This window comes from Chryseobacterium sp. CS3K3.1, assembly GCF_059515165.1.
Window position 1 is genome coordinate 230,687 of record NZ_JCAKRV010000002.1, and the last position, 57,671, is coordinate 288,357.

General features: G+C 35.8%; 50 protein-coding genes and 1 tRNA gene (2 of these 51 running past the window's edge). 14 read left to right on the forward strand and 37 right to left on the reverse strand.

The genetic code is table 11. From position 1 onward, the window contains the following. Nucleotides 1-381 carry the 3' portion of an HD domain-containing protein gene (locus tag AC5YGI_RS03410; RefSeq protein WP_496167518.1) on the forward strand. The gene continues 240 nt to the left of window position 1, outside the view, so 381 of the gene's 621 nt are visible here — the last part of the coding sequence; the start codon falls outside the window, past its left edge; its stop codon occupies nucleotides 379-381. Nucleotides 382-450: 69 nt separating this feature from the next. On the opposite strand, the gene AC5YGI_RS03415 is transcribed toward AC5YGI_RS03410, so the two are convergent. From AC5YGI_RS03415 to AC5YGI_RS03470, 12 genes are all read right to left on the reverse strand, one after another. Next, nucleotides 451-1,221: an alpha/beta fold hydrolase gene (locus tag AC5YGI_RS03415; protein WP_496167519.1), complete on the reverse strand. Its 771-nt coding sequence runs from the start codon at nucleotides 1,219-1,221 to the stop codon at nucleotides 451-453. Between the two features lie 15 nt (nucleotides 1,222-1,236). After that, complete coding sequence (locus tag AC5YGI_RS03420; RefSeq protein WP_496167570.1) at nucleotides 1,237-2,181, reverse strand: NAD(P)H-dependent flavin oxidoreductase; 945 nt, start codon at nucleotides 2,179-2,181, stop codon at nucleotides 1,237-1,239. A 168-nt stretch (nucleotides 2,182-2,349) separates the two neighbouring features. After that, entirely contained in the window at nucleotides 2,350-3,717 is a 1,368-nt protein-coding gene (locus tag AC5YGI_RS03425) for a peptidylprolyl isomerase (RefSeq protein ID WP_137906169.1), read from the reverse strand. 86 nt (nucleotides 3,718-3,803) lie between these two features. Then, nucleotides 3,804-4,727 carry a PfkB family carbohydrate kinase gene (locus tag AC5YGI_RS03430; RefSeq protein WP_034692120.1) on the reverse strand — a complete coding sequence of 308 codons (924 nt, stop codon included), beginning with the start codon at nucleotides 4,725-4,727 and terminating at the stop codon, nucleotides 3,804-3,806. Nucleotides 4,728-4,755: 28 nt separating this feature from the next. Further along, on the reverse strand, nucleotides 4,756-5,313 hold the full coding sequence (gene gldD / locus AC5YGI_RS03435) for a gliding motility lipoprotein GldD (RefSeq protein ID WP_110009162.1): 558 nt from the start codon (nucleotides 5,311-5,313) through the stop codon (nucleotides 4,756-4,758). Between the two features lie 44 nt (nucleotides 5,314-5,357). Beyond that, nucleotides 5,358-6,392 (reverse strand): A/G-specific adenine glycosylase, encoded by a 1,035-nt coding sequence (mutY, locus tag AC5YGI_RS03440; RefSeq protein ID WP_496167520.1) that lies wholly within the window; start codon nucleotides 6,390-6,392, stop codon nucleotides 5,358-5,360. A 256-nt stretch (nucleotides 6,393-6,648) separates the two neighbouring features. Beyond that, complete coding sequence (locus AC5YGI_RS03445; RefSeq protein WP_496167521.1) at nucleotides 6,649-7,602, reverse strand: FG-GAP repeat domain-containing protein; 954 nt, start codon at nucleotides 7,600-7,602, stop codon at nucleotides 6,649-6,651. A 10-nt stretch (nucleotides 7,603-7,612) separates the two neighbouring features. After that, on the reverse strand, nucleotides 7,613-8,632 hold the full coding sequence (locus tag AC5YGI_RS03450; RefSeq protein WP_496167522.1) for a hypothetical protein: 1,020 nt from the start codon (nucleotides 8,630-8,632) through the stop codon (nucleotides 7,613-7,615). Further along, nucleotides 8,613-11,180 (reverse strand): peptidoglycan DD-metalloendopeptidase family protein, encoded by a 2,568-nt coding sequence (locus AC5YGI_RS03455; protein WP_496167523.1) that lies wholly within the window; start codon nucleotides 11,178-11,180, stop codon nucleotides 8,613-8,615. Before AC5YGI_RS03455 ends, AC5YGI_RS03450 begins: the two co-directional genes overlap by 20 nt. Before the next feature lie 195 nt (nucleotides 11,181-11,375). Then, complete coding sequence (locus AC5YGI_RS03460) at nucleotides 11,376-11,834, reverse strand: hypothetical protein (RefSeq protein ID WP_496167524.1); 459 nt, start codon at nucleotides 11,832-11,834, stop codon at nucleotides 11,376-11,378. A 78-nt stretch (nucleotides 11,835-11,912) separates the two neighbouring features. Next, nucleotides 11,913-13,274: a DUF5458 family protein gene (locus AC5YGI_RS03465; RefSeq protein WP_062676366.1), complete on the reverse strand. Its 1,362-nt coding sequence runs from the start codon at nucleotides 13,272-13,274 to the stop codon at nucleotides 11,913-11,915. 20 nt (nucleotides 13,275-13,294) lie between these two features. Further along, nucleotides 13,295-13,741, reverse strand: coding sequence for a type VI secretion system contractile sheath small subunit (locus AC5YGI_RS03470; RefSeq protein ID WP_041461881.1), 447 nt, complete (start codon nucleotides 13,739-13,741; stop codon nucleotides 13,295-13,297). A 352-nt stretch (nucleotides 13,742-14,093) separates the two neighbouring features. Between AC5YGI_RS03470 and AC5YGI_RS03475 the strand changes: the two genes are divergently transcribed. Then, complete coding sequence (locus AC5YGI_RS03475; protein ID WP_227944041.1) at nucleotides 14,094-15,140, forward strand: hypothetical protein; 1,047 nt, start codon at nucleotides 14,094-14,096, stop codon at nucleotides 15,138-15,140. 58 nt (nucleotides 15,141-15,198) lie between these two features. Here AC5YGI_RS03475 and AC5YGI_RS03480 read toward each other — a convergent pair whose 3' ends face one another. The 4 genes from AC5YGI_RS03480 to AC5YGI_RS03495 form a co-directional block, all read right to left on the reverse strand. Further along, nucleotides 15,199-17,295 (reverse strand): M13 family metallopeptidase, encoded by a 2,097-nt coding sequence (locus AC5YGI_RS03480; RefSeq protein WP_496167525.1) that lies wholly within the window; start codon nucleotides 17,293-17,295, stop codon nucleotides 15,199-15,201. 363 nt (nucleotides 17,296-17,658) lie between these two features. Beyond that, nucleotides 17,659-19,716 (reverse strand): M13 family metallopeptidase, encoded by a 2,058-nt coding sequence (locus AC5YGI_RS03485; protein WP_496167526.1) that lies wholly within the window; start codon nucleotides 19,714-19,716, stop codon nucleotides 17,659-17,661. Between the two features lie 179 nt (nucleotides 19,717-19,895). Further along, a complete protein-coding gene (locus AC5YGI_RS03490; protein WP_496167527.1) occupies nucleotides 19,896-23,294 on the reverse strand; it encodes a trifunctional glycoside hydrolase family 18/polysaccharide deacetylase/glycosyltransferase family 2 protein in 3,399 nt (1,132 codons plus the stop codon). Between the two features lie 87 nt (nucleotides 23,295-23,381). Further along, nucleotides 23,382-24,632: a CinA family nicotinamide mononucleotide deamidase-related protein gene (locus AC5YGI_RS03495; protein WP_496167528.1), complete on the reverse strand. Its 1,251-nt coding sequence runs from the start codon at nucleotides 24,630-24,632 to the stop codon at nucleotides 23,382-23,384. A gap of 114 nt (nucleotides 24,633-24,746) precedes the next feature. Between AC5YGI_RS03495 and AC5YGI_RS03500 the strand changes: the two genes are divergently transcribed. After that, complete coding sequence (locus AC5YGI_RS03500) at nucleotides 24,747-25,220, forward strand: DUF7832 domain-containing protein (RefSeq protein ID WP_110010729.1); 474 nt, start codon at nucleotides 24,747-24,749, stop codon at nucleotides 25,218-25,220. A gap of 79 nt (nucleotides 25,221-25,299) precedes the next feature. On the opposite strand, the gene AC5YGI_RS03505 is transcribed toward AC5YGI_RS03500, so the two are convergent. The 3 genes from AC5YGI_RS03505 to AC5YGI_RS03515 all read right to left on the reverse strand — a co-directional run bounded on the left by AC5YGI_RS03505 (nucleotide 25,300) and on the right by AC5YGI_RS03515 (nucleotide 28,546). After that, on the reverse strand, nucleotides 25,300-25,842 hold the full coding sequence (locus AC5YGI_RS03505) for a lipocalin family protein (RefSeq protein ID WP_330745547.1): 543 nt from the start codon (nucleotides 25,840-25,842) through the stop codon (nucleotides 25,300-25,302). Between the two features lie 73 nt (nucleotides 25,843-25,915). Further along, nucleotides 25,916-26,650, reverse strand: coding sequence for a LytR/AlgR family response regulator transcription factor (locus tag AC5YGI_RS03510; RefSeq protein ID WP_047432960.1), 735 nt, complete (start codon nucleotides 26,648-26,650; stop codon nucleotides 25,916-25,918). Nucleotides 26,651-26,752: 102 nt separating this feature from the next. After that, on the reverse strand, nucleotides 26,753-28,546 hold the full coding sequence (locus tag AC5YGI_RS03515; RefSeq protein WP_496167529.1) for a tetratricopeptide repeat-containing sensor histidine kinase: 1,794 nt from the start codon (nucleotides 28,544-28,546) through the stop codon (nucleotides 26,753-26,755). A gap of 138 nt (nucleotides 28,547-28,684) precedes the next feature. On the opposite strand from AC5YGI_RS03515, the gene AC5YGI_RS03520 reads away from it, so the two are divergent. Continuing rightward, complete coding sequence (locus AC5YGI_RS03520) at nucleotides 28,685-29,359, forward strand: SIMPL domain-containing protein (RefSeq protein WP_496167530.1); 675 nt, start codon at nucleotides 28,685-28,687, stop codon at nucleotides 29,357-29,359. A 344-nt stretch (nucleotides 29,360-29,703) separates the two neighbouring features. Further along, nucleotides 29,704-30,894, forward strand: a complete 1,191-nt coding sequence (locus tag AC5YGI_RS03525; protein ID WP_496167532.1) for a vWA domain-containing protein — start codon at nucleotides 29,704-29,706, stop codon at nucleotides 30,892-30,894. A 141-nt stretch (nucleotides 30,895-31,035) separates the two neighbouring features. Here the strand turns inward: AC5YGI_RS03525 and AC5YGI_RS03530 are convergent, their stop codons facing one another. Further along, nucleotides 31,036-32,241: an NAD(P)/FAD-dependent oxidoreductase gene (locus AC5YGI_RS03530; protein ID WP_330745543.1), complete on the reverse strand. Its 1,206-nt coding sequence runs from the start codon at nucleotides 32,239-32,241 to the stop codon at nucleotides 31,036-31,038. Between the two features lie 114 nt (nucleotides 32,242-32,355). On the opposite strand from AC5YGI_RS03530, the gene AC5YGI_RS03535 reads away from it, so the two are divergent. Further along, complete coding sequence (locus AC5YGI_RS03535) at nucleotides 32,356-32,736, forward strand: SpoIIAA family protein (protein WP_110010742.1); 381 nt, start codon at nucleotides 32,356-32,358, stop codon at nucleotides 32,734-32,736. A 71-nt stretch (nucleotides 32,737-32,807) separates the two neighbouring features. On the opposite strand, the gene AC5YGI_RS03540 is transcribed toward AC5YGI_RS03535, so the two are convergent. Further along, entirely contained in the window at nucleotides 32,808-34,007 is a 1,200-nt protein-coding gene (locus tag AC5YGI_RS03540; protein ID WP_330745542.1) for an MFS transporter, read from the reverse strand. Nucleotides 34,008-34,190: 183 nt separating this feature from the next. Between AC5YGI_RS03540 and AC5YGI_RS03545 the strand changes: the two genes are divergently transcribed. Then, entirely contained in the window at nucleotides 34,191-35,084 is an 894-nt protein-coding gene (locus tag AC5YGI_RS03545) for an AraC family transcriptional regulator (RefSeq protein WP_202839727.1), read from the forward strand. 246 nt (nucleotides 35,085-35,330) lie between these two features. Here the strand turns inward: AC5YGI_RS03545 and lipA are convergent, their stop codons facing one another. Next, nucleotides 35,331-36,197 carry a lipoyl synthase gene (gene lipA / locus AC5YGI_RS03550; protein WP_330745541.1) on the reverse strand — a complete coding sequence of 289 codons (867 nt, stop codon included), beginning with the start codon at nucleotides 36,195-36,197 and terminating at the stop codon, nucleotides 35,331-35,333. Between the two features lie 116 nt (nucleotides 36,198-36,313). On the opposite strand from lipA, the gene AC5YGI_RS03555 reads away from it, so the two are divergent. Then, entirely contained in the window at nucleotides 36,314-36,946 is a 633-nt protein-coding gene (locus AC5YGI_RS03555; RefSeq protein WP_330745540.1) for a hypothetical protein, read from the forward strand. Nucleotides 36,947-37,035: 89 nt separating this feature from the next. Here AC5YGI_RS03555 and AC5YGI_RS03560 read toward each other — a convergent pair whose 3' ends face one another. Beyond that, entirely contained in the window at nucleotides 37,036-37,596 is a 561-nt protein-coding gene (locus AC5YGI_RS03560; RefSeq protein WP_110010746.1) for an RNA polymerase sigma factor, read from the reverse strand. Nucleotides 37,597-37,723: 127 nt separating this feature from the next. Between AC5YGI_RS03560 and tyrS the strand changes: the two genes are divergently transcribed. Further along, the gene (gene tyrS / locus AC5YGI_RS03565) at nucleotides 37,724-39,019 is read left to right on the forward strand and encodes a tyrosine--tRNA ligase (protein ID WP_330745539.1); all 1,296 of its coding nucleotides are present in this window, start codon (nucleotides 37,724-37,726) and stop codon (nucleotides 39,017-39,019) included. A gap of 71 nt (nucleotides 39,020-39,090) precedes the next feature. On the opposite strand, the gene AC5YGI_RS03570 is transcribed toward tyrS, so the two are convergent. Continuing rightward, nucleotides 39,091-39,510, reverse strand: coding sequence for a hypothetical protein (locus AC5YGI_RS03570; RefSeq protein ID WP_330745538.1), 420 nt, complete (start codon nucleotides 39,508-39,510; stop codon nucleotides 39,091-39,093). Nucleotides 39,511-39,709: 199 nt separating this feature from the next. On the opposite strand from AC5YGI_RS03570, the gene AC5YGI_RS03575 reads away from it, so the two are divergent. Then, a complete protein-coding gene (locus tag AC5YGI_RS03575; protein ID WP_330745537.1) occupies nucleotides 39,710-41,680 on the forward strand; it encodes a tetratricopeptide repeat-containing sensor histidine kinase in 1,971 nt (656 codons plus the stop codon). Beyond that, nucleotides 41,670-42,308 carry a response regulator transcription factor gene (locus AC5YGI_RS03580; RefSeq protein ID WP_330745536.1) on the forward strand — a complete coding sequence of 213 codons (639 nt, stop codon included), beginning with the start codon at nucleotides 41,670-41,672 and terminating at the stop codon, nucleotides 42,306-42,308. The genes AC5YGI_RS03575 and AC5YGI_RS03580 overlap by 11 nt, the downstream gene beginning before the upstream one ends. 47 nt (nucleotides 42,309-42,355) lie before the next feature. On the opposite strand, the gene AC5YGI_RS03585 is transcribed toward AC5YGI_RS03580, so the two are convergent. Next, a complete protein-coding gene (locus AC5YGI_RS03585; RefSeq protein WP_228406536.1) occupies nucleotides 42,356-42,787 on the reverse strand; it encodes a hypothetical protein in 432 nt (143 codons plus the stop codon). 246 nt (nucleotides 42,788-43,033) lie between these two features. On the opposite strand from AC5YGI_RS03585, the gene AC5YGI_RS03590 reads away from it, so the two are divergent. From AC5YGI_RS03590 to AC5YGI_RS03600, 3 genes are all read left to right on the forward strand, one after another. After that, on the forward strand, nucleotides 43,034-43,672 hold the full coding sequence (locus AC5YGI_RS03590; RefSeq protein WP_330745534.1) for an alpha/beta hydrolase: 639 nt from the start codon (nucleotides 43,034-43,036) through the stop codon (nucleotides 43,670-43,672). 120 nt (nucleotides 43,673-43,792) lie between these two features. Beyond that, a complete protein-coding gene (locus AC5YGI_RS03595; protein WP_496167533.1) occupies nucleotides 43,793-45,112 on the forward strand; it encodes a PDZ domain-containing protein in 1,320 nt (439 codons plus the stop codon). 3 nt (nucleotides 45,113-45,115) lie between these two features. Next, entirely contained in the window at nucleotides 45,116-45,643 is a 528-nt protein-coding gene (locus tag AC5YGI_RS03600; RefSeq protein WP_330745532.1) for a hypothetical protein, read from the forward strand. Here the strand turns inward: AC5YGI_RS03600 and AC5YGI_RS03605 are convergent. The 12 genes from AC5YGI_RS03605 to AC5YGI_RS03660 form a co-directional block, all read right to left on the reverse strand. Next, nucleotides 45,636-46,679 carry a L,D-transpeptidase gene (locus tag AC5YGI_RS03605; protein WP_330745531.1) on the reverse strand — a complete coding sequence of 348 codons (1,044 nt, stop codon included), beginning with the start codon at nucleotides 46,677-46,679 and terminating at the stop codon, nucleotides 45,636-45,638. The genes AC5YGI_RS03600 and AC5YGI_RS03605 overlap by 8 nt on opposite strands. A gap of 446 nt (nucleotides 46,680-47,125) precedes the next feature. After that, nucleotides 47,126-47,199, reverse strand: a tRNA-Asp gene (locus AC5YGI_RS03610). Between the two features lie 306 nt (nucleotides 47,200-47,505). Then, nucleotides 47,506-48,699 carry a glycosyltransferase family 4 protein gene (locus tag AC5YGI_RS03615; RefSeq protein WP_496167534.1) on the reverse strand — a complete coding sequence of 398 codons (1,194 nt, stop codon included), beginning with the start codon at nucleotides 48,697-48,699 and terminating at the stop codon, nucleotides 47,506-47,508. After that, nucleotides 48,699-49,832 carry a glycosyltransferase family 4 protein gene (locus AC5YGI_RS03620; protein WP_496167535.1) on the reverse strand — a complete coding sequence of 378 codons (1,134 nt, stop codon included), beginning with the start codon at nucleotides 49,830-49,832 and terminating at the stop codon, nucleotides 48,699-48,701. The genes AC5YGI_RS03615 and AC5YGI_RS03620 overlap by 1 nt, the downstream gene beginning before the upstream one ends. Then, complete coding sequence (locus AC5YGI_RS03625) at nucleotides 49,829-50,638, reverse strand: hypothetical protein (protein WP_496167536.1); 810 nt, start codon at nucleotides 50,636-50,638, stop codon at nucleotides 49,829-49,831. Before AC5YGI_RS03625 ends, AC5YGI_RS03620 begins: the two co-directional genes overlap by 4 nt. Further along, a complete protein-coding gene (locus AC5YGI_RS03630) occupies nucleotides 50,592-51,815 on the reverse strand; it encodes an O-antigen ligase family protein (RefSeq protein ID WP_330745527.1) in 1,224 nt (407 codons plus the stop codon). The genes AC5YGI_RS03625 and AC5YGI_RS03630 overlap by 47 nt, the downstream gene beginning before the upstream one ends. Beyond that, nucleotides 51,805-52,944: a glycosyltransferase family 4 protein gene (locus AC5YGI_RS03635; protein ID WP_330745526.1), complete on the reverse strand. Its 1,140-nt coding sequence runs from the start codon at nucleotides 52,942-52,944 to the stop codon at nucleotides 51,805-51,807. The genes AC5YGI_RS03630 and AC5YGI_RS03635 overlap by 11 nt, the downstream gene beginning before the upstream one ends. Before the next feature lie 6 nt (nucleotides 52,945-52,950). After that, complete coding sequence (locus AC5YGI_RS03640; RefSeq protein WP_496167537.1) at nucleotides 52,951-54,087, reverse strand: polysaccharide pyruvyl transferase family protein; 1,137 nt, start codon at nucleotides 54,085-54,087, stop codon at nucleotides 52,951-52,953. Continuing rightward, a complete protein-coding gene (locus tag AC5YGI_RS03645; protein WP_496167538.1) occupies nucleotides 54,077-54,631 on the reverse strand; it encodes an acyltransferase in 555 nt (184 codons plus the stop codon). The genes AC5YGI_RS03640 and AC5YGI_RS03645 overlap by 11 nt, the downstream gene beginning before the upstream one ends. After that, on the reverse strand, nucleotides 54,628-56,097 hold the full coding sequence (locus AC5YGI_RS03650; RefSeq protein WP_330745523.1) for an oligosaccharide flippase family protein: 1,470 nt from the start codon (nucleotides 56,095-56,097) through the stop codon (nucleotides 54,628-54,630). Before AC5YGI_RS03650 ends, AC5YGI_RS03645 begins: the two co-directional genes overlap by 4 nt. A gap of 9 nt (nucleotides 56,098-56,106) precedes the next feature. Further along, the gene (gene wecB, locus AC5YGI_RS03655) at nucleotides 56,107-57,231 is read right to left on the reverse strand and encodes a non-hydrolyzing UDP-N-acetylglucosamine 2-epimerase (protein ID WP_330745522.1); all 1,125 of its coding nucleotides are present in this window, start codon (nucleotides 57,229-57,231) and stop codon (nucleotides 56,107-56,109) included. 27 nt (nucleotides 57,232-57,258) lie between these two features. Further along, nucleotides 57,259-57,671: the end of a nucleotide sugar dehydrogenase gene (locus AC5YGI_RS03660; protein WP_330745521.1), read on the reverse strand. Its footprint extends 754 nt past the window's final position; 413 of the gene's 1,167 nt are visible here — the last part of the coding sequence; the start codon falls outside the window, past its right edge — the gene reads right to left on this strand; it ends in the stop codon at nucleotides 57,259-57,261.

A 57,671-nucleotide genomic window follows, 5' to 3' on the forward strand; every position in this document is an offset into this window, starting at 1 on the left:
AAGTCTAATGAAGAAAAAAGTGCGGCCAAAGCAGAAAAAAGGCTTGGAGAACTTGATATAGATAGAAATAAAATTTCACTCATTTCTTCGCAGATTCTGGCAACAAAATCTCACCAACGCTCTGATGATGACGATACCAATTATCTTCTGGATGCTGATCTTTCTGTATTGGGAAAGGATTTAAAAACCTATCTGGAATACACTCAGAATATAAGAAAAGAGTATTCCATCTACCCTGATTTTCTGTATAAACCGGGACGAAAAAAAGTACTCAAACATTTCCTTGAACTTGAAAGTATCTTTAAAACAGAATATTTTAAGGAAAGATATGAAGCCCGGGCAAAAGAAAATATTGCGGCTGAACTTCAGTTATTGAAATAAAAATAGATCAATCTGTTTATTTAACAAAACAAAGACACCCGTTAACAGGTGTCTTGTTGATATTGTATATTAGAAATAATTGCTGATAAATCCGGCCGCTTTCTCCAATACAAGTTCAGGTACTTCTTTATGCGGTGTATGGCCTATACCGGGAATGATATATTTTTCCGACCTTCCACTGACCTGAGTCACTGTTTTTTCTACCTGATCCAGTGTTCCGTATTCATCAGCCTCTCCCTGAATAAATAACAATGGAGCTGTAATATCTTTTAGTAAATACTCTATATTCCACGTTCTGTAATCTTCGCGTGTCCAGGTTTCTGTCCAGGCTCTGAAAAGCATTTCTACTTTATCACCATGATATTTCTGTAAACGTTCGGGAAGATTGGTTGTTTTGTAAGCTTCCCAGGCGTCGTAAACTCCTTTTAAAGTTACCTCTTCCACAAAAATATGACCAGCTTCACAGATAACGGCTTTTATTCTTTCGGGATATTTTGCAGCGGTGATCAAAGCAATTGTTCCCCCATCACTGTGCCCGAACAGGACAACGTTATCAATATTCATTTCAGCCAATACATTACTCAACAGATCTGCTTCCAGTTCCATATAATTTACGGGTCTTACATGAGTAGGCATGGGGAATGATTTTCCGTATCCTAACCGGTCATAAGCAAGAGTATTGCATTGTGTGATCTCAGCCAGCTTAGCCGGAAAATCCCTCCAAAGCTGCACAGATCCTAATGAATCATGCAGAAAAACAATGGTAGGCCTGTCTTGAAATTGATTATTGTGTTCGATATATAATTTTTGTCCCTTTACATCTATTATTCTTCCCGCCATTGAATAAAATTATATTTAAAAAGTTGGCATTTTCGTTTCTTCAAATTCTCTTAAAAGATGGCTGAAAACAGTTTCCACCGGAAGAACTTCATCAATTAAAGCAGAAACCTGGCCTATTTCAAGTTCTCCCTCTTCCATATCTCCTTCAAACATTCCTTTTTTTGCTCTGGCTCTTCCTAAAGAAGCAATTAAAGCGTCTTTATTTCTTCCGTTCACATAAATATCTTCCAGCTCATTGAAGAATTTATTTTTAACCATTCTTACAGGCGCCAGCTCTTTCAACGTAAGATGGGTATCTCCTTCCTGCAGTTCCGTGATTTTCTTTTTCCAGTTTTCATGGGCACTTGCTTCGTGGGTAGCAGCAAAACGGGAACCGATCTGTACACCATCTGCACCAAGAATCATTGCAGCCTTAATTTGTGAACCTAAAGCAATTCCTCCGGCAGCGATTAACGGTTTAGAAATATGTTTCTTTACATTCGGAATAAGACAGAATGTGGTGGTTTCATCTCTTCCGTTGTGACCTCCAGCTTCGAAACCTTCTGCAACAATGGCATCTACTCCGGCATCTTCACATTTTACAGCGAATTTGGTGGAAGAAACAACGTGAGCTACTTTTATTCCTTCTTTCTGAAGGGTTTCCGTATAGGTTTTCGGGTTACCGGCTGATGTAAATACAATTTTCACTCCTTCTTCAAGAATGATCTGAATGATTTCCTCAATATTAGGATATAACATCGGTACATTTACCCCGAATGGCTTATCTGTTGCCAGTTTACATTTCCGGATATTTTCTCTCAGGATATCAGGATACATACTTCCTGCTCCTATTATTCCCAATCCTCCACAGTTGGAAACGGCAGAAGCAAGTCTCCATCCTGAATGCCAGATCATACCAGCCTGGATAATCGGATATTTAATAGTAAAAAGGTGTGAAATTCTATTGTGTGTAGCCTCCATGTCATGAAGTTTTTTTGCAGCGTTAAAATCTATAAAATTGCTCATGCGTAAAAATACTAAAAACAATGGTTTTCCGGGAAATATCTGTCCATATTTTCCATCGTGGATTTTCGTCTTTATAAATTTCGATGATAAAAAAAACCTTCAGAAATTCTGAAGGTTTTGATTTTATTTTGTTAAGGATTGTTTCTTCCAGTTAGACTTAAAGTTACAGCTGTCGTAACGTCCGTCAATTGAAATAAAGGTTGTCGGTAACTTGGAGTTGACAAACTTTTCAACCATTTCACTTTTCTTTTTATTCAGTGCCATCTGCTTGATTCTGCTGAAGTCTGTCTCCAGCGTAATCTGGTGAGAAGGAATCACATCTTCCACTTTGATGATCTTGATTTGTTTTCTTTTGTTCTCTTCATCTTCAAAAGCAGTAGTGATATCACCTTTGTTTAAACCTGCCAATTCGTAGCTGATTGTTCCAGGAATACTTTCTCTTTCAATTTTGTCAGAACCATCAGCTCCAGGAATGATCCCTGCGTTGAACTTCGTTCTTTTATCATCTGAGAATTTAAAAGCAGCATCTTTGAATGTCATTTTACCATCGATAATAAGACCTCTGATACTGTCTAATTTTGCTTTTGCAGTTTTGATCTCATCATCAGTAGGAACAGCTTTCAACAAGATATGTCTTGCATCATATACTTTACCGGATCTTTTCACCAACTGAATAATGTGGAATCCGAATTCAGATTCAACAGGATCTGAGATTTCATTTTCCTGAAGGTTCAATGCAGCAGCTTCGAATGGCTTCACCATCTGCCCTTTATTGATATTTTTATATAATCCTCCGTTGGCTGCTGACCCTTCATCTTCAGAATAAATTCTTGCCTGGCTTTCGAAAGTTTCCCCTCCGATAATATCCTGCTTGATTTTTTTCAGCCTGTTGATAAGGTCTTGTTTGTGAGCTTCCGTAAGTGACGGGTAGATCATAATCTGAGCTAAAGTAACTTCATCTTTTACCTGTGGCAGCTGTGTTTTATACATATTGTAGAAATCAGTTACCTCATTTGGAGTCACGTCTGCTTTATCAGTAACTCTCTGGTATTTCGCCTGTCCGTAATACTGGTCTGTATCTATTTTTTCAATAGCATTTTTCAGTTCATAAGAATTTCTGAACTTATAGGCTGCAAGCATTGTTTTTTCATCCGGAAACTGAGAAAGCATCTGACGGTATTTTGCATTAGCTTGTTCTTTGATTGCTGCAGAACGGTTTTCAATTAACGTATCTTTTTTGGCTTCGTATACGAGAAGTTTATTGCTGATAAGGTTTTCCAGGAATTCACATTTGTCTGTGTTGGCAGCTCCCTGTTGTTTACCATAATTCATCTGCTCGATTACATCAGATTCCAATACAATCTCATCCCCGATAACAGCGGCAATACCATCCACCAAATCTCCTTGTTTTAGCTGGGCATTCATCATATTTGAAGAGAATATCATGATGAAAATCCCAAGAAGAAAAGTGATTTTTAGTTTATTTGTCATTTTACTATTTTAACAAGTTGCAAATTTAGAATTCTTAACGAATTTCACTCAATTTTTTATTATAAATATTTCTTAAAAAGACTTATTTATTGCAGTTCAACATCAAATGTTGTCAATTCTTTGAATTGTCTCAATCTGCTGAACATATCCGCTTCGTTTACTTCCTCTATCCTTTCTGTTCCGAATTTCTCTACGGTGAATGAAGCCATTGCAGATCCTACGATAAGAGCAGACTTCATCGTTTCGAAATCAATTTTTCCTTTCTTAGCAAGATATGCCGCGAAACCTCCTGCGAAAGTATCTCCGGCTCCTGTAGGATCGAAAACATCTTCTAACGGAAGTGCCGGGATTGCAAATACTTTATTATCATGGAAAAGTAAAGCTCCGTGCTCTCCTTTTTTGATAATTACATATTCAGGACCCATAGTGTGGATCTTTTTAGCTGCTTTCACTAAAGAATATTCTCCTGAAAGCTGTCTTGCCTCTTCATCATTGATGGTAATAACATCTGTTTTAGCAATCATATCCATTAAAATATCCCATGCAGAATCCATCCAGAAGTTCATGGTATCAAGGATAACCAGCTTAGGACGGTTGTTCATTTTTTCAAGTACAGATAACTGAACTCCAGGATGTAGGTTTCCAAGTAGTAAAATTTCGGCATCCTGCATTGAATCCGGGATTTTCGGATCAAAGTTCTCCAATACGTTTACTTCTGTAGCCAAAGTATCTCTTGTATTCAGATCGTTGTGGTATTTTCCGGACCAGAAGAATGTTTTTCCTTCTTTCACGATTTCAATTCCTTCAATGTTTACCTCTCTGTCTGTGAACATGTCCAGATGTTCCTGTGGAAAGTCTCCTCCTACTACAGAAACAATTCCGGATTTAACGCCTAAAATTGATGAAGTGATCCCGATATAAGTGGCTGCACCTCCTAAAATTTTGTCCGTTTTACCAAATGGTGTTTCAATTGCATCAAATGCAACACTTCCTACAACTAAAAGTTTCATATATTTTTCAATGTATATTAAAAGTAAATTATTTTTTCCATTCAAAAGTGTCCAGCAGATGTTTCATATCATTTTTGATATAATTTACTGCAGGAGCAAGGGAGTCCGGTTTCGGTCTCGTATTAAAGTATAAGTAAGCAGTTACGAAGTGTTTCGTACTGTCTGTAATGTAAAACTGAAGATTGGAAGCGCTCTGCCCTTTCAGTTCATAGAAGTTCCCGTATACTTTCTTTTCAGGGTATTCGAAGGATTTTGTATCTATAGAACTGGCTTTGATGGTATGTTCATACACCATTTTTTCAGCTTCCTTGATATGGTCAGCAAAGTCGTTTTGTATCGGATAATAAGTAACGAAAAGCTTAGCTTTCATTTTCGGATAGTTCAGATAAAACCAGCAAGGTTTTTTAGCTGGCGTTATGGAAGCAAAGTCCGAATACTCAAAGGTATAGGCGCAATCGTTTTCAAACTTCTGGTATTTCGGTGCGGGATATTCAAGACGCAGTTCTCCATAAGGTTTTGGTGAAGGGTCTTTTCCACATGAAATTAAAAGCAGCGATACAAAAATAAAAATGACTTTTTTAATCATTTTGCAAAAGTACAAATTAGATTTCAGATTTCGGAAGACAAATTTCAGTCTTTCAGTGCGTTTTGAATGTAAATTTCCAGAGGCTTCGGAAAGGATTTTTCATGAGAGCCTTCAAGATCTGTAATCAGGTATTGATTTTCAGCGATAAAATCATTCCATTGTCTTTCTGAAGTAACTTCGACATTCCAAATTTCAATGCTTAAATTCTTATGAGTCAGTTTATGAGTAACTGTTTTTGAACCTGTAATGAAGGATTCCATATCGGAAGGAATAGCTGTTGGAAATTCAAATAATTTCTTCCATATGAAGTCATCTGCTCTCTGACGGATCAGAAACTGTCCTTTTCTATGAACAAAATAATAAGTCAAAGCAAGATCTTCTGCTTTTACTTTTTTCGTTTTTACAGGATAATCTGAAATTTTTTGCATGGAAAATGCCAGACAATCTTCATTTACAGGGCATTCTCCGCACAACGGATTTTTGGGTTTACAGATTTCCGAGCCGATATCCATCATAGCCTGATTAAAGTCTCCTACATTTTCCGGCATTACCAGGGCGGCCAGTTCAGAAAAATAGGTAAACGCTCTTGAATTTGAAATATCAAAATCATCGGCAAAAAGACGGCTCAGAACACGGTAAAAATTTCCGTCAACGGCAGGCATTCTTCCCCCGAAGCAGATACTTGAAACAGCTGCTGCAGTATATTTCCCTACTCCTTTCAGTTTTAAAATTTCTTCATATTCGTGAGGAAAGACACCCTGATAATCGTTCATGATCTGCTGGGCCGCTTTATGAATATTGATGGCTCTTGAATAATACCCCAATCCTTTCCAATAGAGTAAAACTTCGTTTTCTTCAGCTTCTGCCAATGCTTTTACATCAGGAAATCTTTTAATAAAGTTATTATAATGATTCAATCCCTGATTGATTCTCGTCTGCTGAAATACAATTTCACAGATCCAGATTTTGTACGGATCTTTTGTCTGTCTGAAAGGCAGATCTCTTGCATTATTTCTGTACCACTCCAAAAGCCTGTTTCCTATATGAAGGAAGTCTGAATCTGTTTTATTTTTTTCCAAAAACCAATCTTATTTTAAATCATTGAAGAGATGATTTTCTCTTCATCCTGAACATTGTTTCTATGCTGCAAAGATAGGTTTATTTTATTTTTCCTGTTTTTGATGTTGAAGGAGTTTTTTTGTGAATCTGTTATTGTATAAATTTATTTTTTTTCTCTTATCTCCTCCTACTTACTTGAATATCAAAAAAAATATAAATCATCATGAGGTTAAAAAGGATTTCATCAGTTACTAATCATATTTCATCTATTATAAATTATTTTTTCTTTAGTTCGTGCTGTTCCGAAGAACTTTCCCAAGTAGTATTAGAATTAAGTTTATATTTATTTATATTAATATGACAACATCCTACAATACTTTGTGTTGTAATTGTTTTGTTTGCTAAATCAATATTTTCTGCTAAAATTCCATGCTGTAAAGGGAAAGATGCTAAAGCAGAAAAATTTCCGTTTTTATCTTGAAGATAATATTCATACAACTTTTCGACGCCTCCCTGATCCCAAACAATTGCAAAATCTTCTAAGCCGTCAAAATTAAAATCTTTTACAAAAAAGTTGGTACACGGCAAATCTTGATAAGATGTCCATGAATTTGGTTCATAATGAATCTCCTGTGATTTACCGTTCTTTTTATTTGTTACAATAATCCACGCTGAAGTTGGATATTTTTGTTCCTTCTCATTTTTATATTCTTCGGCTTCTAAAATAAATTTATACTTATTTGACAGGTTTTTAAACTCACATGATTTAGTACTTGGCTGACAGGTTTTATTTATGTTTTTTTTTGTTTTGAAAAATGAATGTTTTTTATTAATAATTTCAGTAGCAAACTCTCTAAAAGAATCTTGTGCACCAGGCATAAGATTGCTTAGAATGTTTTCATTCTTCCCTTCAATAGTTATTTTTTCAATTTCTTTATTTTTATCGTAGGAAAAAAGATAAGTTTCATAATAGATATCAGTTAGCTGTTCGTCAATATACATTTTCACTTTGAATTTAACTTTTAATGAAGCAGCATCATTCTTTAGAATATTTTCAGCAATATAAGTCATTGCACAACCGGAGCCACAACTAATAACAAAAGATTTACTATTTTCTACATTTGTCTTTTGAGAATTTGAAATGTTTTGTGTTTGTTTTGGATTTTCTATTTTCTTTTTGCTGCTAAAGAAAGAAAAAAATATTAATACTAAGATTAAAGCATATTTCATGACTTTTGTATTACTCAGGACATTTTATGAGACTTGCCGGAACATTATGTTCTTTAATGAAAGGATTTTCGGTTTGTATATTTTTTTTAGCTTTTTTACTATAAAAACCAAACCATGTTAAGTCTATTTTAGATTCATCAATTATTTGAATATGACCAACGGCCTTTTTATTGTCTAAATTTTCCCAGTTTTGCATTTCATCAGGAAGTGGAATGATTGAAGGAAAGTCGGTAAAGTAAAATTCATATTTATTATTACTCACTTTTTTTAATTGAGCATTCATTGAAAACCTGTTAGGTATTGTAAACTGTATATTGTTAATGTCTGTTTTAATACTAATGAATTTATCAGCTTTACAGTCAGTTGACCAAATGGAAGATTTAGGAATTGTTATAGAATCTTTTATTACTGTTGATGACTGATTTTCAATTTGATGAATAAGATCTGGAAAGTTTTTTATGAAAAAATTATTATCTGCAAAAGGTGGTAAAATTGATACTTTTAGGCTTTTTAAAAGATCCCATTTCTTTGTTCTTAAATTATAAAGGTATAAGTCAGCAATACTTTCTTCTTTTATATTAATACTTTCTTCTGTGCAGCCCGAAGATGTATCTAAGTATTTTTTTGTTATTTGAAAACAAAAAATATTATATAATTCATACTTACCATTTAAAAGCTTAGAAACAATTTTATTTTCAGTTTCCCAATCATCATATTCATATTTATTTTCCTTAAAATATTGATCTTTCCAAAAAGAAATGAGTGTTTTATCCTTGGGAATGAAATGAACAGAAAAATAGCCTTCTTTTTCACAATCTAAATAATTGTAATGAGGATGGTCAGCTGGTGTTGATTCATCAACAGACATTGAATATCTTTTGAAATATTTCTTATTAAGAAAATCAACCTGAGTGATTTCTTTATTAATGACTTTGGTCGTTATATTTTTTTCTTTTGCATCATTTCTACATGATACTAATAAACATAAAAAACTTATTATTGTTACTATACTATTTAATCGGATTACCATTTTTATCAAATTTTGTTTTCATATAATCTTCTGCTTTCACTCTGTATGATCCTAGGTCACGGAAATTAAGGTATCCATCACCTTTTGTTGCTGCTTCAATGTGACAATGCCAGTATTTCTTGTTAATTCCAGAGCCTTTTACTCCATTTAGAAATTCACTGCTTGAAGCATTTCCTGTCGATCCTGATTGGGCTATTTTTTGGCCATGTTTTACTTTTTCCCCTTTTTTAACATATATTTTATTAAGATGACAATATAAGATAAATACAGTTTTCCCATCTTTATCTTTAGATTTTATCATTAAAGTATTACCTAAACTTTTATATCTATATTCGTTCGTCTTAAAAGTATTTACTATAGCTGTAACTTCGCCACACATTAGAGAATGTACATCTTTATATGTTGGACCTGAAAGAATATCTATTCCTTTATGCCCTCTTGCAGAATTATATCCAAATCTATTATTATTTTTTCCTCCATTATCTGAACTTATCTCGGGATTTTCCCATACATCAGCATAATGAAAACATTGTGAACAATCTTCTGGACATTCATTTTTAGATTGAGGTTCTTTATTATCATTTGATTCACAACATCCATATCCAAATTCTTTTAAAAAACCTTTTTTTAAATGTAATTCTTTACTTGGTTCAATTAATTCTTCTTTAAGGTTTTTCTCGTAAATGGCCTTTACCATATCAAAAGTATATGATGAACTTTGTTGCCCATATGGGGAGTCTGGTAAACTTGCCCAACATAAACTAGAAATAAGAGCAGCTTTTTTAATATCATTATTAATAATCATTTGGATGATATCTCCTTGTTTCCCTTTAAATCTTTTTCTCCATTCTTTTAATTTTTCTTCTTTTACTGTATCACGAATCTTCTTTTTCTTATCTTTCCACACCACAGGATTATAGAAGCTATCCGAACGGTCTTGGATATAATTGTGCTTCATAATTACTAAGCAGAATTTATCTTGAGATTCTTGATCAAAGCTAGTGATATTATATTTTTTTGAGTAGTCCAACTTTTCAGAATAATGCCAATTTTTATTTTTGTCCTGATAATATCCTGTCAAATTTTTCCATGTATCCGTCATTATTTGATATGCACCTGCAGCTGAAGATGAATATTTACCAGATGTAATTACTTCTTCAGGATGCTTACTTAAATCTGAGAACTGTTTTCCGCTATATTGAGTAGTGTAGCCATTTTCTGTATCTGTGCCTTCTTTTACTCTTAACATTCTGATAAATGCTCTTACTCTTGCTTCGCATTCACATGCTTTTTCATCTTTTGATTTAGAAGACTGTGTCTTATCCACCACCACCGCACTCTTCACCTTCTCCATTTCCATCAAACCATCCGAATTTACCCCAAATTTCTGAGATTCTGCAGAAAGATCTGTGGAGATAATTTCTATAAAATAGTTTTGTGTATAGAAATTCGAATTGCCGATAGGAAAGCCTATTTCTTTTTCAGAACTAACTTTTGTAATGATAAATCCTGGGGTATCATATACATCGGCAGGAATTTTAATCATTGCACTTCTATAAACTTCATGGGTGGATGTGGAAACATATTTCCAGATGACATACTGAATGTGTTTTCCCACCATATTTTTGGAGTTAATTCTTACCCTAACTTTATCTCCTAAAGCTACTTTGGAAAGCTCTTTTCCTGTATCATCTATGAAAACCGCTTCTATAATATTACCTTTAGGATCCGGCTGTTTGGGACCACCTTCTGGTCCGACCGGGAATTTTGGTGTGTGTTTCTCAGGCTGCGGCTTAGGTTTGGGTTGAGGCTGTCCCTTATAATCAGGGTTGGCTACCTCTACATTCACCTGGCTGGCTCCCTGAATTTTCCCGGAGTAGGTGGCCGTAACATAATATTCATGATTCGCTCCTTCATTTCTGTCTCCTTTCATCAGAAACTGATTGGCCATCTGACGAAGGATTTTTTCATCAGACATAAGAGGAATAGCGACTTCCGCAATTCCTTTTTCATTGACGCGAGCCTTGTAACTGCGTGTGTGACGGTTGTTTTTGTTAATACTGGCATCGTGCCCTTTCCCAGGAGCGTCATCTTCCCAAAGGTGAAACTCAATTTCTTTATTAAACATCGCGATGCAGTGAGCCTGCGCAATAAGGGTATCACGGTAGCTGGCTGTATTGAAATCTTTTGCTCCTCTGTTAAAGAGGACTACTTTATCAATCTTCGGAACCTTGTTGCTGATAGGAACTATTATAAGGCTGCCAGCAAGTTCCTTGGTAACGGAAATACCGGGTAAAATCCCTTTTTTAATTTCATACACCTTCATTTGAAACTCTACTCCCAGCGCTATTTCCCCAAAGTTGTATGTTACCTTTTCACCGGTCTTGGGCTTTCCGGTGATGTCTTTCCAGCTTCCGTTCTTTTGTTTCTTAAAAAGATACCATTCATAGTCCCTATTCAGTACGAATGAAAGTCCTGAAGGCTTTACTTCGTAGGAACACACTGTTCCAACCCGAGGATTCTGATCCCCGGCAATATTCCCTGTCATGGCTGATAGAACTTAAATAGCTTCCAGCTGAAAGCTATAGAGACAGGTATTACTTTTCAGATTAAATTGTAGGAGAGGATGAGGGATTATATCCTCATACAGGGTTACATTCTTTTTCATTTTGTTTTTGTGTTTGTTCAAAAACAAAAGTAAAAAAAATCATGATATAGTGATATAAAAAACTTGAATTTAAAGTTAATTTTTCTCAACAGAATATACCGGAGCCGCTTTTAACCACTGATACTTAAGGTTTCTGTCTTTGGCTATAAAACGATACCCTTCAAGCTTCTTCAGATACACATACATAGAATCTGTATTTTTGATCTTTAATTTATATTGAGATAAAAACAGCATGGGCATATCTACCGTAGAATCTCTTACTGTTTTCAATACTTTTCCGGATTTCACTTTATAGAGATAAAATGATTTTCCACGGCCTTTTGAACTGTCTGAAAGTTTTACATCCGAACTTGCAAGTACGAGTTCACTTCCATCAAAACATTCATCTTCATTCATGATGTATGCTTTTCCTTCCTGGCGTTCCTGTGCGAAAAGATCATTTTCGTAAGTGCCTGGACTTTGGTATTTTTTTTCACAACTTATCAAAAAAACCATTGATAACATTGGTAAACCAATGATAAGTTTCTTATTCATATTCAATTTCATAGGTGTTGGTTGAAAAAAAACCGATGTAATATTGCATCGGTTTTTGTTATGTAAAGTATGTTTATGTTACTCCTGAGTATATTCTGCATCCCATTCGTTACCATCATCTCCTTTATGTCCGTCCAATTTAATAACGAAACTTTTTGTAGGGAAATAAGGGGTCATGCGGATATCCAGCCATACTCTGTCTTTGTTTACTCTATCCTGCTCGAAACGAACAATTTTGAATTTCTCGATCAGCTTGTCCGGTCCTTTGATATTGTCAAGGAACGTTACAATCTGTCTTCTCAAATCGTCTTCGTTTTTAGCATTCCAGTTTTCGAAAGCTCTTCTGTTAAGGAAGTCTAATAATACTTTGGTTACATAGTCGAATACACGAACTACGGAATACGTCTGAAGACCGATATTGTCTCCTGTAAATAAGGTCTTCGCTGAGAAAGCCATAATTTTTCCGTACTCGTTAACCATTGGTACAAGACCCATTTTTTCCAGCTGAGAAATTTCACTTTTCTTCAGTTCGAATTTTACGGCGTCTACTTCGTTGATGTTACCATGTTTTTTACCTGCTGCCACCTGAGACATCAGTGTTTTATGGATTTTTCCGGCTAATGAAGTGGAAGGCGGAAGTTCTACGTTTTCTTCTTCCCCTACTTCTTCAGCTTTACCACGTCCTACCAGCCAGTTACACGTCATGATAACGTTACTTCTGTGAAGCTCACCTCCTGTAAGGTTTGCAGAGTGGAATAAGTCTACTACATCATCCGGCTTATCAAGGTTGGCGAAGTCTGTAACCATCATCACTTTGTTTTCGTTACAGATTTTTGCCCACTTCTCGATGACCTTGTTTGATCCTAAATATCCAGGTATGGCAAGGATTGAGTAGTTATCTCTAAGGTCAAGACGGTCATAATAATTTTTGAATTCTTCTGAAATAGCATCAATGAACAGAGGATTATCCAGATCTGAAACCTGCTCAAGGCTTGCATTGACGATACTTACGTTATCCACTTTATCCAATTCTGTATTTTTATAGAATTGGGCTACTGTTCTGTAGTTGGTTTCCAGCATACGAACAGCATCCAGTGTATTTTTTAAGTTTTTCTTTAAATTCTCGTCGGCCTGTTGTGCTTTACTTTTGCACGTATCAGCCATTTTATCAGCAGATTCGCTACCTTCTAAAAGGTTTACCCAAAGGTTGATCTTCTGAAGAAGTTCTTTTCTTTCTTCTGCTTTATTGCTGTCGTTCAGGAAGATTTCTTTTCTTGCCTTTCTTGTTGGGTTCATATTGGCAATACCGTCTACAACGGATTCAACAAAGCCAAATCCTCCCATTTTATTGAGCTCTGCAAGCGGGTTGCCCTTCGGCTGCCCTGCGTGTTGCTGCTGACCCTGCTGCTGGCTTTCTTGTGCCTGTAATTTGCTATCCATGATTTAATGTAAGTCTTTAATTATTTTTCAAGTTCTTGTGCCACTTCTTTCAATACCTCTATGAACGCCGCTCTTGTCTGATCGTTCTCCAGCATATTGCGTAGAATTTTGTTTGTTTTCAGCTGACGTACTATTTTATTGTACTGCTCCTGTTCCATGCTCAATTGCTGCAGATAATCAGACTTCTGAGTAAGGCTTTTAGGGGTAAAGTCTCCAAGGTTTTGAAAACGGAATTCTTCTTCTACCACTCCACCATCTTCTGTTTCGTGCTGTACCGATACTGAAGGCTGGAAATGTCTGAAAACGTCTTCCACTGTTTTTAATCCTGTTACGATTTCAGGGGTATAAGACTCTTCTGTTGTAAGCTGGCTTACTATCAGTGATTTATTTTCCTGTATTTCCTGAATAGCTTCATTAGCGTCTACTTTTACCTCGTTTCCGCCAACACCATAATTAAACATTGCCATATTATTGTTATTTTGAGATTTACTATTTTGGTTTGGATCTGTCCTTGAGTAATTTACCGATGAATCAAATAAATTACCAATCCAATGTTTAAATTTAAAAAAAAACTCTAACATACAAAATTTTACTAAGATTTTTCTTGGATCATCAAAATTCTCCTGCATTTATTCAACATAAAATCACCGTATTACGATATCACTAAGCTATGAAAAAATAAATAAAGTCTTTCAAGAAAAATTAAATAATTTTTCGTTCTCCGTACTCTGTACAAAATGGTAAAATGAATGTTAAAATAAGAAATCCTCAGACTTTACAAGAAAATATTCTTTATATTTAAAGAAAGTGAACCGTGTTATGAAAGATGTAAAAATAGCGTTCAGAAAACCGATATTTCCAGTTTCAGAAGCATTACAGCAATATTTGGAAAAATACAACAGAACCACCAAAATTAAGTTTCTGTATGAAGATCTTTTGAGATTTAATGACAGTGTGAGTATTCTGGATAAGGAAGGAAAAGATACCTTATGGCTTGGAGTATTGTATTCTGAATATGAGTTTAAAGAAATAGAAGCTAATTTAAATAAAATTTACACCCTCCTTCATTCTGATGGAGATACCGCTACGCTACCTTATCTGACAGTGGATACCATCGATTTTTGTACTTTCGGAAATTCAAAACCTTTCCGGATCCGGGTGAGAAATGTACTGAATGATAATTATACCTATTTTTATATTAAACAGGCTGATGCTTCCCGGATATTCGGACTGGAACTTGAAGATCTGCTTTCTCCCAACCGGATTAACTTTCTGGTGTATAAAAACACTCTGATTGAAGAACATATCTTAGGGATTCCCGGGGATGTCTTTATTCAGAAACATCTGCCCAACTGTACAGAGCTGGAAAAAGCACAGATCTCCAAGGAATTCGTGAAATTCAATGAACGCTGCCTTATCGGACTTCTTGGGGACATGCGTTCTTATAATTATGTGGTGATTCCCATCCATGATTTCGACCAGGTGATTTACAGAATCCGCCCCATCGATTTTGATCAGCAGACTTATGAGGGAAACCTGAAAGTATATCTTCCCCAGTATTTCAAGGAAAACAATCAGATGGTGAATATGGTTCTGGAAAAACTGAAGCCAAGTTCTATAGAACAGTACCGCAAGGAAGTGCGTTCCCAGATCGTAAAAAGAGTTACGAGCAGCCAAAACAGGTTTTATGAGCTCATTTCTATTATGAAAAAAGACAATATTGCGCCGGAAGCCAATGTCATAGAACTAAGGACAGCCTTACAAAAACTCACCTACGATGTCAATTTCAAGTATTGTAAAACCATGGGAGATATTATGGAAACCGGAATAAAGTTTGTGCTCCGGAACTATAAGAAAGAATATTAAAAAGAGAATCCGCCTCAAGTGAGGCGGATTCTTTCTTGTCTAACAATTTAAGGTAAAATTACCAGATTTTTATTCTGTCCTGAGGAGCTTTATACATTTTGTCTCCCGGTTTGATATCAAATGCTTTGATGAATGAGTCCTGATTGACCAACGGACCAAATGCTCTGAACATTCCCGGAGAATGAGGATCGGTTTTCACCTGGTTGATCATATACTGATCGGTAGCTTTCGTTCTCCAAACCGTTGCCCAGCTCATGAAAAATCTCTGATCCTGAGTAAATCCACTGATCTTTCCAGGGTTTCCTTTATCTTTTAAGTACATCTGAAGGGCATCATAAGCCACTGCTACTCCACCTAAGTCACCGATGTTCTCACCGCTTGTAAATTTACCGTTCACGAAGCTTCCTTTTACAGGTTCGTAAGCACTGTACTGAGCGGCTAACTGGCCTACTTTTGCATCAAAGTTTTTACGGTCTGCATCCGTCCACCAGTTATTCAGGTTACCATCTCCATCGAAACGGGAACCGCTGTCATCAAATCCGTGAGAAATTTCGTGACCGATTACGGCTCCGATTCCTCCGAAGTTCACTGCAGCATCCGCTTTAGGATTGTAGAAAGGAGGCTGAAGAATAGCTGCGGGGAATACAATTTCGTTGTTTGATCCGCTATAGTAAGCATTTACAGTTTGTGGAGACATTCCCCATTCTGTTTTGTCAACCGGTTTTCCTACTTTATCTAAACTTCTCTGATACTGCCATGCTGCTACATTCTGAAGGTTTGAATAAAGCGTAGCTCCTTCTTTTGGAGATTCTACTTTCAACTGTGTATAATCTTTCCATTTATCCGGATAAGCAATTTTTACGGTAAACTTGGACAGTTTTTCCTGAGCTTTTACTTTGGTTTCCGGAGACATCCAGTCTATATTGGCAATATGTGTTTTGAATGATTTTAAAAGATAATCAATATATGTTTCCATCTGCTTCTTAGCTTCAGGAGTGAAGTATTTCTCAACATACAGTTTTCCGAAAGCTTCTCCAAGAACACCATTGACAAGGGTAAGCCCTCTCTTGTTCATCGGACGCTGTTCTTTTTGCCCCTGTAAATATTTCGCATAGAAATCAAATCTGATCTGCTCTAAATTGTCATCCAGGTTGCTTGCATTTCCGTTGATGATATGGTATTTCAGATAATCTTTCAGTAAAGGAAGGTTTTTCTGGGTAATGAACTGATCCATATTCTGGTAATATTTCAGTTCTCCAATGATCACTCGGTCTGTGTTTACGCCTGCATCTTTCAGGTATTTGGCAAGATCAACGTTTTTCACAAGACCTGATAATTCAGATACATTTTTAGGATTGTATCTTAAGTTGGCATCCCTGTTCTGCTCAAGTGTCAGCAAGTAATTGGCAAGCTTTTTTTCAAAGTCTACCACATTCTGTGCAGCCTGAGTTGTATTTTTATATCCTAAAACTCCGAATAATTTTCCAACATATGTCTGATATTCAGTCAGTGTTTTAGTATTGGCATCATTTACTTTCTGGTAATAGTCTCTCCCTAAACCAAGATCCGGACCACCAAGATACACCGCATTCATCTTGGAATTCTTCATATCAGCACCTACTCTCCATCCGTAGAAAGAGTTATCTCCTAATCTTGTAGCTTCCAAAAGGTATTTCTGAAGATCTCCAAGGGTTTTAATAGCATCTACTTTGGCAAGATCAGCTTTGATAGGTGCCAGACCTTCTGCATTTCTCTTATTTGTATCCATAAAAGAGGCATACAGATTCTGGATTTTCTGTCCTTCTGATCCTGCAGGATATGATTCTGTAAGAATTTTGTTCAAAATATCTAATGAAGCATCATCTACATTTTCTCTCAAAGCATTGAAAGATCCCCAGTTTGCTTTATCGGCAGGAATCTGAGTCGTTTTCACCCAGTTTCCGTTCACATAGCTAAAAAAGTCATCCTGTGGACGGACACTTGTATCCATATATGATAAATTAATCCCCTCTTCTTTTGCTTCTTCTTTTACCGGTTCGGCTACTTTTGCCGTAGCTTCAGTTTTATTCTCTGTCCCTGCAGTCTTAGCTGTACCACACGAATTAAGAAATACAATACCTGAAAGGGCAAGTATTCCAATATTTAGCTTTTTCATTAAAATAATTTTTGATTTTACACAAACTTACCAAATATACAAACTTTAATGATATGTAGTAATTGATATATGGTGAAAAGTGAAAATTCAATGTTTAATGTTTGATGTTATTAGGTATAAAACCACCCCGTCAAAAATTCTTTGAATTTTTGCCACCCTTCCGTGGGAGGGGAATGATGGAAGCCGTTATTGTAAAAATTGTTCCCTTCGATTACTTATTACTTATTACTTATTACTTATTACTTATCACCTATTTTGCCTAATCCCTAATCCCTAATCCCTAATCCCTAAAACCTGCTACCTGCAACCTATCATCTACCACCTAAAAAAACAAAACCGCTCATTGCTGAGCGGTTGTTATTGTTACCAGATTTTGATTCTGTCTTCCGGAGCTTTGTATAATTTGTCTCCTTTTTTCACATCGAATGCTTTATAGAAAGCGTCAACGTTGATAAGTGGACCAAAACTTCTGAAATATCCCGGAGAATGCGGGTCAGTTTTCACCTGATTCACCATATATTTCTCACTTGATAATGTTCTCCAAACGGTTGCCCAGCTTAAGAAGAATCTCTGATCCTGAGTAAATCCGCTGATTTTTCCTGGGTTTCCTTTGTCTTTTAAATACATCTGAAGAGCATCATAAGCGATGTTTACACCTCCCAAGTCAGCGATATTTTCACCGTTTGTGAAAGTACCGTTTACAAAAGTTCCTTTTACAGGCTCGTATTTGTCATACTGAGAAGCAAGGGCTTTTGTTGCTTTTTCGAAGTTGGCTTTATCTTCCGGAGTCCACCAGTCTACCAGGTTACCATCTGCATCGAACTGTGCACCTGAATCATCAAATCCATGGCTCATTTCGTGACCGATAACTGCACCGATACCTCCGAAGTTTACAGCAGCATCAGCTTTAGGGTTAAAGAATGGCGGCTGAAGGATGGCAGCAGGGAATACAATCTCGTTATTTACCGGATTATAATATGCATTTACAGTCTGCGGAGTCATTCCCCATTCTGTTTTATCCACCGGCTTGCCAATTTTAGCTAAATCTTTGTTGTATTGCCATTCCGTAATGTTCTGAAGGTTCTGATATAGGTTTCCTCCTTTAGCTTCAGAAACGATATTTAATTTTGAATAGTCTTTCCATTTATCCGGATAAGCAACTTTTACAGTGAACTTGTTCAGCTTCTGCATTGCTTTTTCCTTCGTTGTTGAAGACATCCATGCTAAGTTATTGATATGAACAGCGAAACTCTTCTTTAAATAGTCAATCAGTTCTACCATCTGAGCTTTTGCTTCAGCAGGGAAATATTTCTCAACATATAGTTTTCCGAAAGCTTCTCCCAAAGTACCGTTGATCAATTCAAATCCTCTCTTGTTAAGAGCTCTCTGTTCCTGCTGGCCTCTAAGGTATTTGCCATAGAAAGCAAACTTCATATTTCCTAAGTTTTCGCTTAAGTAAGAAGCACTTCCGTGGATCATATGGAATTTAAGATAATCTTTGATCACAGGAAGGTCCTGAGCATTGATCAATTTATCAAAATTCTTGTAGAATCCCAATTCGCTGATAATGACCTTATCCGTATTTACTCCTACTTTTTTAAGGTAACCAGGGATGTCTACTCCTTTCACCAATGCTGAAAGTTCAGCCATTGTTTTAGGATTGTACTGAAGGGTGTTGTCACGGCTCTGTTCATTTGTCAGATAGGTATTTGCAACACTTTTTTCAAAGTTTACAATACCTTTTGCAGCCTCATCAGCATTTTTATATCCTAATTCTTTTAGCATTGAAGCTACATATTTCTGATATTCAGCAATTGCTTCTGTATTTTTTTCGTTTACTTTCTGATAGTAGTCTCTTCCTAAACCTAAAGTGGCATTTCCTAAATAAACAGCATTCATTTTAGAATCTTTAAGATCTGCATCTACTCCCCATCCGTAAAGAATGTTCTCTCCTTCTTTCGTTACAGAAGTAAGGTAGTTCTGAAGATCAGCCATGCTTTTAATAGCATCAATCTTATTCAGGTTTTCCTGGATTGGTTTAATCCCGTCTGCATTTCTTTTCTCCATGTTCATGTATGTAGCATACAGATCCTGGATCTTTTTCCCTTCACTTCCGTCAGCAAATTTATCTTTCAGAAGAGAATTCAGGATGGTCATGGAATTGTTATCCGTATCCTCCGCCAGCTTGTTGAAGCTTCCCCATGTTGGTTTGTCAGATGGAATTTTGGCTGTTTTCATCCATGTTCCACTCACATAGTTGTAAAAGTCATCCTGAGGACGTACAGAAGTGTCCATCAGGCTAAGGTCTAAGCCTTTATCTGTGTTATTCACTGCTACTTTAGCAGCTTTTGCTTGTGCGCTCATAGTCGTCTGAGTACAGATCCCTGCTATTAAAAACAAAGAAAGCGTTATTTTTTTCATTATGATAACAATTTATAGAATATGTATGATTTATTTTGAATTTGTTACTTTTTATAAAAACAAATTTAAATAAATAACATGAAAGTATCTTAAGTGGGAAGTTGGGAGCTGGAAGCTGGAAGTTATGAAAATCCGGAACTTCCAGCCTCATTCTTCCAGCTTCCAGCCTTTATCATTTATCATGAAGTTGCTATCTCTTTTACATTTCCGGTTCTTTTCAGAACTCCCCAGGACTGCATTTCGCCTTTCAGTGCTTTTCTTAAACTTTTAAATAATACAATATACATCAGCCATCTATACCCGAATCTCTGTGGAATGATATACAGCAGATTGGTTAATTTTTCCCGCTGCATGATAAATGCCACTAAAGCCAGGGAAGCATCCACCAAAAGGAAGATCAGATAATAGGTGAATATTTTGTCTCCGTTTCCGGAAAGAATTCCAAAGAACATAATCACATCTGCCATCGGCGAGAAAAATGGGATGATGTATTGGAATAATAAAATATTCGGCATTGCCCAAAGTCCCAATCCTTTATATCCGGGGTTAAGGAAAGTCTGTCTTTGCTTCCAGAACATCTGCATGATTCCGTAGGTCCATCGGAAACGCTGTTTTAAAAACTGATTGGCGGTTTCCGGAGCTTCCGTGACGGCAATTGCTCTATTCTCGTTAGCCACCGTATATCCGGCTTTTAAAATTTTTACGGTTATATCACAATCTTCTGCCAGCGTATCTGATGAATAGCCTCCCGTTTCAATAACCACTGCTCTTTTAAATGCCCCGATAGCACCCGGAATTACAGTAATGGCATTAATGTGAGCATACGCCAGTCTGTCGAAGTTCTGACTCGTTGTATATTCTATAGCCTGCCATCTGGTAAGCCAGTTAACTCTGTTTCCGACTTTTACATTTCCTGCTACTGCAGCAATCTTTTCTTCAGGATCAGAATTTAAAAATCTTGCAATAAGATATTTCACGGCATCCTGCTGCAGTTTGGTATCGGCATCAATACATACTACATATTCGGCATCGGTCTGTGATATCCCGAAATTTAAAGCAGTTGCTTTTCCACCGTTTCTTTTGGTGAAAATTTTCAGCTTCGGATGATCAGGAAATGCCGCTTTTGCTTTTTCATAAGTAGAATCTTTACTGCCGTCATCTACCATAATGATATCAAAGTTGGGATAAGTCTGTTTCAATAAGTTCTGCAGGGAAGACACAATATTCACTTCTTCATTATAAGCAGGAACAATAATGGAAACTTTCGGATAAGATTTCAGAACCGGAAACTCGCCCAGCTTTCTTTCTTTGTTTCTTTCTTTAAAAGCCCAGTATGCCATCAGCAATAATCTGATCAATCCTAATACAATGAAAATAGTAAATAATGCCACGAGAAAATAACTTACTCCATAGATAATGGTAGCCAAAACAAGGTTCAGCTGCATGATGTAATATGACTTCGTTTTAGGCACTTCAGGCATCAGTTCGCTTCTGCTTTTGTGTAAGATATTGGTCAGGTTCGTAAAATGATAACCCTGTTTCTGAAGCGTCGGAATCAGAATTTTTAAAGCTTTTACCGTTTCTTCTCTGGTATCTCCTCCTGCATCGTGAAGAAGAATGATGTTCCCTCGCTCCTGTTTGACGCCGGCTAATACCCTTTTTACAATTTCATCTGCTTTTATTCCCGGCTGCCAGTCTTCAGGATCTATATTTTCTCCAATATCAAGATAATTCTGCTGTCTGGCCAAAGCTACCGGAATAATCTCTTCCGAAGTGGTAGGTTCAGAGTCTGCGTTGTATGGAGCTCTGAACAGGATTGTACTGTGTCCCGTCACACACTCTATGAGCAAACGGGTAAGTTTCATTTCAAGCAAAGCTCTTTCCGGACTTACTTTTGCGACATTTTCATGGGTAAAGGTGTGATTTCCTATTTCATGTCCTTCTCTATAAATTCTTTTAACAAGCGGAAGGTTCTTTTCTGCATTTAATCCTACCAGAAAGAAAGCTGCCGGAACATGATATCTGGACAATACATCCAAAACCTGTGGCGTATAGGTTTCATCCGGACCATCATCAAAAGTAAGCACGAGTTCTTTCTGAGGAGCACTGCCATATTTTTTCACTTCATAAGAACTTGGATAGGTAACATAGTTTTCGTCTGTGATAATTTTCTCTTTCGGATCCACTTCCAATGCAATCTTTCCGTCATGAGGCGTATTCAGAACATCCAGTACTTCCCCGTCACCGATATAATCCACCATGGTCTGCCCTTTTACATTTTCCAATGTTTTTAAGTTCAGTTTGGATAATCCTGCAAACGTAAGATCTTTATCATAGAAGTTCCACACTCTGCTGTCTTCACTTCCCAGTCTCCAGAGTGCAGTTCCTGCCAAAGGATATTCTGAAGAGAAACGCATTGTGTTGAAGATAGAAGCCGCATCATTGAAAAATACAGTGTGGGTAAGATTTTTGGAATCCGTGTAAGAATAATTTAAATTAAACGTATTGTCATTAAAATCTATAACCGCTTTACTGGCGCTGGCTTTCGTAATTGCCTGCATATAAGTAACAGAAGTATTGTCATCCGGATTGGAGCTCCAGTCATAGCCATAAGCTCCAAGGCCCAGAATTATTTTTTGCGGGGAGGTTTGCTTTACAATTTTTCCTGTCTGCTGTTCAATCCATTTCTGAGAAGACACCGGACCGGCATCGCTTCCGGCAGAGTATTCATCATAAGCCATCAGCACAAAATAATCTACATAAGGATTCAGTCCTGGAATGTTGTAGTCATCATTGTCCGTCATGATATCCATGGTAACCAGTAACTGATTTTTTTTGAAAGTCTCTGAAAGCTCTTTCATAAAAGCAATCAGATTTTCATCAGAATTAAGGTTCATATCTTCAAAGTCAATATTAATTCCTTTGAAGTGGTATTTTTTACATTGCTGAGTGATTTTTTGAATCAGACGGCTTCTTTTCTGAGGATCATTAAGAACTTTTGCCAGCCCTTCTGAACGGAATTCCCTGTCGAAGTTATTACTCAGCATCGGCATGGCAGCCACTCCTGTTCTCTTGATCACTTTATAGCCTTCCGGATCTACATTGGTTTTAAGATCTCCGGTTTTAGGATCAAGGAAAAACCATTCCGGGAAAACAAGATTCACGTGTCTGATATTTCTTTTCAGAGACATCAGAGACTGAGGATCCCAGGCTACATAAAATGCAGAACGGATCCCTCCCGGAAACTGAGCCCAGTTTCTGTTCTGATTTTTATATCTTTCTGCTCTTGCTTTCTCAATTTTGTCGAGATTGGTGTGAATTGTTTTTTCAGAAATAAAGCTTCTGAAACCTTTATATTCTTTAGAAATTTTATTCTCCTGAAGATAAGGTTTATTGGCTGTAATTACTGCTTTATAATCTTCTTTAAAAGGAATTTTAGGACTTTTGTCCAGGGTCATCATCAGACCTAAAGCAAGAAGAAGCAGTACTCCTATAAAAATAAAGACACGGCTTCCCCATTGCACACTTTTCCAGCGTTTTTTGCTGCTGGTCTGAAAAATCTGTTTGGAATTTTCCACGATTTTGAAATTTATTGAATGGCAGTCAAAAAGCGTGAAAAACTGTATAAAAATTAATTAAAAAAAAATTAAAAAATAATTCCCTATCTAGCTGTTTACAAGCAGGCTTACCACATCCTGAATCACTTTTTGGGAGACAAAATTCATAAAATCTACCCTTTCCAGATGCGGCATGTATAATTTTGAGGTTACTTCCTGATCATTGATTCTGATCGTATAGTAAACTGTTCCAACATCCTTACCGTCTTCTCCTTTCCCCGGACCCGCAACACCGGTTGTAGAAAGGGAAATATGAGTCTCGAACAATTCCTGACAACCTTTTGCCATTTCCTGGGCCACCTGCTCACTTACAACCGTAAACTGTTCTACAGTATCTTTGGAAACATTTAAAATTTTAATCTTTTTCTCTGTGGCATAGGCAACCACTCCACCCAGGAAATATTTCGAGCTGCCGGAAACTGAAGTAATCATTTTTGCCAGTTCACCTCCGGTACAACTCTCTGCTGTGGAGATCGTCATGTTTCTTTCGGTAAGCATTTCTGCCAGAATATTTTCAATTTTATCCTCAGATACTGCAATGACATGACCTTCTACCAAAGGAAGCAATTTCTGAATTTCTTCTTCTGTTATTTGTTTCAACTGCTCTTCGTTATCGCCGGAAGCAGTCAGACGAAGCTTTACACGGGTTCCCACCGGAAGATAAGACAGTGCAATATTTCCCGGAAGTGCCAGTTCCCAGTCTTCAATTTTATCAGCCAGTATACTTTCAGGAATTCCCACCACAGAAACAATCTGGGTATGGATATAATGAAGACTGAATCTTTGCTGTAAATAAGGAATAATCTGATCTTTAATAAGCGGTTTCACCTCATAGGGAACACCCGGAAGGCTGTAGCACAATTTTCCGTCCTGTTCCATCATCATACATGGTGCCGTTCCGTAATGGTTCTGAAAAACGATGGATTTGGTAGGGACAAATGCCTGTTCGCGGTTTCTTTCGAGAATATCTGCTCTTCCACGTCGTTCCATATAGCCTTTCAAATGATTGAATGTCACCTCATCCAAAGCAATTTCATCATCAAAATATTCAGCCAGGGCCTTTTTGGTTTTATCATCACGGGTTGGCCCGAGACCTCCTGTTGTAATGACTAAATCACCGGTTTCAAAGGCGGTGTTCAATGCATTTTTAATGGTTTCAATTTCGTCTGAGATCGTAAGAATCTGAATGACTTTTATTCCTATATTTTTAAGTTCAGTCGCAATAAAATTAGAATTGGTATCTACCGTATTTCCGGAAAGGATTTCATCACCGATAGTAATCAGAACAGCTTTTTCCATATATTTTTTTGTTGAAAAAAATTCTATGCAAATGACGGAAAATTCTGTGGCAGCGGCAATATAAATTGATTTTTTCTATTTTTGAAGAAATTATCTAAAACTACAATACAAATTATGTCTAAATATGATGATGCTTCATGGCATTATGGCGGTGATTTTCCGGAAGGCCTTCCTCAGAAAAACGGGGCTACCCATACAGGAATGTTCCTGAACTGGTGTATCCATAACGATCTGATCTCTGATGAACTGAAGGAAGATGGTGAAGAGGAAATAGAAAAAGTAAAGCGAAGAGAAATAACCGGTGCTGAATTCATTATGGATTCCTGCGACGGAAAATTCTCAGAATATGACCTGAATGAATTGGGAAATCTTTTTGCAAAAGATTATTATGCTGATGATACCGATTTTGGAAACAGATACAGCTCATTCGCTGATGATTATGTGAATATTTTTGATGCTAAAGCAGAAGAAAATGACTACGAATACGAAACTTTTTATCACATCGAAGATACCTATGAAAATTATGATCTGATGAAACAGGTGATAGATCACCGTTTTGAAGAATGGAAAGAATATATTAACAGCTAATAGATAAAAGGGCAAAACTGTACATAATATACTTATCTGCATTTTTGCCCTTCCGCTATTTTGCGATTTGGATTATTCTTTATTGATTATGCCTTACCCAGATCAGTTCATCGGTGTTATAGCCTATTTTTTTTGCTTTCTGGAGGAAACGCTGACGGATGCTTTCCGGAATGCTGGTGGTACGGGAAAGGATCCACAGATATTTTAAACTGCTTCCTGCTACAAGAGCATATTGATAGTCTTCATCAATATCTATGACGTTGTAACCGGCCCAGATCGGCTTAAAAAATGAAACTTTCAAACGGGCTTCTGCAGGATCTTTTACAAATTTTGCTTCCCCGATAGATTCATTCCATACTTTTTTTGTGTAATCATAGCCTTTATTTCTTACCTGAACAGTACCATCCGGATTTTCTGTATACTCTGCTGTAACATTGTCCATGTTTTTCTCGAACCTGTAATCGAAACGGGCGACCTCATACCACTTGCCCAGATATTTTTTAAGATTAAAATTCTTTACCGCAGATGCTCCCCTGGGAATTCTTACAGAACAGGAATTGAAAATGATAAGCCCCAGTGCTCCCAATGAAACGGGAAGTATAATTTTATGAATGGTTTTCATGACAGGAATATTTTATGTGGTTATGATAGAACGTCAAAAATAATGCCTTTGGTCTGTTAAGGACCCATAAATTCTATGAAAATACTTTCAGAAAATTATCTTTAAAGCTTCCTGAAACCTCTATTTCCGTATCATCTGACAGCATCACGGTTCCGCTTTTATGATAGGATTTTACAAAACCTGTATTGATGATGTGTGAACGGTGAACCCTCACAAACGGGTTTTCCAGAAGATCATCAAAATGCTTCAGAAAACGGCACACCATCTTCTTTGAACCATCGGTAAGATATACCTGAGTAAAATTTCCATCCGCCTGGAGTCTTACAATATCTTCCGTTTTTACAACGTCAAATCCCTGTAAAGTTGGCAAAATCAGCTGCTGTTTTTCAGGTTTTAATTTCAGATTCTCAAGAAGGATCTTATTCCGGTTGAGTTCCTCTTTTTTCTCAAGACTTTCCGCTACTTTATTTACTGCCAGAATCAGTTCCTGAATATCGATAGGTTTTAAAATATAATAGCTTGCTGATTTATTTAGAGCCTGTAATGAATATTGTGAAAATGCGGTAATAAAAATAGTTTCGTAAGAGAAATCTTTGGTAGCTTCCAGTACATCAAAGGCATTTCCGAAAGGCATTTCTACATCCAGGAAGACCAGTTGAGGCTGCTTTTCAGCAATTAACGGAACTGCTTCTTTGATATTTTCAGCTTCACCCAGAATTTCCACCTGCGGACAGTATTTGGTAAGATAGCTTCGTAAAACTTCTCTTGCTATAAGTTCATCGTCAACAATGACAGCTTTTATTTTCATTTGAAAAGATTTTAGGTGGCTGGTAACAGATTTCAGATGCAAATTAGTAATATTTAACCAATCGTACAATCGGTCCAAAACTTACAGTCCGCCTTAATCCTGCTAAGCAAGATTCATCCGGATAGTCACCAAAACTCCACTGTTATTTTCTTTATCCTTTATAGAGCAGGTGATGTCTTTTTTGTACAGATCATTCAGGAGTTGAATTCTTTCCAGCGTATTTTTCATTCCCCGCCCCTCTCTTGTTTTCTGATGTTCTGTTTTCTGCTTTTTACTTTCTTCAATCCCTATTCCATTGTCCTCAATAAGGATTTTAAGATGCGATTCACTTTTTTCAAAGCTTAATGTTAAAAATCCTCTTTCAGTTCTGTAACGGAGTCCGTGCCAGACAGCATTTTCCAGAAACGGCTGTATCAGCATTCCCGGAACCTGAAGGTTTTGCATATTCAGATTTTCATCTACTTCAATTTCGTAATCGAATTTATCTGCAAAACGGGTCTTTTCAAGCGCCAGATAATTTTGCAAAAGGTCAAGCTCCTGCTGAAAAGGAATAAAATCTTCGGTAGAATTTTCCATTACACCACGCATCAGCTTCGAAAATTTTGTAAGATACTGATTCGCTTCAAGCTCATTATTGGTGGCTATAAAATGGTTGACACTATTTAAACTGTTAAAAATAAAATGAGGATTCATCTCTCTTCGCAGCGACTGAAGAGCTATTTTCTTATTTTTAATCTGAACTTTTTTCAGCATTCTGAAAATGAAAATAATGAGTCCGGTGAGTACAATCAACGCTCCGATCAGACTGTAATTAAATACATTTTTCTTTCTGATCAGTTCATCTTTCAACTCTTTTTCTTTTTCCAGCTGTGAAATCCGCTGTTCCGTATCTTCCAGAATTTTATTATCAACCAGGCTTCTGTCTTTGGAAACAAGATTCGGCAGTTTTCCCAAAAAGTCTCTGTATAACTGAACAGAGGCATCAATATTTCCTGAGATCGCATAAAGGCTGTCCAGCTTTTTTACACTTTTCTGTGCTTCCAGTGTATGACCTTTGTCCAGTGCAATTCCATAGGCATTTTTTAAAAGATCTACGGCTTCCTCCGGATCATTTTTTTTAATATAGATATCTGCCAGTTCCTGAATCTGATTGACTTTTTCCTGCGAGTTTTCTTTTACAAAGTCTTCTTTCAAAACTTTCTTCTTGGCTTCAATAGCTTTTTCGAAGTTTTTGTTTTCCACATAAAGATCTGCTAGTTTCTGATTGATGGCAAGCGCTTGCTGAGGAGCTTCTTTTTTAGAAATTTTATAGGCTGTATTCAGATTTTCTTCAGCACTGGAAACATCTTTTTGTTTCAGGTTAACATCTGCCAGCTGGCTGTAGCTTTCTGCAAGATCGCCTTGCTCATTTTCTTTTTTAGTCAGATTGATATTATTCTGAATCGCTTCTGCTTTCAGTTCGGGGGTAGGAGAAGAAAGTCTTGCCGCATCATTAGAATTCACAGCTTTACTTTTTTCGCTGTAACTTACCTGTGCTGCCATGCTGTAATTACTGATGGCAGGAGTTATTTTATTCTGTTTCTCCTGTGACTGGGCTAATCTTCGGGTTGCTTTCTCGATATTGGGCTTATCATTAAGTTTTTCATACAGCTTTTTCGCTTTTGTATAATACTCTTCACTTTTGGGAAAGTTTCCGCTATTGAAAAATGTTTCACCGATATTATAATAAGAATCTGCCTGGGCAGGTTCATTTTTGGTGTCCATTGCTCTTTTCAGCTTCTTTGTTTCTACCTGCACTTCTTCCACAGCAGCACTGCTGTTAGTAGTGGTTTGGGAAAATATTGTATTTCCCGAAAGCACCAGTAAAAATAGAGTAAAGAGTTTAAGCATTTTCATAAAACAAAGATATACATATATATAGTCTGCTCAAAAACTATTCACCAAGTGAAAGTTCCATTTCACCAAGTCTCCCGGATTTCGGTTACTGATCTGTGTAATTTTACATCAGAATTAAAAATTTAAAAACAGGAAATTATGAAATTGAAACATTTTTTATTAATCGGAATTTTGACTCTTGGAAGTTTTGTAAACGCTCAGGAAGTCAAGAAAAATGCAATTGAAGTAACAGGAGTGGCAGAAATGGAAGTCGAACCGGATGAAATTATCTTCAGTATCGGGATAAAAGCTGATAATAAAAACGATCTGGCAGATAATGAAAAGAAATTATTTGATATTTTGAAAAATGCAGGGGTAAAGAACGAGGATATCAAATTCAAATCCATGTATCAGAATATTTACTCTAAAACCGCTAAGTTTTCTAAAAACTATCACTTTAAAGCCGGTACAAAATCAAACCTCAGCAAAATCTTTGAAGACCTGAATCAAAAGTGGGTAAGCAGCCTGAATATCGCGGAGGTAAAGAATACCAAAATTGCAGATTTCAGAAAAGCAGTGAAGATCAACGCTTTGAAAGCAGCCAAAGAGAAAGCAGACTACTTACTGGAAAGTATGGGTAAAAAGACAGGAAATGCCCTTGAAATTGTAGAGATAGAAGATTACACCAGCGATATGATTATGCCGGTAGCCTACAAAGGAAGAGCAAGCAATATCCAGTTGGAAATGGCTGATGCTCCGGTAGATTTTTCTTTTGATAATATTGAAAACATCAAGCTGAAATACAGCATTAAAACAAAATACGAAATCCTTTAAAATAACAGATTTAAGAAAGCTGCCTTTTGGGCAGTTTTTTTGTTTTATACTATTGGGTCATTGCGTTTTTGACTGAAGAAAAATACCTGTCGATCTACTAAAGTTTTTCGAATGGTAAAGGCTTCGACTCCGCTCAGCCGGACAGTATTGAAATGACACATTAGATTATTACTATAACATATAATCAGATCCTTCCGTTTTTATTATCCACCAAGTGAAACCTTCCGTTCACCAAGTTTCCCGATTTCCAGCCTTAAATAAAGATAATTTTACTTCAGGAATTTAAAATAATAAGGATTTAAAGATTTCCGATTACAACAAATAACCAATAAAAAAACAACAATATGACAACGTTAAAAATCTTAGCACTTGCAGCCGGTACAGCTTTGTTAAGCTCCGGAAACATTCAGGAAAACCGCTCTGCAAATAGTAATACTGACAACCATTTACCGGTACAAAAAACAACATTAATTCCGGTAACCTCAACGGTAAAAGACAATAAAATTCAGGTTGCTCTTCTCCTGGATACTTCCAATAGTATGGACGGATTGATTGATCAGGCAAAATCCAGGCTGTGGAATATTGTGAATACGCTGACTACTCTTAAGTACAACGGAAAGGCTCCCGAAATCGAAATTGCCCTTTATGAATATGGCAACGACGGAATCCGTGATGAAAATTACATCCGCCAGGTAACGCCTCTCACTCAGGATCTGGATCTTGTTTCTGAAAAGTTATTTGCCTTAAGAACCAATGGAGGCAGTGAATATTGCGGTGCAGTGATCCGTGATGCCTCTGCCAACCTCAATTGGGATGGGAATGAAAAAAGTATGAAACTGATTTATATTGCCGGTAACGAAGCATTTGATCAGGGAAAAATAAATTATAAAGAGGTTGTTTCAAAAGCAAAAGCTAAAAATATTTACACCAACACCATTTTCTGTGGAAGCCGCGAAGAGGGAATCCAGACCTTCTGGCAAAACGGAGCATCCCTGGGAGGAGGAAAATATTTCAATATCGACAGCGACAGAAAAGTGATGTATATTGAAACCCCTTACGACAAAAGAATTTCCGAATGCAATGCCAGGTTAAATGATACTTATATCTACTACGGAAATCATGGCTCAGAATACAGGCTTAAACAGATCACACAGGATAAAAATGCAGAAGCACAATCGGCATCCAACCTGGTGGAAAGAACAGTTGCCAAATCCAAAAAGAACGCTTACAAAAATGATCACTGGGATCTGGTAGATAAAGCTGAAAAAGATGCCGGATTTATTGCCTCTGTAAAAGAAAGCGAACTTCCTGCTGAATTAAAAGGAAAAAGTAAGGAAGAAATTCAAAAAACGATTGCTGCCAAATCAGCAGCACGTGATACAATTCAAAAGGAAATAGAAGAACTTTCCAAAAAACGCAAGACTTATATTGATTCCGAAATGAAAAAAAGAGGAAATGATGATTCTGACGATTTGGGAAAAGCCATTGAGAGTTCTATTGTTGAACTTGCGAAAAAGAATAGGTATAGTTTGTAGTTGAACAGGCAGTCTTTTTGTAACTGCCTGCTTTTTTAAACCACCCCGTCAAAAATTCTTTGAATTTTTGCCACCCCTCCACAGGAAGGGAATTGAGCACAACAATTGGAGTATTTGTCATGTAAGACAAAGCTTGAAAATTTACCGCCCAAATTTAAAATACCTTGACAAAGGATGCTTTTTGCCTTTCATAAACAGAGAGGCCATTTCCATTCCTGCTACCGAAAAAGTAATTCCGTTTCCTCCGAAGCCCAACACAAAATAAGAATTTTTAAATTTTTTATGCTCGCTGATATAGGGTAAACCGTCTTTTGTTTCACCAAAAGTTCCTGCCCATACAAAGTCTGTATAGAAATGGTAATCAGGTTTTATTTTCTTTAATGTTTTGATGATCTTTTGTTCTTTTTGATCTAAAATAGCATCACGCTTTTCTGCATTATAAAAATCCTCATCTTCGCCTCCTATCAAAAGCCTTCCGTCATCGGTAGTCCGCATATAGAGATAAGGAGTATCGGTATTCCATACTAATGTCCTGCTGATGTTTTTGAATTTGTCTTTATCAATTTCAGAAACGGCCGCGTAGGTACTTTTCAGGTTGACAAAGTTTTCTTTGATCAGGTTTTTACTTTCATACCCTATACAGTAGATCATTTTTTTTGCTTTGATCTGATATCCGCTGTCTGTGGTAACAAGATTAAATCCTTTATGCTCCTCCACTTTTACCATTTCAGTTTTATCAAATACCTTCAATCCTTTCTTTACATTATACATGAAAAGCTCATGAGCGAATTGAAAAGCATCAATGCTTGCACCTTGTTTTGATAAGATTCCGCCATACGTATTTTCAAAGCCGAACTGTTTCAGAACACGATCTGAAGACAGCCACTTTACTTCAAATCCGGCAGCCTTTCTCGCCTCGTATTCTTTTGTCAGCCATTCCAGATCTTTCTTTTTCGAGACATAATACAATGATTTTTTGCGTTTGAAACCTGCTTTGGATCTGATGGTTTTTGTGATTTTTTCCAGAGTATCAATAGCATCACTACACGCTTTATAGCTTAAGACCGCTCCTTTTTTCCCTATCTGATCTATCAGCTCATACAGAGGAACATCTATTTCGTACTGTAACATTGAAGTGGTGGCGGAAGTACTTCCATTGCAAAGTTCGCGTTTATCAATCAGGATGGTTTTGTACCCGTCTTTTATCATCTGATGAGCAATCAGGCTTCCCGTAATCCCACCTCCTATGACGAGAACATCACATTCTTCATTTGATTTTAACGATGGATAAGATGCTAATAATCCGTTTTTTATAAGCCAGAAAGGTTCATTTGATTTGAGATTCATATTAATATTTTACACTGAAACTAACAACATTTATACCTTTTTTAACAATTTTCCACTAAATTATGGTGTAATTATTGTTATTCTTTTAAACTGAACCACCATAAAATATTTATTATGATAACAATTATTCCAGAAGCCCCGGAGAATGTTGCGGCATTCAATGCGACGGGTGAAGTAACGAAAGAGGATTTTGAAAAACTGGTAATTCCGCGTGTAAAAGAGAAGGTAGAGCAGTTCGGTGAGCTGAATTATTTATTGTATTTGGATACCGATCTGGATAATTTTACCATGGGTGCATGGCTTGAAGATTTATTGTTGGGACTGAAAAATCTTACCAACTGGAACCGCTCAGCCATTGTTACGGATAAAGAAGGGATACGGAATTTCACCAGTGTTTTCAGTGTTCTGATGCCGGGAGAGTTCAAATCTTTCCCCAAAGAAAATTTATACAATGCCCTCTACTGGTGTAAAAACGGAGATGAGGTAGAGGCATAACATTTATTTGATAAAAAATCGCCTGTTTCTTACTGAAACAGGCGATGTTATTTTTAACGGTGACTCCTTTTTTATTTATCACATGATACGCATTTTGCAGCCATTTCTTCTTTCTCAGTTTTTGAACCATACAGATACATATATCTTACACTTATAACCAGTCCGATAAAGGTCATCCCTACTCCCACCAACGATGGATAGTTGAATGAGTACCCATATTCCAAAGGAATTCCTCCAAGGAAAGCTCCCATTGCATTGGCAATATTGAAACCGGCCTGCATAAAAGCTGCGGCCATCATTTCACTTTTCGGGGCTGCTTTCATCATCATAATATTGATAGGTGATGCAATAGACATGGATAGCGCGCCACACATAAACGTCAGTACCAAAGCAATATTTTTATATTCTGCAAGGAAGAAAACACCCCCAAGAGAAATCATCATCAGGAAGATCAGGAGTACACAGGTTTTTTCAGGACCTAATTTATCTGAAACAACTCCTCCCACAAGATTTCCAACTACCATTCCGGCTCCGGCAAGTACCATTACATAAGCCATCTGGCTGCTTTTGATCCCGGCAACAACAGTCATTAAAGGAGTAATATAGCTCAGCCATGTGAACAATCCTCCAAATCCAATGGCTGTAATAGCCAATACCAGCCACGACTGTTTATTTTTAAGGAATTTCAGTTCTTCCATGAAATGGGTATTCTGGTTGGATTCCAGATTGGGAAGCCACATTTTTAAAAATAAAATGGCAAAAAGACCAATCATTGCTACAATCGCAAAGTACAGTCTCCAATGGAAAGTATGTCCGATATAGGTTACCAGCGGCACCATTGCGAGATTGGCAACCGTAAGCCCCGTAAACATCATCGATATATAAAATGCTTCTTTTCCTTTTCCTGCCATTCTTGAAGCCACTACTGTTCCTACACCGAAAAAGGCTCCATGCGGAAGCCCCGACATAAAACGGATAACCAGCATACTGTTGTATCCCGGAGCAATAGCAGAAAGGGCATTAAATAATGTAAAAAGGATCATAAAAGCCATCAGGACTTTTTTCGGAGGGAATTTTACAGAATATCCAATCAGGATTGGAGCTCCGATAACCACGCCCATGGCATATGCTGAAATCAAATGTCCGGCTTGCGGAATCGTAATCTGTAATGTTTTGGCAATATCCGGCAGCAGTCCCATAACGGTAAATTCCGTTGTTCCTATCCCTAAACCACCAATTGCCAGTGGTATTATTCTTTTATCAATCTTCATTGTCTCTAAATCTTTTTCTGAATTAATTTCGTTCAAGTTAAAGGATCACCTGAGTATCTTTATTTTGAAAGTGCAAAAATCGCAAGAAAGTTTGAATTTCACTCCTACTTGAATGATAAAAATTTGCTCCATATTAACCTTTTTAATTAATTTTAAATTCAGAAACAATCAAATAAGAACAAAATGAAGATCCAGAAAGAAATTATTGAGTTTGAAAAAGGGAAATCCTTCAAGCTATTTTCTCCTTCTCTGAAAAACTGTTTTTTCTGGCATTATCATCCGGAAATTGAGCTGGTATATGTAGAAGCTGTGAACGGAATCCGCCACGTTGGTAAAAACATTTCCGGCTTTACAGACAGTGATCTTTTACTGATTGGTTCCAACGTTCCTCACCTTAATTTTGACTATGGTATTCAGACGGAATGCAGGCAGCTTGTATTACAGATGCGGGAAAGCTTCCTTCAGGACATTATTCTTCCTGTTCCGGAATTTGAAAATATTAAGAACCTTTTGGAACGGTCCTATCTCGGACTTTCATTTTCCGGAGAAACCAAAATTACAGTTGTTGAAAAACTACAGGCTATTAAAGATAAAAACTCTTTTGAATCCCTGGTTGGGCTGATTGAAATTCTGCAAATCCTGGCCCATTCCGCCGAAGTGAAAGAACTGAATAAGGAAGATACCCGGATCAAATGGTTTTTGAATGATAAAATCAGAATGGGAACCATCTACGATTATATCCACGAAAATTATGACAGAAAACCCAACGTAAACGAAGTGGCCCAGGTTGTCAGCTTGAGTACTCCTGCTTTCTGCCGGTATTTTAAAAAGCAGACGAACATGACTTTTACTGATTTTGTTAACAATTACAGGATCAATCAGGCTAAAATATTCCTGCTGAAAGATCAGTCTGTAACGGAAGTCTGTTTTCAGGTAGGCTTTGAAAGTCTTTCTTATTTTAATAAACTGTTTAAGCAGCATACGGGAGAAACGCCTTCTGAGTTTAAGAAGAAACATTTCAGACCGATTGAAATTAATGGGAAGATTGGAGTGATTAAGAAGGATACGACTTGTTAAGTGACTTTTGTGGTTGCGGACTAAAGTCCACTGCTGTGGATGCTTTTGTGAGTGTTTTATGAACCACCCCGTCAAAAATTCTTTGAATTTTTAACACCCCTCCAAAGGATGGGAATGATGGCGACCGTTATTGTAAAGATTGCCACATTCCTTAGCTAATGCTTAACATCTGATACCTGCAGCCTATCACCTATAATCTGCTACCTAAAAAAACAAAAAACCGCTCATTGCTGAACGGTCTGTATTTTAGTGAATATGTTTTTCTGCGTGGTAAGAACTTCTTACAAGAGGAGAACTTTCAACGTGTCTGAAACCTAAGCTTCTTGCAAAATCCCCAAACTCATCAAATTCTTCAGGTGTGATAAATTTCTTTACCGGAAGATGCTTTTTAGTCGGCTGCAGATATTGTCCAAGGGTGATGACATCTACATTGGCATTTCTGATATCTTCGATGGTCTGGAAGACCTCTTCTTTAGTTTCTCCCAATCCAAGCATTACTCCTGTTTTGGTTCTTCTTTGTCCGGCTTCTTTCAGATATCTTAATACATCAAGACTTCTTTCATATTTTGCCTGAATTCTTACTTCTCTGGTCAGACGTTTTACGGTTTCCATGTTATGAGAGATTACTTCAGGAGCAACTTCTACTAATCTGTCAAGGTGTTTTGTGATACCCTGAAAATCAGGAATCAATGTTTCCATTGTGGTTCCCGGGGAAATTCTTCTTACGGCATTCACTGTTTCTCCCCAAAGAATAGATCCCATATCTTTCAGATCATCGCGGTCTACGGAAGTAAGCACGGCATGTTTGATCTTCATTAACTTGATAGATCTTGCTACTTTTTCAGGCTCATCCCAGTTTACATCAAGGGGTTTTCCTGTTTTTACGCCACAGAATCCACAGCTTCTCGTACAGATATTTCCTAAAATCATGAAAGTAGCTGTACCTTCACCCCAACATTCTCCCATGTTCGGGCAGCTTCCGCTTTGGCAAATGGTGTTTAATTTATATTTATCAACCAAAGTTCTCAGCTCTCTGTAATTCTTTCCGGTAGGAAGTTTTACGCGGATCCATTTTGGTTTTTGAACGGTAGTGTCTTGAACTGAATTTTCCATTTCTAAAATTGAAGTTCAAAGTTAAGGATTTTTTAATGGAAACCATCAACCGGATATATTGATGAAACTGATCATTCAAAATATCATTTGTATATTTATATCCTCAAAATATTCTTATGAAAAAAATATTCTTCCTTTTATTCGCAATATACGGAACGTTTTCTCTTGCCCAAAAACAATTTCAGCCTGCAGGTTCCACGGTTATTGAAACTGTAGACGGAGATCTTGATGGTGATAAAATTCCTGAGAAAGTAATTATTTACAATACAAAGGATACGACTGATATGGGAAACATCCGTGAAATTCAGATTCTGAAAAAGGTTGGCGGAGCATGGACAATCCTTGAAAAATCCAGAAACGCTGTTATGGAAAGCAATGGCGGAGGGATGATGGGTGATCCTTATGGAGAAACGAAAATAGAAAAAGGAATTCTGATTATTTCTCAAAACGGCGGAAGCAGCTGGAAATGGGATGTTACAGACAAATACAGATTTCAGAACGGACATTTTGAACTGATAGGAACCTCCTCTACTTCCGGAAGACCGGGCGATTACTGGAAAGATATAGATTTTAACCTTTCAACAGGACAGCTGAACTATTCCAAAGAAGTAGAAAATACAGCTGAATATGGTAAATCCTTAAAGGAAACTTATATTAAAAAAGGGCTGAAAATTAATTTGCAAAACAGGAATCAGGAAAAGCAGCAGAAAATAATTCTTCCAAAAACAAAAGAAGAGGTTTATTTCTAAATAAAAGTCGTGGGATGTAAGAGATTCTTCACTCCATTTCATTTCGTTCAGAATGACAAGTCCGTTTCTATTGAATAATATTATTGAATTTAATGATCATCAAATTCATTATTCTTCAACAGTTCTGCCAGGACTTTTTTGGCCCGCATGACTCTTACTTTGGTATTGGCGACTGAAATTCCCAATTCATCAGCAATTTCTTTGATGCTTTTTTCTTCAAAAAATCTCAATCTGATAATGTCCTGATAATTGGCATCCAGGGATTCTATGGTTTTGATGATTTTCTTCTGTTCTTCTTCGGAAATAAGCAGTTCTTCCGGTGATTTTGCGTATTGGTTTTTGACCTCATCAAGATTTTCAACAGCGTCTTCGTTGTCGCGGTTTTTCTTTCTCCAGAAATCAATAACGGTATTCTGGGCAATGGTCAGTACCCAGGTTTTAAACTGAAAATGAGGATCGAACATATCCAGTTTTGACAGTACTTTTGAAAAAACATTGACAGTAATTTCATCGGCATCATTTTCATCTCTCACTTTCTTCATAACAAAGGAGAAAACATCCACCCAAAAAACATTGATGAGTTTAGTCTGGGCCTTCTGGTCTTTATCCTTGGCCTTCTGGATGAGCAGGAATAGCTGTTCGTCGTTCATTAATAACAAATATAGATTATTTGGGCTGAAAAACAAAGTATAGGAAAGCTAAAATGGTAAAAAGGCTTTCCCTTAATACTTCGGAATTTATTATCTTTGCATCTTAAAATTTTAAAGTTAAAAATCAATGAATTCCTTTATAGAAGAACTGAAATGGCGTGGTCTGTTTGCCGATATGATGCCAGGAACCGATGAACAACTGAATAAAGAGGTAACTACTGCATATATTGGTTTTGATCCTACTGCCGATTCTTTACATATCGGAAGTCTTATCCAGATAAAAATCCTGGCTCACTTCCAGCTGCATGGCCACAAGCCTATTGCTCTGGTAGGAGGCGCTACAGGAATGATCGGGGATCCATCCGGGAAATCTGCCGAAAGAAACCTTCTGGATGAGGAAACTCTTTTACATTATGTAGACTGTTTAAAGAAACAGCTTTCAAAGTTCCTTAATTTTGAAGGAAATGAGCCAAACAAAGCTGAGCTGGTGAACAACTACGACTGGATGAAGAATATTTCTTTCCTTGATTTTGCTAAAAATGTCGGAAAGAATATCACGGTCAATTATATGATGGCAAAAGATTCTGTAAAGAAAAGATTCTCAGGAGAATCCGGTGCAGACGGAATGAGCTTTACAGAATTCACATACCAGCTCATCCAGGGATATGATTTCCTTCATTTATACCAAAACAATAATGTGAAGCTTCAAATGGGAGGTTCTGACCAGTGGGGAAACATCACTACAGGAACAGAATTGATCCGTAGAAAAGCTCAGGGTGAAGCTTTTGCTTTAACAGTTCCTTTAATTACGAAAGCAGACGGTTCCAAATTCGGAAAGTCTGAAAGCGGGGAAAATTACTGGCTGGATAAAAAGAAAACTTCTCCTTACAAGTTCTACCAGTTCTGGCTGAATGCTACGGATGAGGATGCTGAAAGATTCATCAAATTCTATACTTTCTTAGGAAAAGAAGAAATTGAAGTTTTAATTGAAGAACACAAAACAGCTCCACACGAAAGAAAGCTTCAGAAGAAACTTGCAGAAGAAGTTACCGTTTGGGTACATGGAAGAGAAGAGTATGAAAAAGCATTGAAAGCTTCTGAAATTCTTTTCGGACGTTCTACTGCTGAAGATCTTGTAAGCCTTGATGAGGAAACTTTCCTGGAAGTTTTTGATGGTGTTCCTCAAAAAGAAATTGCAAAATCTGATGTTTTAGGAGTAAATATTATTGATCTTCTTTCTGAAAAATCAGGGTTCTTGAAATCTAAAAGTGAAGCACAAAGAGAGATTAAAGGAAATTCAATTTCTGTCAACAAACAAAAAGTAAATGATACTTTTACAGCCAATGAAACAGATCTTATTGATGGTAAATTTTTATTGCTTCAAAAAGGTAAGAAAAGCTACTTTATTGTAAGAGCAAACTAGTAGAAAATACATAAAAAACCGGCGCTGAGATGAATCTCAGCGCCGGTTTCATTTCCTAAATAAATTTAATATTAAAATGTATAGCTTGTAGTAGCCGACAAATACTGTCCGCTGGAAGTTCCTTCTTTCTTCAGTTCTCCGTCTACCCAGATCTGAACTTTCAAAGTTGCAGAAGCATCCGGTCCGACAGCGTTTACTCCAACAGTGGCATTGTATGCTCCCGGTTCTGATGTTACCTCAGGGCTGCTCCATGTTGTTCCGCTAAGACTTGTTGCAGTGGTAGGGTTACCATCAATTCCGTACACCGCTACTTCAATATTACTGCCTGAAGAAGCGATTGCTTTAAAGACCACTTTATGACTTTTCCCTGCTCCATTCACATTGTTGTCGTCATCATCGTTACTGCATGACGCTGTAAATCCAATAAGCATTGCTGCTAGTACGGCAACGAATGCCCCTCTTAACAGCTTATTCATACTCATTTTTTTCATAATCTTTTGTTTAAATTTTAGTTACTATATTGAATATTCTATGATCCATGATTTGATATCTGCAAAGCTAGGAGCATCACCTACGTTTATCAATCCTGAAAAACCAGTAATTTTTTCTACCTAAATTCCGGTATTTTTTATGCTAAAATTTTTAATTAAATTGAGCGTTTAAAAAAATATTTTACAGAATTGATCCATAATGAAGAGATTACTTGTCCTGTTAAGCCTGTTTTTGTCTTTAGCATTACAATCCCAGCAAATCATTCCGCTTAATGAGAAATCTTATATAGACAGCTTACAAAGTATTACAAAGGGAAATCATCCTGATACTTCAAAAGCAACGGCCTTTTTCCTATTATCCAATTATTACAGGAACAATGATTCTGTTTTGAGCAGGAAATATCTTTCCAACGGAAAATTACTGGCGCAAAGCCCTTTTATTTCTGCCAAATATTATTATTACGAAGGACAGTATAATCTGGACAGGAATAAAAAGAAAGCTGCTGTTTCTTATCAGCAGGCTATTCAGTCTTTATCAAAATTCAAAAATGAAGAATCCGATTTTCTTCAGGCTCTTGCCTGGTACAGCTACGGAGTTTCGCAAAAGGATAAAGAGGGTTATATTCCTTTGGTTAAAATCATGCTTGAAAAGAGTATCCCGCTGGTTGAAAAATATAAGAACAGCAGAAACCTGGGGTTCCTGTATACTCAGCTTGCAGTGATTCTTACTTATAATGCCCAGTTTAAAAAAGCTGAAGGTTATAATACCAAAGCCCTGGAAATTCTTGAAAAACAATATCCGAATTCTGCTGAGCTATTTTTTACCTATCTCAATTCTGCCAACAATTTCTGTTATCAGGCCAATGGAGACCAGGCTGAAAAGTATTTGAATAAAGCCGAAAAGCTTATCAGGGCATATCCTGAATCTTCATCCAATGCTTTTTATTATTACAGCAAAACCCTGCTGTATATTACCCGGCAGAAAAATGAGGAAGCTCTTCCTGTAATAGAAAAAGGAATTTTTTACACCAGAAAGTACAATCAGAATCTCCTGGCACAAATGTTTTATTTCAACAAGTTTGACATTTTAAAGAAACTTAAAAGATATAAGGAAGCTAAGACTACCCTGGAAGATGTTTTAACGGAAAAATCCCTGGCTATTGATCTTAATAACAGAAAAACTTTTTATAAGCAGCTTTCCCTGCTTAATGAAGAATTGGGAGATACTAAAGAAGCGCTCCTATGGGAACAAAGATATTCCAAACTCAACGATAGTTTGAATACAGAAAATGTAAAGCTTGAAATCAACAAACTCGAAACTAAATTCAATACCGCTGAAAAAGAAAGAAAAATAGCAACCTTAAATGCTGAAAAGAATCAAAAAGACCTGGAAGTCAACAAGAAAAATTCTTATTTATGGGGAATGGGGCTGGTTTTATTGCTAGCCTTAAGCCTTCTGATCTTCCTGTTTATTATTTTCAGAAAAAATAAAAAAATAAACGAGCAGAAGCTCAATGAAATAAAGCAAATAGAAGAATTATCATTAACCAAAGCCATTCTTGATGGCGAAGAAAGAGAAAGAGAACGTATTGCAAGGGATCTTCATGATGGCCTTGGAGGAATGCTTGCGGGTGTGAAAATCAATTTTTCTACCTGGTCTTCCAGTCATTTAAACCCTGAAAAAGATCAGGAATTTTATAAAATATTAGGTCAGTTGGACAGCTCTGTAAGTGAACTTCGTCATGTAGCGAGAAATTTAATGCCTGAATCATTGCTTAATTTTGGTTTGGAAACCGCCATACATGATTTGTGTGAATTTTACAGCAGAAAAAATCTTGAAATTGATTTTCAGGCTATTGATATTGACAAATCATTACCTTTAAATATCCAGCTTAATATTTACAGGATTGTACAGGAGTTATTGGCCAATGCTGTAAAACATGCTGAAGCCAGCAGTATTCTGCTACAATGTTCACAATCCGGCGAAAATTTTCTGATCACGATTGAAGATAACGGAAAAGGATTTGATAAAAATATAGAAAACACTACCAAAAGTATGGGGCTTCGTAATCTGAAAAACAGAGTCAATTACCTGAAAGGAAAAATGGAAATCAATTCTGATGATCAGGGAACAGTAATTAATATAGAACTCAATATCCATGGAGAATGAAAAAATAAATATTGTCATTGTAGATGATCATCCTATTGTCATTGAAGGATTAAGAATGATGCTGAAAAGCCAGCCTTTCTTTAATATAGCAGGAAGTTTTGCATCCGGGGCAGAAACACTGGGTTTTATCCGGTCGGAAATGGTAGATATTGTTCTTCTGGACATTTCGCTCCCTGATTCCAACGGTACAGATCTCTGCAGAGAAATAAAAAAAATATCACCCAATACCTCTGTCATTATGTTCAGCAACCGTTCGGAAAGAAGTATTATTATGCAGTCTATACAAAACGGAGCAAGCGGCTATCTTCTCAAAAATACGTCCATTGATGATCTTGTGATATCTATAAGAGGGGCGCTTTCCGGGGATATTGTTTTCTGCAATGAAACCAAGCAGATAATCAGCCTTCCTTCTCAGAATATCCTTCCTGTTCCGAGGCTCACTAAAAGGGAGAAACAAATTCTACAGATGGTAGCACAGGGGAAAACAAGTAATGTAATTGCTGAAGAACTTTTTTTAAGTCCTCTTACCGTAGACACCCACCGCAAGAATCTGCTGCAGAAATTTCATGCAAAGAACTCAACAGAATTGATCAGTCTGGCTGTACAGCAAGGCATGATTGAAGAATAAAAAAACCGCTTTGAAAGCGGTTTCTTTTATATAATGTTTAAAATAATTTACGGTTCCAAGAAGCTGTAATCAATAGAAGCAACTAATACACCTTTACCTTTTTTCTTAACAGTTCTTACTACTTCTCCATCGATGTATAGATTGATTGTTAATTCAGAGTTATCATCCGGCATTGATGCGTTGGCATCAAGGTTCAGCTGTGCCTGGCTGGAATTTACAAAGAATTCTCCACTTGTCCAGGGCGAAGTTACCGGAGACTGCGGAGTATTGTATATGGTGTTCTGAGTGGTACCTACCTGTGTTACAACACTTATTATTTCTCCTCCGGAAGTTGTCTTCACTTCGAATTGAACCACGTGATCCTGAAATTCTTCATCATCATCTTTTTTACAAGAATTAACAACGGTGATTACAGAAAATAATAAAACGAATAAAAAAGAAAGTCTAAGTAAACTTTTTGAATTGTAAAATTGCTTCATTTCTCCAAATAGATTTTTTAATGTTTCAAATATAAGTTTTTTATTAATATAAAAATAACTTTTATGAAAATTTTCCAATAAAGATTTCCAAATAATATCAAATCAATAAAAAATAAAAAATTACAGAAAAGTTCAAAAATATACTTCAGATAATTAATCATTGCACATACATCATCATGCAGCAGAAGTTCATTGTATGAATAATAAAAGTTAAGATTCTGTATGTAATTTAATTATCTTTGCTGTATGAATTTAGATTACCTAGTAAGAGAGCCGGAAAATATTACTTCCCAAACTCCCATTCTTTTTATGCTTCATGGCTATGGCAGCAATGAGCAGGATCTTTTCAGTTTTAGAGAAACGCTTCCCAATGACTGGATCATTGTAAGTTTCAGAGCTCCTCGTGATACTCAGTTTGAAGGATACTCATGGTATGACATCAATTTTAATGATCCCGAAAATTTTATCGATGTCCCACAGGCCAATGAATCTTTACATGCAGTTCTGGAAAGCATGTTAAAGATTATTAACCACTATGGACTTACGGAAAGCAAAGCTCACCTGTGCGGCTTCAGCCAGGGAGGAATACTGTGCTACGCTCTGGCTTTAAAACATCCTGAACTTTTCAATCGTGTTGCCTGTATGAGCAGTTATCCTGAAGAAAAAATTCTTGACGGTATTGTAAAAGATAAAAAGAAACTGGAAGGACTTCGTTTCTTCATTTCTCATGGTACGGATGATGCTGTGATCCCGCTTGAGTGGGGAAGAAAAGCCGCAGATCTGCTTTATGATCTCAGCTGTTACTTTACGTTCAGAGAGTATATGAGCGGACATGGCGTCAATCAGAAAAATTATATGGATTTGATGGACTTTTTTTCAAAATAAACAAAGACTGTTTTGAAATAAATTCAACAAAAAAACCTACATTATTGTAGTTTATATAAACATTCCAGCTTTTGGAATGTTTTTTTATTATCATATAGATAAATTCAGTAAATTCAGTAAATGAAATTTAGATTGTTTTTACTGGGATTATTGCTTAGCATTTTTGTAAGTGCCCAGAATACTTTTGAACTGATCAATACTAAAAAAGCGGTTATCCCATTTAAGTTTATCAACAATCTTATCTTTATCCCTGTCAATGTTAATGGTGCCGAGCTTACCTTTCTGCTGGATACCGGAGTTTCGGAAACCATACTTTTTAGCCTGGAAAATAAGGAGGTCCAACTCAGCAATGTTGAAAAAGTAAAGTTCTCAGGTCTTGGAGGAAGTTTAAGTATTGATGGCCTGAAATCGGAACGCAATATTGGCAAAATAGGAGATGCAATTATCAATACCTCTATGTCTCTTTACATTATTATTGATGAAGAATTTAATATTTCGCCTCATGTAGGAATTCCTGTAAATGGAGTGATCGGGTATCATTTTTTTAAAGATCATCCTATTTATATTGATTATACATCAAAGAAAATAACCATTTATGAAAATACGGCTCTCCTGGAAAAGAAAATCAGACGGTTTGAAGAGTTTCCAATTACTATTGAAAAGAATAAGCCTTATCTGCATGCCGATGTAGAAATGACCAATGAAAAGAAAGATTCAAAATTACTGATTGACCTTGGAAACAGTGATGCGATCTGGCTCTTCCCTACTCTTATTAAAAATTTCGTTTACAACAGGCCTAATATTGATGATTTCCTTGGCCGCGGTTTCAATGGAGACATCTACGGCAAAAGAAGCAGAATTCATAATTTTTATCTCGGAGATTTTAAATTTGAAAAGCCACTTACTGCTATGCCGGATGAATTTTCTATACAGCATGTTAATTTGGTAGAAAACAGAAAAGGTTCCATAGGCAGCGAGATTATGCGTAGATTTACCGTAGTTTTTGATTATCCCAATCAAAAGTTATATCTTAAGAAGAACAGAAACTTTGACGATCCTTTTCATTTTAATATGAGCGGACTGGATTTCAGACAAGACGGATTGGAATGGCATCAGGACAAGATAAATATTGAGACCCAAAAATCTGCTACGGCAGTAAATGAAGTTTATAAGGATGCTTTTCAATATAAATTCAGTCTGAAACCTATATTCTCCATTGCAGGCGTAAGAAAAGACTCTCCAGCCTATGAAGCAGGCCTTAAAAAAGATGACAAAGTTCTGAGCATTAACGGAGAACGCACTGCAGACATGACTCTCGAAAAGATCATGGAACTTATGAAGTCCAGCGAAGGCAGAAATATTACCATGATCATTCAGAGGAAAAATGAAGAACTTACATTCCGCTTCATGCTTGAAGACCCAATTCCTTATCAAGAATAAAATATGAATACTGAAGAAAGCACCTTAGACAGAATCAGAACCAGACCCAGATTTAAAATGTTTACTCATCTTACCAAAGAAGAGTATGCTGAAAACCTGAAAAAATATATGGAAGAGCATAAAGATGAGTTTTCAGGAAATATCAACAAGGAGGTTGCTACCATCTGGGTGAAAACAGAAAATGATAATTACTGGAAGCCCTGCCTCGCCTTAAGGGTGGAAATGGAAGATGAGCATACGGCAATACGCGGAGTATTTGGCCCAAGCTCTGCAGTGTGGACATTCTTTATGTTTTTGTACTTCTCTTTTTCTATTTTGTGGATGACATTCTTCACCATGTATTACGTGGAGAAACAGATAAAAAGCGCCGAATACCCCTGGGCACTGAGCGCTTCTTTTGTCATGTTATTGTTTATTCTTCTTACGTATATTGCTGCAAGATTCGGGCAACATAAGGGTAAGGAGGAAATGATTAAACTCAGAAAATTTGCTGAAGAATCTACTTTGCAATTTGAAAAGAAAATTAATTAGATAAAGGTTCTGCAGGCTTTTCATTCTGAACAGGTGCAGCTGCTGCTTTTGCTGCTTTGATAGAATCCACCACTTTTTCTCTGTTGCTTTGTTCTTTAAGCATTTTTGGAACGTCCGGCTCTAGAAGCTTCGTCAATTCTTCAACGGAAATATTGTTGGAATTAGGATCATCCAAAAGATTTCTCCATGGTTTTCTTCCTCCCCATTTGTAATCTCCGAATACCATTACCGCTGTACCTTTGGCTTTTGTTGTGGCACCGCCGGGATTCAGAATCCAGGTATCTGCATAAGAATACAGCCATTGGGCATCCTTCCTCAGCAGTCGGAGACATGAGTGAGAAGCAGGATATCCCGGAAGGGTATATTCATGCCACCCAATTCCTCCGATATTGTGAATATTAAAGTTATAAGGAAGTTTCCATTCAGTACTTACCGTAGAAATAGCGAGTTTCTTTTTCCAGTTGGCAAAAGTAAGCCCTCTTGTGGTCTGGGCTGCTTTTTTACCCATACTTGTCGGGCCCCATTTTACAAGACTTCCATTGGAATACACCGCAAAAGCCTGTATAGGATATGAGAAGATGACAAACTTTTTCACTCCGCTTAATACATCCAGCTGCATTGGAAACGGTGAATATGCCATCAATGTTGTATCTATTTTTGCAGGAACAACCAAAGTATCGGCATTCCATTTACTTTTAGAATCCAGCCTGTTTAAAGCTAAAATAGCAGTTCTCTCCTCTACACTGTATTTCTTGCTGAATTCTGCATACACAGAATCACGCATTTTTTTATCCTTAGGAAGAACAAAGGCATTATAGAAACCATTCTCCTGCATCACAGGCGGAACAGATTCTTTTTTCACTACAGGAACAGAATCTTTCTTTATGGAATCCTTTTCCACCTCCGAAGGTTCCGAAGAAGAAACAGTATCTTTAAAAGTATCGCTTATCTTTTCTATTTCCTTTTTACAGGAAACCAGGAAAAAAGCGCATAAACAGACATAAAGAAAGGATTTTTTCACAGATATGTTTTTCATAAATAAATCGGCCATTTAGTTTGGCTACCCAGTACAAATATCAGACCTAAATTTGAACAATAAAAGACATTCTTAAAAATACCGTAAAAAAACGGAGGTTTAAGGATTGCAAATGAGGAGTTATAGTTAGCTCATTTTTATAAAGTTAGCGTTCCAGACAGGTATTCCGGGATTTTCACAAAAAAATTATTTTCTTATTTGTTCTTTTGTAAAAATAGTTTCTACCAAGGTCAGTTTATATAAAAAAATCAGTATAAATCTTACAATTCACAAAAAAGCAATCAGCAACAGTATGTAAAACTGAACTTTATTCACTTTTCTATTCCCGAATTTCCATACGAGAATTCTGTCAATGATAAATTATCAGTTTTACAGGAATCAAATTGAATAGTAAATTGAATGTGGGAAAAATAAAAAAGTCTTCCATTTCTAGAAGACTTTTTCTGCGATCCGGACGGGACTCGAACCCGCGACCTCCGCCGTGACAGGGCGGCATTCTAACCAGCTGAACTACCGGATCAATTAAGGTAGCATTTGCTTTTAACTGGTGCAAATATATACCTTTTTTTAGCTTTTCCAAAGAAACGTGTTCCTTTTCTACCAAAGATTTTGTTAAGATGCAGATTGTCAAATACAAAAAATAAGGCATCTAACTATTTTAAAAGCTTTTCTTTTAAAAAGATTATCTTTCAAATTCATGTAAGTTTTCTCTTTACGGAAACAATCAACTGTTTTTTTAACTATTCATCCGGTATCTAAAACTCACTATTCCCTTGTTATTATGATAGCAGAAAAATGATTGTACCAATACCTACTTACACGTCTCCTAAGCATTATCTACTTCTTCGATAACTTCAACAAACTTTTTACACAAAATAGACTTGTCATAAACTGTTTCAGCCAATTTTCTTGCATTTTGTCCCATACTCCTTACCACCTCAGGGTTGTCTTTCAAATAGAGTACTTTTTCTACAAGTTCTCCCGGATGGTTGGGGTTTACATAATATCCGCAATGGTATTTTTCGGCTATATCTTTCGTCCATCCGGCAGAGTTTACAATAATCGGTTTTCCTGCAGACAACGAATCGAAAAGTTTGTTTGGAGAGTTGGTATACAAAATCGGAATATCCAAAAAGGAAATCATAGAAACATCTGAAAAATTGACAATCTCAGATACGTCTGTCATAGGGAACTTTCCGAGAAATTTCACATTTTTAAGGTTGTTTTTCTCTACTTCATCTACCAAATCCTGTTCGGTAGAACCACCTCCTACAAACAAAAATTCTATATCTTCTCTATCTTTTAATAATTTGGCAGACTCAATAATTGAATGAGCTCCATTTGCCAATCCCAGAGATCCAAAATGAACTATTTTGAAGGAATCTTTTTTTAACCCGAGTTTTACCATCAATTGATCATTTTTCCCCCTAGGCCAGAATTCGTCCATTTTAGCCATATTAGGAATCATTGATGTTTTTTCTTTTGGAATATATTTTACGACTCCATCCTGCATACCGGGAGAAAGCGCAATAACGCGGGAAGCGTTTTTATAAATCGTTTTTTCCAGCAGACGAGTTGTTTTTATTGTCCAGCTGTTTTTTATGGCTCCCATTTGTATAGGCACCTCCGGCCAGAGATCCCTTACTTCAAAAACAAAAGGTTTCTTTTTAAACCACTTTAATAAAAGTGCCGGAATACCTATTGTAAGAGGAGTAGATGTAGCAATCACCAAATCGATATCTTTCTGTTTCCATCCTACCACAGAGGATTTGTACATAAATTTCAAGAAAGCCTTTAGTCTTCTGGAAACACTCATATTCTGGTCGTAGTCTTCTTTTATATAAACGACTTCAATACCATCAATATTTACCACTTTAATATCCTCTGAAAATTTCGACGATGAGGTGAGCATAGTAACTTTATGCCCGTTTTTAATAAGTTCTTGCGCCAGCCAATACGATCTTGTTCCTCCTGGTTCCTGAGGAGTTACGAAATATTGGTGGATGTATAATATGTTCATTATTTTTTTTCTGTATATAATTGTTGGTATACTTCAGCTATTCTCTTCCAGTCATGATTTTCTAACAATTGCTCCATATCAAAACTATAATGATCTCGTTTTTGGATTAAACGTTCAAGCGCCCGTTCGATCGAAGCAACAGAAGTGTCTTCCACTTTTTCCCCGATAGAATCATCATAAAAACCGTCGATCCCTTCATTTTGCGTGTACATTACCGGTAAGCCTTGGAGGAGGGCTTCTATATAGACCAGGCCAAAGGTTTCTGCTTTAGAAGGCATAGTAAAAAAGTCGCTTCGTTCGTAATAGGATTTTAAAACAGGCAGACTGTCTACTTTTCCTACAAACTCAAAGGAGGGATCGTCTTTAATAGAATCCAGGATTCTTTTCTCGTCATTTCCTCCTCCTCCAATCAGTGTTAATTTTATCTTATTCTGAGTTTTGTGATTATGATTCTTAACAGCATTAATAAGGTTAAAGACATTTTTTCCCTTATTAAATTTCCCTATATAAAGTAACTGAATGCTTTTTTTATCCACAGCAATTTTCTTCTTCACAACCTTTGATTCTATCCAGTAAGGATCTACACCATTTGGGACCACTGTGAGTTTTTGCTGTACATTCTCCAGGATATGAGACAGTCGGGAATCTTCAAGCATTCTTTTTTTATAGACTGCCGAAATGGTTATGATCTTATTCGCATTCTGAAGAATTTTTTTTCCGTAGCCTCTTTCGTGCAGGAAATATTTCAAAAAAACATTCAGATCAGTATTACGCACTGCTACTATGTAGGGAATATTATATTTTTTATGAAGTTCATAGGCCGCTCCCCCATCGCTGTACCATGTGTGAGCATGAATAAATTTGACAGTCTTGAGATCTATTTTTGCTTCAATGTCCTGTACTATTTTTTTAATTTTTCTCTTATACAAAACCCGATCTGCATATTTTGATAAGATGTGGCTGTAGATAATCTGAGAGCGGTTATTTTTAAAATTTATTTTGTTTTTCCCTATTCTGGAAGCCTCACGAAATGGATTATACACAATCTGCTCCACCCCATTATTATCCAGCTCCCTCACTAAATTTTTATAGACTGTAGATCCTGAGTAATCGTTTGTAATGTGAAGTATCATTTATCTAAAATTTTTAATGTACTATTCAGCTTCTGATTAATATTAATTGTTTCTTTCGAGGGTTCCCAATAAATAATACCGCTCACTTTCTTTCCTTTGTAGCTATAATCTTTTATCAGTTTTAAATAAGTATCATATAAATTTTCATTAACTACACTACCACCAGAAATTTTATTATAAGGATGAACTTTATACCAAATAAATGGTAATACAGGTTTTTGAACTTTTTCTGCCATTTGAAAGTTCAGATCTAAATTATTTGTGATATAGTTTTTAAAATAACCATCACCCTTTTCGAAATTAGAATACATTAGATATAATGAAGGTGCCAGATAATCTACACTTTTTAGTAATGGCTTTAATTTTTCAAAATCATTAAATTTCTTTTGAAAATCATAGTTGAAGTTAAACGGAACACCATATAATACAACCTTTGCATTAGGTCTCATTTTTTTTACCAGATTTACCATATCTACCAGTTTCTTTATATTAGAAGCGTAATTGACATCAAATCTGCTTTTCTGCTTGACATCCTGATAAACCTTATTTTCAATATCCAGTACTATTAAATCGGTACTTTGTTTATTAGGTATGATAGTATTAATACCCTGAGTTAAGGCATTAAGGTCAATGATATTTTTTTTATTACCATCAATATAATGCTGGCCAAAAAAATAATAATTTTTTATACAATTTTTACATTGTATATTATACCTTTTACTTTGTGTATAAACATAAAATTCTTGTCCATTAAACCAACTAGGCATTAAGCACAGGAGTACGATGAGCATTAAAATATTTTTCATATCTGAAAGTAATAATTGTTAAAATCAATAAATACCATAGCAAATTGTTGGAATAAATATTGTTTGAAAACATACTGAAAATAAAAAACTGGCAAAAGATCATCGGAATCCAACCTGTCGAATGATCATTTTGTATAACATACTTTCCTTTTATAAAAAGGGTTCTTATAAATAGTATTACAAGTATCATTCCGATAAAAAAACCTGTTGCCATAAAAGCTTCGACAAAAAGGTTATGAGGATAAGATCCTATATATGGTTTTGTTTGTATTAAAAAATTTTTTCCAAAAAAAGGATTATCAATAAATTCTCTTAAAGCGACCTTGACTAATTTTTCACGCTCATTATCCTTTTCAAAAGTTGAAACCAATCTGTCTAAGAAATTACTCTTAAAAAGACTTCCAAACAATTCCATGATCTGAAAAAAGAAAACGGAAATAAAAATGGCTGGTATACTCAAGTAAAAAACTCCTTTTGTTCCTTTTTTAATAACAAAATAAAATACAGTCGACAAAATCAAAGCTATAAATGGACTTCTACTTGCTGATACGAAGATAATCAGCGCACCCAAAATTATACCGGCTATATATAGAATAGAAAAAATTCCTTTTTTCTCATTTGCTAGCTTATAAATTGATAATAATGCCAACATAGTACCATATTGTCCATATACGAGGACACCTATTTCAAGATCTCCAACATCTCTTCCGGTAACATTACTATTATTTCTTGATAATAATGATACAAAGAGTAAAGCGTATATGGTATAGTAAATTATGTTGAGTATTCCCTTAAAGTTTAATTTCTTAAAGTCTAATATCATAAAAGCGAAACAAGGTATTAAAACAACTCCAAATGCAAACTGTACATATTCTGAGTAAGTTTTATTGGAAGTAAGTCTAATAGGCTCAAAATAAATATCTTTCAATAGAAATAGGGAATAGATTCCCCAAAAAATTAAGAATAGGGTGTAAAAGCTAAAAATTTTAAAATTAAACTTTTTGGAAAAAATATTACTACTGATAATGATAAGGCTAAAAGCCAGCACAAGTACACGATAGATTATATTAATACCCTGTCCTTGTATTTTTAAAATAGAAGGTAGGAAGCTGGATATTAAAAAACCAGCTAAACAAAAGATTACATAAAAATTATAAAACTTTTTTTTAATTTGCATTATGCACTTTATTAATAAAATTTATCCAATTTATTCTCCATTTTTGTTCATTGAAAGAATACTCTACCGTTTCTTTTGCTTTTTCAGAAATTCTTTTTAAAATATCAGGATTTTCAATCAAAAAACTTATTTTTTCAATAAAAGCTTTGCTATCAGGATTCATAATATATCCATTATAATCGTCTAGAATAATATTGGTCATTCCCCCAACATTTGAAACAATAGGTACAGCTCCCGCCGCCATTCCTTCTAATAATGAGAATGAAGTCCCTTCACTTCCATAAGTCGGCACTAAAGTAATATGATGTTGTAAGTTGAACTGCTCGGATTCTCCTATACCATATTTAGTAATGTTGACATTTGAAAAAGAACCAATTTCTTTTATTAATTCATTTTTTAATGGTCCTTCTCCACATATTGTAAATTCTACATTATCATATTTTGCTGTAATATTTTTCACTATATCTATCAAAATATGCACACCTCTCATCATTTCGAACCTTCTTGCAAAAAGAATTTTAATTTTATCACCAGAAATCTGATTGATGCTGATTTCTTTAGAAGTGGTAGCATAATTAGGTATCACTACCGTATTTTCTGAGTAATTTCGAGGTAAAATTGTTCTTATCCAGTTTGTAAAATTATAATCTACACATACAACGTTTTTACAAATAAGAAAGTCTTTTGCATTTTTGTAACATTGTAAGAGTTTATAGAATATACCTACTATGTTCTTTTTAAAAAATCCGGGAAAGGCATTATATGAAATATAATCAAATGAAATTCCATGTTGGATAGAAATCGTTTTTGAATATTCTTTTAACTTAAATGCGATCTTATCTGTACCAAAAACAATTATATCATTAACTGAAATTTTATCGTTAACCTGGTTAAAAACATCTTTCGTTTGTTTTTTTAATGATTCTTTCAGATTGTTTTTCTTACCTATAATAGTTATTCCTTTATATTCTGACACAAAGTTTTCGTCTGCACCCTGGTAAATTACTACCTCGTATCCTGCATTTTTTAAAGCTGTACCTAGACCTATTAAATAATTCTGAATACCTCCAACCGTAATCTGCTTACCCAAACGATCCATTACCGCTAAATAAAAAATATGTATTTTCATCTGATATTATTGTAATTGATTATAATATTCTTTTAATTTTAAAAACATTTGATCAGATAATGTTTTAAATTCAAGCATCTTCTGTGTCAAATATGTTTTTCGTTGTACATAGTTTTCATTGAGTAAAGAAATCTTGGAATACAAATCTTCCAGATCGAATGGATTTCCCCAGCTGTATGAACTTTCAGAATAGGTTTCTGAAATAAACTTTAATTTCTGTTCAACTTCAATTGTTATAAATGGCGTATTCAATAATGAGGCAAAGATAGCCCCGTGAAAACGAGCTGTAATAAATAAATCGCACTTTGAAATCTCTTCCAAAAAAGAGTCAAATTTATCTTTTTCAGGATTCCAAATGATCATATCCAATTTATCTTTTTTGCTATACCAATAGGAATCAGATTCGGCATCAAAAAGGATATACTTTATCTCGTATCCGTCTTTCTTAAGCTTTTCCGTAGCTTGCTGCAATTTTTCATAGTATTCTCCTCCTCCATTTGCATAATTCCAGTCTCTTACAATAACACCTATCTTCTTTATTTCATTAGCCTCATTTGTGTATGAATCTAAAAAATGGCTATTAAAAGAATAACAAATATCCGGTGAAAGAATTGGTTTTTTAACCCCCCATTCTTTTGATTTTTTTAAAGCGAATTCATCTCTTACACCTACAAATTCAGCTTTAGCAAACAATTCTCCCGTTTTTCTCTCTATAGTTGAATTTTCTATATCAAAAGGTCCTACACCTACACCAACCAATGCAATGTGTGAGGCATAATTGCTGATCTGGAATTTGTTTTCAATAAAGTTTTTCTTTACTATTTTTTTGTTAATATAGTTTTTAATATGGCTGAGATTAAATATCTTATCTTTTAACCCTTTGCTGAAAGTATTTTTTTTAAAATGATAAAATTGTGTTCCCCCTCCATATACCAATAATTTTGAATTTACAGGTTGTTTCAGTTTATGATAATCCATAACTTTAATACCAGGTAAAATATTATTAATATAAGAAGCTGACTGGCAAAGAAGTACAATATCAGTGGAAACTTCATTCAATTCCTTTACGATAGTATACATTAAGGCATCATCACCAAAATTGCCGAAACCATAACCACCTCTTATAACTATATTAGTTTCCATTTTTTTGCTTTAAATAAATATTATCTAATTCCTTATTCTTTAAATAATCACTTATATTAGATCTCTCCTTTATTACTTTTGCGGGATTTCCTCCCATCACAGAAAACTTTGGAACATCTTTCACCACCACGCTTCCTGCTGCAATGACTGAACCCTCTCCAATAGTAACTCCAGGTACAATAATTACACTATCTCCAATCCATACGTTTTCTTCAATGACAACATCCTTTATAAGTAATTCCTTATCGTAAGGTATTGCCTTAATATCATTAATGTAATTATGATTTGCTGTATAAATTACTAATCTTGGTCCTATGATAGTACCTCTTTTTATTATAATTTTTCCAAAACTTGATAAAAATGAATCACGCCCCATATATACATAGTCTTCTATATATATATTTTTAATATTCGTAAATCTAAAACCAGTAGAAATTCTACATTTTTTACTTATATTACTACTACTTAGTACTTGTTGAATTCTATAATTATGTATTTTTCCGTCTACAAAATTCTTTATGTGAAATAAAATTTTACCTATCATTTTATATATACTTTATACCATTTATAAAAAGTAAAGAGACTTGCTGTTAATAAAAGAACAGCGATTAAGGTTCTTAAAACAATATTCTCAACACAGATAAAAGACAAACAACCTAATGAAATAATAATGATCAAAACAAAATGTTCCTTGCTAAGAATCAGTTTTTTACTGATAAGCTTTTTTTTCAAATAGAAAGGAATAAAAATTACAGTATTGACAAAATACCCTATTAAAAATCCTACAGCTCTTCCTATTGCTCCATAATCTATTAAAAAATTGCATACAATTATTGTAGTTACCGCCCAGGTCATATTAGAGAAAACACTGAACCACATAAAATTTCCTGCTGCAAAATTTCTGGCGATCCCCTGCCTTTGCGCTATAATGATCGTTGATAAAGAAACAAATAGTAGTGTTAAGTGCATATCACTATTCTGATATTTGCTTCCATACAGTTGAGAAAACAAATCTGGCAACACTAAGATTGGCAGAAAAAGCACAACTCCTATTACGTATGATTGGTTAATATTAAAGAAGTCAAATCTTTTGTTATTTTTACCAAAATTCTTCATTGTAAGTGGATAAGTGACTTGTCCAATTATTCCAAGTAACAGAGTACCAACCTGAGAAAAATTAAAAGTAGCATTATAAATTCCTAATTGATAATATCCATTTATATGACTTTTTATCAACATAGAATTACAAATCAGTACCACCGGACTTAGCATCATGCTGCTTATAAAAGATGGTAAAGTGAAATTATACACTGTTTCTAAATGCTTCTTCTGGCCTTTTATTGTAAACTTTATTTGTTTAAGGTTTAATTCTCTTTGTAATAATATTGCTGAACAGAGCCAAATAGAGAAATTAATTATGACAAGAGAAACAACTACACCGTAAATTCCAAATTTGTATGCAGAAAACAAAATCAGCGGTAATGAAAGGATCCCATTTACCATATTGACAAATGATATGCTTTTAAAATTTTCAAGACCAGCCAGAGCACCTGTTTGCAATCCGTTAAGGGATGAGAAAAAAATAGCAAAAGCACAAAGTAATACCTCCTTAGACATATTTTGATTTCCCACAATATACTCACCTACCTGTTTATTAAAAACCAATGAAAGAACAAGTATCGCCACTGCTAAAAAGAATACAGACAATCTTGTTAAAGAATAAATCTCACTGGCCTTTTTCTTATCACTCTCAGCATATAGAGCAAGATATTTTGTAGCAGTTACACCAAAACTTGCAAGGCTGAATGTAGTAAATGTATTAATGTATGATTGCAATAATCCCAACTTTCCGTATTCGTCTACTGTCAGTATTCTTGCAACTAAAAAAAGAGCTATAAAAACAAATCCTTTAGATATAAGAGTTCCCAAAAAGGACCAGAATACTCCTTTAATAATCTTTTGTTGGTTTCCCGTCCCTAAGACTTTCTTATATAATGATTTTATATTCACCTTTCAAAATTATTTGGATGATATAAAGTCTACGATTCTTTTACACGCCTTCCCATCTCCATACGGGTTATGAAGCTCACTCATTGATTGATAACGTTCACCATTATCGAGTAAACTTTGTGTTTCTGAAACAATTTTATTTTTATCTGTTCCTACCAAAATGACTGTCCCGGCATCTACTGCTTCCGGTCGCTCCGTTGTATCCCTCATTACTAAAACGGGCTTACCCAAACTCGGAGCTTCTTCTTGAACCCCTCCTGAGTCCGTAATGATCATATATGACTTATTCATAAGCCAAACAAATGCAGGATAAGCTAGAGGAGATATAAGATGAATATTATCAATTCCTGATAAAATTTTATAAACAGGTTCTTTTACATTTGGATTTAAATGAACGGGATAAATCACCTGTACATCTGGATTGTTAATGGCAATTTCCTTAAGTGCTTCACAAATATTTATAAATCCTTCTCCGTGATTTTCGCGTCGATGACCAGTTACCAATATAAGTCTCTTTGAGGAATCAACAATACTTTTCAAATAATCAATTTCATTATTATTGGATAGTGTGCTGACTCTTTCAGTACTATCTAATAATGCATCGATAACAGTATTACCGGTTACAAGAATATTTTCGTTTTTTATATTCTCATTTAACAAATTTTGTTTCGATTGTTCGGTTGGTGCAAAATGGTAATCTGATATACGTCCTGCAACCTGACGATTTATTTCCTCTGGAAATGGTGATCTTTTATTATGCGTTCTTAATCCTGCTTCTACATGGCAAACTTTAGCGCCTGCATAAAAAGACGCGATACTTGCAGCCATTGTTGTTGTTGTATCTCCATGAACATACACAAAATCAGGTTTAAATTCCTCTAGAATAGGACGAAGTCCTGTAATAATATCAGCTGTAAGAGTATATAAATTTTGATTAGGCTTCATTAAGTTTAAATCATAATCAGGCTTTATTTCAAAAAAATCAAGTACTTGATCCAACATTTCTCTATGCTGAGCAGTCACACAGACCTTTGCTTCAAAATCGTCACGTTGTAAAAATTCCTTTACTAAGGGAGCCATTTTTATAGCTTCTGGACGAGTTCCAAATATAATTAGATGTTTTGTCTTAACCATTAAATTAATTATAATGCAGTTATACTTTTAATCATTACCAAATAGATCCCTTGTGTACACTTTTTCCTGTACATCAGCAAGTTCCGGTGCATTGCGGTTAGAAATAATGACATCGCATTCTTTCTTGAAAAGTTCTAAATCTTTTACTACTCTGGAACCGAAAAAAGACTCTTCATTAAGGGCCGGCTCAAACACTTCCACTTCTACTCCCTTAGCTTTAATCCTTTTCATTACGCCCTGGATGGCAGATGCTCTGAAATTGTCGGAGCCTGCTTTCATGATCAGACGGTAAACACCTACCTTTTTTGGTTTTCTGGCAAGTACAGAATCTGCTATAAAGTCCTTACGGGTTCTGTTGGCATCTACAATTGCCTGAATTATATTATTGGGAACAGCGTTATAATTTGCCAAAAGCTGTTTGGTATCCTTTGGAAGGCAAT

Coding starts and splice junctions, on each gene's coding strand:
- AC5YGI_RS03415 (WP_496167519.1), bottom strand. CDS start 1,221: ATGGCGGGAAGAATAATAGATGTAAAGGGACAAAAATTATATATCGAA.
- AC5YGI_RS03420 (WP_496167570.1), bottom strand. CDS start 2,181: ATGGAGGCTACACACAATAGAATTTCACACCTTTTTACTATTAAATAT.
- AC5YGI_RS03425 (WP_137906169.1), bottom strand. CDS start 3,717: ATGACAAATAAACTAAAAATCACTTTTCTTCTTGGGATTTTCATCATG.
- AC5YGI_RS03430 (WP_034692120.1), bottom strand. CDS start 4,727: ATGAAACTTTTAGTTGTAGGAAGTGTTGCATTTGATGCAATTGAAACA.
- gldD (WP_110009162.1), bottom strand. CDS start 5,313: ATGATTAAAAAAGTCATTTTTATTTTTGTATCGCTGCTTTTAATTTCA.
- AC5YGI_RS03445 (WP_496167521.1), bottom strand. CDS start 7,602: ATGAAATATGCTTTAATCTTAGTATTAATATTTTTTTCTTTCTTTAGC.
- AC5YGI_RS03450 (WP_496167522.1), bottom strand. CDS start 8,632: ATGGTAATCCGATTAAATAGTATAGTAACAATAATAAGTTTTTTATGT.
- AC5YGI_RS03455 (WP_496167523.1), bottom strand. CDS start 11,180: ATGACAGGGAATATTGCCGGGGATCAGAATCCTCGGGTTGGAACAGTG.
- AC5YGI_RS03460 (WP_496167524.1), bottom strand. CDS start 11,834: ATGAATAAGAAACTTATCATTGGTTTACCAATGTTATCAATGGTTTTT.
- AC5YGI_RS03465 (WP_062676366.1), bottom strand. CDS start 13,274: ATGGATAGCAAATTACAGGCACAAGAAAGCCAGCAGCAGGGTCAGCAG.
- AC5YGI_RS03470 (WP_041461881.1), bottom strand. CDS start 13,741: ATGGCAATGTTTAATTATGGTGTTGGCGGAAACGAGGTAAAAGTAGAC.
- AC5YGI_RS03475 (WP_227944041.1), top strand. CDS start 14,094: ATGAAAGATGTAAAAATAGCGTTCAGAAAACCGATATTTCCAGTTTCA.
- AC5YGI_RS03480 (WP_496167525.1), bottom strand. CDS start 17,295: ATGAAAAAGCTAAATATTGGAATACTTGCCCTTTCAGGTATTGTATTT.
- AC5YGI_RS03485 (WP_496167526.1), bottom strand. CDS start 19,716: ATGAAAAAAATAACGCTTTCTTTGTTTTTAATAGCAGGGATCTGTACT.
- AC5YGI_RS03495 (WP_496167528.1), bottom strand. CDS start 24,632: ATGGAAAAAGCTGTTCTGATTACTATCGGTGATGAAATCCTTTCCGGA.
- AC5YGI_RS03500 (WP_110010729.1), top strand. CDS start 24,747: ATGTCTAAATATGATGATGCTTCATGGCATTATGGCGGTGATTTTCCG.
- AC5YGI_RS03505 (WP_330745547.1), bottom strand. CDS start 25,842: ATGAAAACCATTCATAAAATTATACTTCCCGTTTCATTGGGAGCACTG.
- AC5YGI_RS03510 (WP_047432960.1), bottom strand. CDS start 26,650: ATGAAAATAAAAGCTGTCATTGTTGACGATGAACTTATAGCAAGAGAA.
- AC5YGI_RS03515 (WP_496167529.1), bottom strand. CDS start 28,546: ATGAAAATGCTTAAACTCTTTACTCTATTTTTACTGGTGCTTTCGGGA.
- AC5YGI_RS03520 (WP_496167530.1), top strand. CDS start 28,685: ATGAAATTGAAACATTTTTTATTAATCGGAATTTTGACTCTTGGAAGT.
- AC5YGI_RS03525 (WP_496167532.1), top strand. CDS start 29,704: ATGACAACGTTAAAAATCTTAGCACTTGCAGCCGGTACAGCTTTGTTA.
- AC5YGI_RS03530 (WP_330745543.1), bottom strand. CDS start 32,241: ATGAATCTCAAATCAAATGAACCTTTCTGGCTTATAAAAAACGGATTA.
- AC5YGI_RS03535 (WP_110010742.1), top strand. CDS start 32,356: ATGATAACAATTATTCCAGAAGCCCCGGAGAATGTTGCGGCATTCAAT.
- AC5YGI_RS03540 (WP_330745542.1), bottom strand. CDS start 34,007: ATGAAGATTGATAAAAGAATAATACCACTGGCAATTGGTGGTTTAGGG.
- AC5YGI_RS03545 (WP_202839727.1), top strand. CDS start 34,191: ATGAAGATCCAGAAAGAAATTATTGAGTTTGAAAAAGGGAAATCCTTC.
- lipA (WP_330745541.1), bottom strand. CDS start 36,197: ATGGAAAATTCAGTTCAAGACACTACCGTTCAAAAACCAAAATGGATC.
- AC5YGI_RS03555 (WP_330745540.1), top strand. CDS start 36,314: ATGAAAAAAATATTCTTCCTTTTATTCGCAATATACGGAACGTTTTCT.
- AC5YGI_RS03560 (WP_110010746.1), bottom strand. CDS start 37,596: ATGAACGACGAACAGCTATTCCTGCTCATCCAGAAGGCCAAGGATAAA.
- tyrS (WP_330745539.1), top strand. CDS start 37,724: ATGAATTCCTTTATAGAAGAACTGAAATGGCGTGGTCTGTTTGCCGAT.
- AC5YGI_RS03570 (WP_330745538.1), bottom strand. CDS start 39,510: ATGAAAAAAATGAGTATGAATAAGCTGTTAAGAGGGGCATTCGTTGCC.
- AC5YGI_RS03575 (WP_330745537.1), top strand. CDS start 39,710: ATGAAGAGATTACTTGTCCTGTTAAGCCTGTTTTTGTCTTTAGCATTA.
- AC5YGI_RS03580 (WP_330745536.1), top strand. CDS start 41,670: ATGGAGAATGAAAAAATAAATATTGTCATTGTAGATGATCATCCTATT.
- AC5YGI_RS03585 (WP_228406536.1), bottom strand. CDS start 42,787: ATGAAGCAATTTTACAATTCAAAAAGTTTACTTAGACTTTCTTTTTTA.
- AC5YGI_RS03590 (WP_330745534.1), top strand. CDS start 43,034: ATGAATTTAGATTACCTAGTAAGAGAGCCGGAAAATATTACTTCCCAA.
- AC5YGI_RS03595 (WP_496167533.1), top strand. CDS start 43,793: ATGAAATTTAGATTGTTTTTACTGGGATTATTGCTTAGCATTTTTGTA.
- AC5YGI_RS03600 (WP_330745532.1), top strand. CDS start 45,116: ATGAATACTGAAGAAAGCACCTTAGACAGAATCAGAACCAGACCCAGA.
- AC5YGI_RS03605 (WP_330745531.1), bottom strand. CDS start 46,679: ATGAAAAACATATCTGTGAAAAAATCCTTTCTTTATGTCTGTTTATGC.
- AC5YGI_RS03615 (WP_496167534.1), bottom strand. CDS start 48,699: ATGAACATATTATACATCCACCAATATTTCGTAACTCCTCAGGAACCA.
- AC5YGI_RS03620 (WP_496167535.1), bottom strand. CDS start 49,832: ATGATACTTCACATTACAAACGATTACTCAGGATCTACAGTCTATAAA.
- AC5YGI_RS03625 (WP_496167536.1), bottom strand. CDS start 50,638: ATGAAAAATATTTTAATGCTCATCGTACTCCTGTGCTTAATGCCTAGT.
- AC5YGI_RS03630 (WP_330745527.1), bottom strand. CDS start 51,815: ATGCAAATTAAAAAAAAGTTTTATAATTTTTATGTAATCTTTTGTTTA.
- AC5YGI_RS03635 (WP_330745526.1), bottom strand. CDS start 52,944: ATGAAAATACATATTTTTTATTTAGCGGTAATGGATCGTTTGGGTAAG.
- AC5YGI_RS03640 (WP_496167537.1), bottom strand. CDS start 54,087: ATGGAAACTAATATAGTTATAAGAGGTGGTTATGGTTTCGGCAATTTT.
- AC5YGI_RS03645 (WP_496167538.1), bottom strand. CDS start 54,631: ATGATAGGTAAAATTTTATTTCACATAAAGAATTTTGTAGACGGAAAA.
- wecB (WP_330745522.1), bottom strand. CDS start 57,231: ATGGTTAAGACAAAACATCTAATTATATTTGGAACTCGTCCAGAAGCT.